The sequence below is a fragment of the Leptospira bourretii genome (assembly GCF_004770145.1).
GTDB classification, from domain to species: Bacteria; Spirochaetota; Leptospiria; order Leptospirales; family Leptospiraceae; genus Leptospira_A; species Leptospira_A bourretii.
The window spans coordinates 1-57,671 of record NZ_RQFW01000003.1 but is presented as its reverse complement, the minus strand read 5'-3'; the positions used below and the strand labels follow the sequence as shown (position 1 = coordinate 57,671).

General features: G+C 36.9%; 54 protein-coding genes (1 of these 54 running past the window's edge). 29 read left to right on the top strand and 25 right to left on the bottom strand.

Annotation, left to right across the window (positions count from 1 at the left end):
• From EHQ47_RS01560 to EHQ47_RS01550, 3 genes are all read right to left on the bottom strand, one after another.
• On the bottom strand, positions 1 to 252 hold the 5' portion of the coding sequence (locus EHQ47_RS01560; protein ID WP_135776412.1) for a TonB-dependent receptor plug domain-containing protein. The gene continues 2,160 nt to the left of window position 1, outside the view; the window shows 252 of its 2,412 coding nt (coding positions 1-252); it begins with the start codon at positions 250 to 252; the stop codon falls past the left edge of the window.
• A gap of 108 nt (positions 253 to 360) precedes the next feature.
• On the bottom strand, positions 361 to 1,050 hold the full coding sequence (locus EHQ47_RS01555; RefSeq protein ID WP_135776411.1) for an HmuY family protein: 690 nt from the start codon (positions 1,048 to 1,050) through the stop codon (positions 361 to 363).
• Between the two features lie 54 nt (positions 1,051 to 1,104).
• Positions 1,105 to 1,827 (bottom strand): hypothetical protein, encoded by a 723-nt coding sequence (locus tag EHQ47_RS01550; protein WP_135747499.1) that lies wholly within the window; start codon positions 1,825 to 1,827, stop codon positions 1,105 to 1,107.
• A gap of 128 nt (positions 1,828 to 1,955) precedes the next feature.
• On the opposite strand from EHQ47_RS01550, the gene EHQ47_RS01545 reads away from it, so the two are divergent.
• Genes EHQ47_RS01545 through EHQ47_RS01530 form a run of 4 tightly spaced genes read left to right on the top strand, consistent with a single transcriptional unit; the run spans position 1,956 to position 5,615 of the window.
• On the top strand, positions 1,956 to 2,804 hold the full coding sequence (locus tag EHQ47_RS01545; protein WP_135747498.1) for a heme/hemin ABC transporter substrate-binding protein: 849 nt from the start codon (positions 1,956 to 1,958) through the stop codon (positions 2,802 to 2,804).
• Entirely contained in the window at positions 2,801 to 3,787 is a 987-nt protein-coding gene (locus EHQ47_RS01540; RefSeq protein ID WP_135747497.1) for a FecCD family ABC transporter permease, read from the top strand. The genes EHQ47_RS01545 and EHQ47_RS01540 overlap by 4 nt, the downstream gene beginning before the upstream one ends.
• Positions 3,784 to 4,563 (top strand): heme ABC transporter ATP-binding protein, encoded by a 780-nt coding sequence (locus EHQ47_RS01535; RefSeq protein WP_135747496.1) that lies wholly within the window; start codon positions 3,784 to 3,786, stop codon positions 4,561 to 4,563. Before EHQ47_RS01540 ends, EHQ47_RS01535 begins: the two co-directional genes overlap by 4 nt.
• The gene (locus EHQ47_RS01530; protein ID WP_135747495.1) at positions 4,560 to 5,615 is read left to right on the top strand and encodes a hemin-degrading factor; all 1,056 of its coding nucleotides are present in this window, start codon (positions 4,560 to 4,562) and stop codon (positions 5,613 to 5,615) included. The genes EHQ47_RS01535 and EHQ47_RS01530 overlap by 4 nt, the downstream gene beginning before the upstream one ends.
• Here EHQ47_RS01530 and EHQ47_RS01525 read toward each other — a convergent pair.
• Together EHQ47_RS01525 and EHQ47_RS01520 are read right to left on the bottom strand one after the other, a co-directional pair.
• On the bottom strand, positions 5,595 to 7,127 hold the full coding sequence (locus EHQ47_RS01525; RefSeq protein WP_135747494.1) for an MASE3 domain-containing protein: 1,533 nt from the start codon (positions 7,125 to 7,127) through the stop codon (positions 5,595 to 5,597). The two genes, EHQ47_RS01530 and EHQ47_RS01525, sit on opposite strands and share 21 nt — an antisense overlap.
• Positions 7,128 to 7,216: 89 nt before the next feature.
• Positions 7,217 to 9,082, bottom strand: a complete 1,866-nt coding sequence (locus EHQ47_RS01520; protein ID WP_135747493.1) for a 7TM diverse intracellular signaling domain-containing protein — start codon at positions 9,080 to 9,082, stop codon at positions 7,217 to 7,219.
• A 134-nt stretch (positions 9,083 to 9,216) separates the two neighbouring features.
• On the opposite strand from EHQ47_RS01520, the gene EHQ47_RS01515 reads away from it, so the two are divergent.
• The gene (locus EHQ47_RS01515) at positions 9,217 to 9,396 is read left to right on the top strand and encodes a YegP family protein (RefSeq protein ID WP_004788220.1); all 180 of its coding nucleotides are present in this window, start codon (positions 9,217 to 9,219) and stop codon (positions 9,394 to 9,396) included.
• Here EHQ47_RS01515 and ppnP read toward each other — a convergent pair.
• Positions 9,387 to 9,698, bottom strand: coding sequence for a pyrimidine/purine nucleoside phosphorylase (gene ppnP / locus EHQ47_RS01510; protein WP_035984072.1), 312 nt, complete (start codon positions 9,696 to 9,698; stop codon positions 9,387 to 9,389). The genes EHQ47_RS01515 and ppnP overlap by 10 nt on opposite strands.
• A gap of 116 nt (positions 9,699 to 9,814) precedes the next feature.
• On the opposite strand from ppnP, the gene EHQ47_RS01505 reads away from it, so the two are divergent.
• Positions 9,815 to 10,417: a TetR/AcrR family transcriptional regulator gene (locus EHQ47_RS01505; protein WP_135747514.1), complete on the top strand. Its 603-nt coding sequence runs from the start codon at positions 9,815 to 9,817 to the stop codon at positions 10,415 to 10,417.
• Between the two features lie 6 nt (positions 10,418 to 10,423).
• Here the strand turns inward: EHQ47_RS01505 and EHQ47_RS01500 are convergent, their stop codons facing one another.
• Positions 10,424 to 10,894, bottom strand: a complete 471-nt coding sequence (locus tag EHQ47_RS01500) for a PaaI family thioesterase (RefSeq protein WP_135747492.1) — start codon at positions 10,892 to 10,894, stop codon at positions 10,424 to 10,426.
• A 93-nt stretch (positions 10,895 to 10,987) separates the two neighbouring features.
• Between EHQ47_RS01500 and EHQ47_RS01495 the strand changes: the two genes are divergently transcribed.
• Complete coding sequence (locus tag EHQ47_RS01495; RefSeq protein ID WP_135776410.1) at positions 10,988 to 11,575, top strand: TetR/AcrR family transcriptional regulator; 588 nt, start codon at positions 10,988 to 10,990, stop codon at positions 11,573 to 11,575.
• Between the two features lie 11 nt (positions 11,576 to 11,586).
• On the opposite strand, the gene EHQ47_RS01490 is transcribed toward EHQ47_RS01495, so the two are convergent.
• The 4 genes from EHQ47_RS01490 to EHQ47_RS01470 all read right to left on the bottom strand — a co-directional run bounded on the left by EHQ47_RS01490 (position 11,587) and on the right by EHQ47_RS01470 (position 14,594).
• Positions 11,587 to 11,775, bottom strand: a complete 189-nt coding sequence (locus EHQ47_RS01490; RefSeq protein ID WP_135747490.1) for a hypothetical protein — start codon at positions 11,773 to 11,775, stop codon at positions 11,587 to 11,589.
• A 23-nt stretch (positions 11,776 to 11,798) separates the two neighbouring features.
• Positions 11,799 to 12,431 carry a helix-turn-helix domain-containing protein gene (locus EHQ47_RS01485; RefSeq protein ID WP_135747489.1) on the bottom strand — a complete coding sequence of 211 codons (633 nt, stop codon included), beginning with the start codon at positions 12,429 to 12,431 and terminating at the stop codon, positions 11,799 to 11,801.
• Between the two features lie 525 nt (positions 12,432 to 12,956).
• Entirely contained in the window at positions 12,957 to 13,835 is an 879-nt protein-coding gene (locus tag EHQ47_RS01475) for a ParB/RepB/Spo0J family partition protein (RefSeq protein WP_135747487.1), read from the bottom strand.
• 27 nt (positions 13,836 to 13,862) lie between these two features.
• Positions 13,863 to 14,594: a ParA family protein gene (locus tag EHQ47_RS01470; RefSeq protein ID WP_135747486.1), complete on the bottom strand. Its 732-nt coding sequence runs from the start codon at positions 14,592 to 14,594 to the stop codon at positions 13,863 to 13,865.
• Positions 14,595 to 15,301: 707 nt separating this feature from the next.
• Between EHQ47_RS01470 and EHQ47_RS01465 the strand changes: the two genes are divergently transcribed.
• A complete protein-coding gene (locus EHQ47_RS01465) occupies positions 15,302 to 15,883 on the top strand; it encodes a helix-turn-helix domain-containing protein (RefSeq protein ID WP_135776409.1) in 582 nt (193 codons plus the stop codon).
• 29 nt (positions 15,884 to 15,912) lie between these two features.
• Here EHQ47_RS01465 and EHQ47_RS01460 read toward each other — a convergent pair whose 3' ends face one another.
• Positions 15,913 to 16,359, bottom strand: a complete 447-nt coding sequence (locus EHQ47_RS01460; RefSeq protein WP_135776408.1) for a hypothetical protein — start codon at positions 16,357 to 16,359, stop codon at positions 15,913 to 15,915.
• A 114-nt stretch (positions 16,360 to 16,473) separates the two neighbouring features.
• Between EHQ47_RS01460 and EHQ47_RS01455 the strand changes: the two genes are divergently transcribed.
• Entirely contained in the window at positions 16,474 to 17,439 is a 966-nt protein-coding gene (locus EHQ47_RS01455; protein WP_135747483.1) for a YheT family hydrolase, read from the top strand.
• Here EHQ47_RS01455 and mdoH read toward each other — a convergent pair.
• Genes mdoH through EHQ47_RS01440 form a run of 3 tightly spaced genes read right to left on the bottom strand, consistent with a single transcriptional unit; the run spans position 17,378 to position 21,403 of the window.
• Positions 17,378 to 19,459 carry a glucans biosynthesis glucosyltransferase MdoH gene (gene mdoH, locus EHQ47_RS01450; protein WP_135776407.1) on the bottom strand — a complete coding sequence of 694 codons (2,082 nt, stop codon included), beginning with the start codon at positions 19,457 to 19,459 and terminating at the stop codon, positions 17,378 to 17,380. The genes EHQ47_RS01455 and mdoH overlap by 62 nt on opposite strands.
• On the bottom strand, positions 19,456 to 19,845 hold the full coding sequence (locus EHQ47_RS01445) for a hypothetical protein (protein WP_135747481.1): 390 nt from the start codon (positions 19,843 to 19,845) through the stop codon (positions 19,456 to 19,458). The genes mdoH and EHQ47_RS01445 overlap by 4 nt, the downstream gene beginning before the upstream one ends.
• A complete protein-coding gene (locus EHQ47_RS01440; RefSeq protein WP_135776406.1) occupies positions 19,829 to 21,403 on the bottom strand; it encodes an OpgD/OpgG family glucan biosynthesis protein in 1,575 nt (524 codons plus the stop codon). Before EHQ47_RS01440 ends, EHQ47_RS01445 begins: the two co-directional genes overlap by 17 nt.
• 142 nt (positions 21,404 to 21,545) lie before the next feature.
• Between EHQ47_RS01440 and EHQ47_RS01435 the strand changes: the two genes are divergently transcribed.
• The 4 genes from EHQ47_RS01435 to EHQ47_RS01420 are packed head-to-tail and all read left to right on the top strand — an operon-like array spanning position 21,546 to position 26,776.
• The gene (locus EHQ47_RS01435; RefSeq protein ID WP_135776405.1) at positions 21,546 to 23,024 is read left to right on the top strand and encodes a hypothetical protein; all 1,479 of its coding nucleotides are present in this window, start codon (positions 21,546 to 21,548) and stop codon (positions 23,022 to 23,024) included.
• A complete protein-coding gene (locus EHQ47_RS01430; protein ID WP_135776404.1) occupies positions 23,021 to 24,814 on the top strand; it encodes a hypothetical protein in 1,794 nt (597 codons plus the stop codon). The genes EHQ47_RS01435 and EHQ47_RS01430 overlap by 4 nt, the downstream gene beginning before the upstream one ends.
• Before the next feature lie 12 nt (positions 24,815 to 24,826).
• Positions 24,827 to 25,723: a diguanylate cyclase DgcR gene (gene dgcR / locus EHQ47_RS01425; RefSeq protein WP_135776403.1), complete on the top strand. Its 897-nt coding sequence runs from the start codon at positions 24,827 to 24,829 to the stop codon at positions 25,721 to 25,723.
• A gap of 9 nt (positions 25,724 to 25,732) precedes the next feature.
• Complete coding sequence (locus EHQ47_RS01420; protein ID WP_135747476.1) at positions 25,733 to 26,776, top strand: serine/threonine protein kinase; 1,044 nt, start codon at positions 25,733 to 25,735, stop codon at positions 26,774 to 26,776.
• Here the strand turns inward: EHQ47_RS01420 and EHQ47_RS01415 are convergent.
• Positions 26,773 to 27,570, bottom strand: coding sequence for a TrmH family RNA methyltransferase (locus EHQ47_RS01415; protein WP_135747475.1), 798 nt, complete (start codon positions 27,568 to 27,570; stop codon positions 26,773 to 26,775). The two genes, EHQ47_RS01420 and EHQ47_RS01415, sit on opposite strands and share 4 nt — an antisense overlap.
• A 146-nt stretch (positions 27,571 to 27,716) precedes the next feature.
• On the bottom strand, positions 27,717 to 28,250 hold the full coding sequence (locus EHQ47_RS01410) for a dihydrofolate reductase family protein (RefSeq protein WP_135776402.1): 534 nt from the start codon (positions 28,248 to 28,250) through the stop codon (positions 27,717 to 27,719).
• 61 nt (positions 28,251 to 28,311) lie between these two features.
• Here EHQ47_RS01410 and EHQ47_RS01405 point away from each other — a divergent pair, with 61 nt between their 5' ends.
• Positions 28,312 to 28,839 carry a TetR/AcrR family transcriptional regulator gene (locus tag EHQ47_RS01405; RefSeq protein WP_135776401.1) on the top strand — a complete coding sequence of 176 codons (528 nt, stop codon included), beginning with the start codon at positions 28,312 to 28,314 and terminating at the stop codon, positions 28,837 to 28,839.
• A gap of 190 nt (positions 28,840 to 29,029) precedes the next feature.
• Positions 29,030 to 30,778: a PAS domain-containing sensor histidine kinase gene (locus tag EHQ47_RS01400; protein WP_135747513.1), complete on the top strand. Its 1,749-nt coding sequence runs from the start codon at positions 29,030 to 29,032 to the stop codon at positions 30,776 to 30,778.
• Here EHQ47_RS01400 and EHQ47_RS01395 read toward each other — a convergent pair.
• The 4 genes from EHQ47_RS01395 to EHQ47_RS01380 all read right to left on the bottom strand — a co-directional run bounded on the left by EHQ47_RS01395 (position 30,759) and on the right by EHQ47_RS01380 (position 35,031).
• Entirely contained in the window at positions 30,759 to 31,634 is an 876-nt protein-coding gene (locus EHQ47_RS01395; protein WP_135776400.1) for an efflux RND transporter periplasmic adaptor subunit, read from the bottom strand. The genes EHQ47_RS01400 and EHQ47_RS01395 overlap by 20 nt on opposite strands.
• Position 31,635: 1 nt before the next feature.
• Positions 31,636 to 33,936, bottom strand: coding sequence for an ABC transporter permease (locus tag EHQ47_RS01390; protein WP_208727377.1), 2,301 nt, complete (start codon positions 33,934 to 33,936; stop codon positions 31,636 to 31,638).
• A gap of 44 nt (positions 33,937 to 33,980) precedes the next feature.
• A complete protein-coding gene (locus tag EHQ47_RS01385) occupies positions 33,981 to 34,694 on the bottom strand; it encodes an ABC transporter ATP-binding protein (protein ID WP_135747471.1) in 714 nt (237 codons plus the stop codon).
• A gap of 109 nt (positions 34,695 to 34,803) precedes the next feature.
• Entirely contained in the window at positions 34,804 to 35,031 is a 228-nt protein-coding gene (locus EHQ47_RS01380) for a DUF167 domain-containing protein (protein WP_135747470.1), read from the bottom strand.
• A gap of 81 nt (positions 35,032 to 35,112) precedes the next feature.
• Here EHQ47_RS01380 and EHQ47_RS01375 point away from each other — a divergent pair, with 81 nt between their 5' ends.
• The 6 genes from EHQ47_RS01375 (at position 35,113) to EHQ47_RS01350 (ending at position 42,069) form a co-directional block, all read left to right on the top strand.
• Positions 35,113 to 35,784, top strand: a complete 672-nt coding sequence (locus EHQ47_RS01375) for a hypothetical protein (RefSeq protein ID WP_135747469.1) — start codon at positions 35,113 to 35,115, stop codon at positions 35,782 to 35,784.
• Between the two features lie 340 nt (positions 35,785 to 36,124).
• The gene (gene amt, locus EHQ47_RS01370) at positions 36,125 to 38,215 is read left to right on the top strand and encodes an ammonium transporter (protein ID WP_135776399.1); all 2,091 of its coding nucleotides are present in this window, start codon (positions 36,125 to 36,127) and stop codon (positions 38,213 to 38,215) included.
• Positions 38,216 to 38,311: 96 nt separating this feature from the next.
• Positions 38,312 to 39,685 (top strand): zinc metalloprotease, encoded by a 1,374-nt coding sequence (locus EHQ47_RS01365; protein WP_135776398.1) that lies wholly within the window; start codon positions 38,312 to 38,314, stop codon positions 39,683 to 39,685.
• A 1-nt stretch (position 39,686) separates the two neighbouring features.
• The gene (locus EHQ47_RS01360) at positions 39,687 to 40,229 is read left to right on the top strand and encodes a HEAT repeat domain-containing protein (RefSeq protein ID WP_135776397.1); all 543 of its coding nucleotides are present in this window, start codon (positions 39,687 to 39,689) and stop codon (positions 40,227 to 40,229) included.
• Positions 40,230 to 40,397: 168 nt separating this feature from the next.
• Positions 40,398 to 40,751: a helix-turn-helix domain-containing protein gene (locus EHQ47_RS01355; RefSeq protein ID WP_135747465.1), complete on the top strand. Its 354-nt coding sequence runs from the start codon at positions 40,398 to 40,400 to the stop codon at positions 40,749 to 40,751.
• A complete protein-coding gene (locus tag EHQ47_RS01350) occupies positions 40,744 to 42,069 on the top strand; it encodes a type II toxin-antitoxin system HipA family toxin (RefSeq protein WP_135747464.1) in 1,326 nt (441 codons plus the stop codon). Before EHQ47_RS01355 ends, EHQ47_RS01350 begins: the two co-directional genes overlap by 8 nt.
• Positions 42,070 to 42,110: 41 nt before the next feature.
• Here the strand turns inward: EHQ47_RS01350 and EHQ47_RS01345 are convergent, their stop codons facing one another.
• On the bottom strand, positions 42,111 to 42,743 hold the full coding sequence (locus EHQ47_RS01345) for an MORN repeat-containing protein (protein ID WP_135747463.1): 633 nt from the start codon (positions 42,741 to 42,743) through the stop codon (positions 42,111 to 42,113).
• A 109-nt stretch (positions 42,744 to 42,852) separates the two neighbouring features.
• Here EHQ47_RS01345 and EHQ47_RS01340 point away from each other — a divergent pair, with 109 nt between their 5' ends.
• From EHQ47_RS01340 to EHQ47_RS01310, 7 genes are read left to right on the top strand one after another with little or no spacing between them, the layout of a single operon-like run.
• A complete protein-coding gene (locus EHQ47_RS01340) occupies positions 42,853 to 43,413 on the top strand; it encodes a tetratricopeptide repeat protein (RefSeq protein ID WP_167483247.1) in 561 nt (186 codons plus the stop codon).
• Complete coding sequence (locus EHQ47_RS01335; protein WP_135747461.1) at positions 43,410 to 44,018, top strand: hypothetical protein; 609 nt, start codon at positions 43,410 to 43,412, stop codon at positions 44,016 to 44,018. Before EHQ47_RS01340 ends, EHQ47_RS01335 begins: the two co-directional genes overlap by 4 nt.
• The gene (locus tag EHQ47_RS01330) at positions 44,018 to 44,620 is read left to right on the top strand and encodes a tetratricopeptide repeat protein (RefSeq protein ID WP_135747460.1); all 603 of its coding nucleotides are present in this window, start codon (positions 44,018 to 44,020) and stop codon (positions 44,618 to 44,620) included. The genes EHQ47_RS01335 and EHQ47_RS01330 overlap by 1 nt, the downstream gene beginning before the upstream one ends.
• The gene (locus EHQ47_RS01325) at positions 44,620 to 46,194 is read left to right on the top strand and encodes an Ig-like domain-containing domain (protein ID WP_135776395.1); all 1,575 of its coding nucleotides are present in this window, start codon (positions 44,620 to 44,622) and stop codon (positions 46,192 to 46,194) included. Before EHQ47_RS01330 ends, EHQ47_RS01325 begins: the two co-directional genes overlap by 1 nt.
• Positions 46,184 to 47,743, top strand: a complete 1,560-nt coding sequence (locus EHQ47_RS01320; RefSeq protein WP_135747458.1) for an Ig-like domain-containing domain — start codon at positions 46,184 to 46,186, stop codon at positions 47,741 to 47,743. The genes EHQ47_RS01325 and EHQ47_RS01320 overlap by 11 nt, the downstream gene beginning before the upstream one ends.
• Complete coding sequence (locus tag EHQ47_RS01315) at positions 47,743 to 50,799, top strand: efflux RND transporter permease subunit (protein ID WP_135747457.1); 3,057 nt, start codon at positions 47,743 to 47,745, stop codon at positions 50,797 to 50,799. Before EHQ47_RS01320 ends, EHQ47_RS01315 begins: the two co-directional genes overlap by 1 nt.
• A complete protein-coding gene (locus EHQ47_RS01310; protein ID WP_135747456.1) occupies positions 50,800 to 53,838 on the top strand; it encodes an efflux RND transporter permease subunit in 3,039 nt (1,012 codons plus the stop codon).
• On the opposite strand, the gene EHQ47_RS01305 is transcribed toward EHQ47_RS01310, so the two are convergent.
• The 3 genes from EHQ47_RS01305 to EHQ47_RS01295 are packed head-to-tail and all read right to left on the bottom strand — an operon-like array spanning position 53,800 to position 57,193.
• A complete protein-coding gene (locus EHQ47_RS01305; RefSeq protein ID WP_135747455.1) occupies positions 53,800 to 55,146 on the bottom strand; it encodes an efflux RND transporter periplasmic adaptor subunit in 1,347 nt (448 codons plus the stop codon). The genes EHQ47_RS01310 and EHQ47_RS01305 overlap by 39 nt on opposite strands.
• The gene (locus EHQ47_RS01300) at positions 55,139 to 56,512 is read right to left on the bottom strand and encodes a TolC family protein (protein WP_208727376.1); all 1,374 of its coding nucleotides are present in this window, start codon (positions 56,510 to 56,512) and stop codon (positions 55,139 to 55,141) included. Before EHQ47_RS01300 ends, EHQ47_RS01305 begins: the two co-directional genes overlap by 8 nt.
• Before the next feature lie 36 nt (positions 56,513 to 56,548).
• A complete protein-coding gene (locus tag EHQ47_RS01295) occupies positions 56,549 to 57,193 on the bottom strand; it encodes a hypothetical protein (protein ID WP_135776394.1) in 645 nt (214 codons plus the stop codon).
• 114 nt (positions 57,194 to 57,307) lie between these two features.
• Between EHQ47_RS01295 and EHQ47_RS01290 the strand changes: the two genes are divergently transcribed.
• Positions 57,308 to 57,671 (top strand): hypothetical protein (locus EHQ47_RS01290; RefSeq protein ID WP_208727375.1); only part of this gene is annotated, 364 nt, incomplete at its 3' end.

The following is a 57,671-nucleotide window of genomic DNA, read 5'->3' as shown; positions in this document are numbered from 1 at the left end:
TGCTCCCATCGCATCAATATCTTTTCGAGTAATCACTTCTGTCGTGATCGTCGAATCTTTAAGCAAATTCCTACGCCTCGTCCCAGTGACAGTGATTATATTTGATCGATCCCCGTTCACCTCATTTGGCTGGACCCCAGACTCTTCATGTTTTTGTTGTTTGGTGGTCTCCTTGTTGATTGCAGGCCCAGGATTCTCTGCACCTTCCTTGGGTGTAACCGTTTGTGAGAATAAATCAAACTGCACGATCATAAGTAAAAGAGCTATCCAACAAAAACACACGAAATCTCTTTTGTTGGACTTTTGATTACAGATAAATTGAGACATCATCAGCACCAAACACCAATTCGCAAAAAAGGATCATAACTTCTTCCAACGAAATTTTGGATACCCAGAGGTGCCAGCTACACTATAATAATCCAACATTTGTATTGCATATTTAGAACCTTCACTACCTGTAACGATATATACTTTTGATTTTGCTGTCAAAATTGTATCTGCATAGGTATACCAAGTGCCATAACCTGCAGGCATTGGAGTTAAATCAAGTGGTGCAGCCATAACCGGGTTAATACTTTCCGAAGAAGCAGACACAGGGCCTCCTCCAGCAGAGGATAACTTTACATCTACCACTGCCGTACATTCAGAACCATTAAATGTAGCGGAAAAATTTGTTGATCCTGAATCACAAGCTCCCCCACTTCCTGAGCCACTTGTGCCACTATTGGTTTCTATATTATATCTTTTGAAAGCAAGGTCCCATTGTGCAGAAGAATCAACAAGCACTCCCTCTGACTTTAAGCTAACATATACCCAGGCACATGCTGAAGATGCATTCACAATAGTACTGTAAGATCCTGTAGTATTCACAGCGTTTGCCGGAATACTACAGGACGAGTTGTTAGAATTCCCGCCTGTAAGAAGAAACAAAAGAGCAGCAGAATCATCTTCTGCCTTTGGTTTCATCGAACAATTTATTAAAAAAATATTAAAAAAGACGAAGTACCCAAAAACCGTAATTCGTTTCACCAATTGTATTATTTGATTCATAAAAACTCACTTTTTGTTAGTTGCCGAATTTTGTTCGGCAACCGGTTCTTTTCGTTATAGGATGCTTTCCGAAGAAACAACAATTTTAGCTCCAGTTAACAATGTAACATTTGAGAAACGGAAGTATGCTTGGGTTCCAGCGGGAATCACGTTCCCAGAAGAAGGCCATGCAGAATAATTTATCACCGCATTTTCTTTCTGAAGTGTATTTGTTAGTTTACAGTTTGCACCACTGACACCAGTTACCCAAAGGTAAGTTGTGGGTGCTGTTGTAGTTCCAGAGAAACTCACACATAGCTCTTGATCTGTCGAAAAACTGAAGTTAGTTGGATTTGCACCACTCGCCGCCTGTCCACCTTGGTAGTTTCCATATTCTAAATTTCGAAACCAAACATAGGGATTTGGACTTGATACCGACTTCCCTGCAACAAATGAGTACTGGCCTGTTGCTGCAGGTGTTGCACTTGTTGGTGCTGCTGAATAACCGAGAAACAAATAAAAATACCCATTCTCTCCTAAAGCCTTCATTCCTTCGATACGAAAGAAACGTCCCTGCCCTGCCGTCGGCGTACACAAAGCAGCATAAGTGCCAGAAGTGTAAGTACCATCGATTACAGTCTCGCAGCGTTTTGTCGCATCTGCCATTGCTTGTGAAACTGTTAAGAGTCCCAAAAAGGTAGTATTATTATCAGCATTCTCTTCCTGTTCGCAGGAAATGAAGGTCAAAGCAAGGCAAGAAGCCAAGGTTAAAGTTAGGAATTTTTTGAGCTTGTTCATAGGTGCTCTCCCGTTTTTAATTGATTCTGATTCTCAAATTCTTTTTTGCCCGATTCTTGTCAATTCTTATATTGAGTCTCATTCTCGTTTATGATTGACAGATGGATCTTCCCTCCAATCCTGGGCCCATGAATCAATTCCAAACAACCATCGCAAAGGGAATTCTTGTTTTATCCCTTTCTCTTTTCACCTTCCCTCTGTTTGCAGAGACAAACCATCGCATCATCTCTGTCAACGGGACAGTGACTGAAATTATTTACGCACTGAAATTAGAAAGTCAGTTAGTAGCCGTCGACACTACCTCCTACTTTCCCAAACAAGCCACTTCCCTTCCCAGTGTCGGATACCAACGGACATTAACTACAGAAGGAATTTTAAACTTAAAACCAACTCAAATCATTGGTTTGGAATCAGCAGGCCCTCCCACAACAATTCAAAATCTAAAAGATGCAGGTCTCCCTCTTCACCTTTTCCCTGATGAATTTACTTTGGAAACTCCAGCCAAACGTGTGTTAGAAATCGGAAAACTTTTCGGAAAAGAAAAAGAAGCAGACGTTTTAGCCAAAAACATTAAAGGCCAAATTCAGAAATTAAAAATTAATAAAACAAAAGCAAAGGTTCTCTTTATTTATTCAAGAAATCCGAGTTCTATTTTTATTTCAGGAACAGGAACTGCTGCGCATTCGATGATTCAGCTCTCTGGTGCGACAAATGTTATCCATGAATTTTCTGAATACAAACCTCTCACAAGTGAAGCTCTTGCAAAAGCAAATCCAGACATCATTCTTATGCCAGAAAAATCGGCACAAGGTTTTGGTGGGGAAAAAGCAATTTGGGAAATTAACGGAATGGAATTTACAAGAGCAGGAAAAGAAAAGAATCTAATCGTTGTAGATGATCTCCTTTTATTAGGTTTTGGACCAAGGTTACCTTTGGCATTAAAAACATTAAATGAGAAATGGAAACAAATGGAATGAAGAAAAAACTTATCTTCACCATTGGGTGTGCGATTTTTACAATTCTTTCAGCGATTTCATCGTCATTACTAGGAGCAATGAGTATCAGCTGGGAGAATCTATTTCAAAAAGAAAGTTTAGAAGCACGAGTTTTTTTTGAACTAAGAATTCCACGGATTCTTCTTGGTCTGATGGTCGGAGGGTCCTTGGCTTGGTCTGGTTCTTTAGCGCAGGGGCTCTTTCGAAACCCAATCATTGACCCTGGTCTCATTGGGATCACAGCCGGATGTTCTTTGTTCGCAGCGATCGCAATTGTCCTTGGAGCATCTATTCCTTTTTTACATTCTATATGGAGTGTGGTTTTATTTTCTTTTATCGGAGGGATTCTTTCTTCTTTTTTAATTTTCTTTTTTGCAAAGTCAAAAGGAAGAACCGATATTTTTTCATTACTTCTTTCAGGTATCGCAGTAAATGCAATTTGTTATTCTGCCATCGGAATTTTAAGTTACATCGCAAATGAATCTCAACTAAGGAACCTATCACTTTGGAATATGGGAAGTCTTGGTGGAGGCTCTTGGTCCAACTTAAAATCATTTTCCTTTTTCTTAATTTTCCCAATCTTTGTCAGTCCATTCATAGCAAACCAGTTAAACGTCTTCATATTAGGTGAAAGGGAAGCAAGTCACCTTGGAGTATCTACTGAACTACTAAAAACCATCGCAATTCTTTTTGTAGGGGTGAGCACAGGAGCCTGCATTTCACTAGTAGGAAACATCGGGTTTGTTGGCCTCGCTGTTCCCCATATAGTCCGACTCGCAATAGGCCAGGATTATCGATACTTACTTGTCACCTCTTATTTATTAGGTGGAGGATTGTTATGTTTTGCAGATGGGATCTGTAGAGTCATCATCGCCCCTTCCGAAATTCCTGTCGGGATTGCGACCGCCCTCCTCGGATCTCCATTTTTTCTTAGTTTGATTCGCAAAAGGATGCCCCATGTATGACAATTGAAGCAATTGACTTAGACTATCAGATTGGTTCCAAACAAATTCTCTCTAAAATTGAATTAGAAATCAAACCGGGAGAACTACACGTTCTAATTGGAAGAAATGGAGCTGGCAAATCCACCCTCTTCCATGCGTTATGTGGTGACCTGGCCCTCAAAAAAGGAAATGTTTATCTGGATGGAATCGATTTAAAAAATTATCCCAAAAATGAACTGGCAAAAAAAAGAGCAGTCCTTACCCAAGAAACGACAATTACTTTCCCAATTACCTCTGAAGAAGTCATCGAACTTGGACGACACCCTCATGAAAAAAACACAAAAAGAGACAAAGAAATTGTTCAAACTTGTTTAAAGATCACAAATTCTTTAGACAAAAAAGAACAAAACTACTCTACTCTGTCTGGTGGAGAACGACAAAAAATCAACTTTGGTAGAATCTTAGCACAAGTCTGGGAAACACCGCCTCGGTATATCTTTCTTGATGAACCTGTTTCCGCTTTAGACATTCCAAACCAATATAAAACTTTAAATGTCTGTCGCCACATGGCAAATCAAGGTTATGCGATCTTCATGATTCTACATGATTTGAATTTAGCAGCTCTTTATGCAGATACCATCACCTTACTTCACAAAGGAAGAATCATAAAGTCAGGGAAACCAAAAGAGGTTCTTACTTTAGAAAATTTAGAATCAGCATTTGGCATGAAAGCACGGATCTTAACATCACCAGAAGGAAATTTTATCATTCCAGAAATCATAGGAGAAACAATATGAATGAAAATTTAAAGCAACAATGGGAAAATCTTACCAAAGAAATGCCCAAACTTAGAATTCGAGATGCCGCCAAACATTTAAAAGTAAGCGAAGCGGAACTTCTTGCTACAAAGCTTGGTCCATCAGTCAAACTAATGAGACCGGATTGGGCAAATTTTTTGCTGAATACACCGAATCTAGGCTATGTGATGGCTCTGACTAGAAACGAATCTTGCGTACATGAAAGAAAAGGAATCTACAAAAATGTTTCCGTCAATGGACAAACAGCTCTCGCAGTAGGAGAAGATATCGATTTAAGAATTTTCTTAAAAGATTGGAAGTATGGGTTTTATGTAGAAGAACCAAGAGAAAACAATCTAATGCGTAGTTTCCAGTTTTTTGACTCGAAAGGGGAAGCTGTTCATAAAATCTATCAAACAGAAAAATCAGAACTCGATGGATGGAAACTCATAATGAGCCAGTTCGTAGATGAAACACAAACCTTTACCAAACCATCTACCGAAACAATCATCAAACTAGAAACAAACGATCCAAAAGACATTCCCGAGTTTCTGAAAGCTTGGAGCCAACTTGAAGACACACATGATTTTTTTTCTTTGATCCGCAGATTCAACTACTCAAGAGAATTTTCGCTAAAAGCAGCAAATGGGAAATTCGCTTTTCAAATCCTAACAAATGATTTCCTAAACCTAATGGAAAAAACAAGCAAACAGGAAATGGACATTATGATTTTTGTTGGAAATCCAGGAATGATTCAAATCCATACTGGCAAAATTCAAAAACTAGAGCCCATGGGGCCTTGGTTCAATGTTCTTGATCCTGAATTTAACCTACACTTAAGAACGGATCTCATAGAATCAGTTTGGATTGTTGACAAACCTACCAAAGATGGACTTGTCACTTCAGTGGAAGTTTTTGACAACGAAGGCAACTTGATTCTACAAATGTTTGGAAAAAGAAAACCTGGTATTCCACAATCAGAATCCTGGTTTCAACTCACTCGAGAATATCTAAATCATACTACCGATGAGTTAGACCCTTCTCTTGTATAAATCACTTGGGAAGGTAAGTTTCAATTGAAAACCTTGGGTACCATCGATACTCAAGGTTCCCCCCATTTGTTTCTCTGCAATAATCTTTGCCAAACTCAAACCCAATTTCTTTTGTTTTTCTAAATTAAATCCATCTGGTAATCCAACACCATTGTCTCTATATTCGAAATGGCAAACACTTCCTTCAAAAGAAAAACGGATCAAAACTTCACCTAACTTTTGATTTCGGAACGCATATTTAAAACTATTGGATAATATCTCTGTAAAAATTAGTCCAAGTGGAACAGCCGTGTCCAAAAGCAAAGCCCCTTCTCCAACCTGAAAATTAATTTTAACATCTGTTCCGACGGGGGGATAGGCTTGTTTGACCATCTCAGCCAATGACTCTAAATATGCAGACACTTTGATCTCACTTAAATCCTGATTGGCATACAAGTGGTCATGAACCAAGGACATGGTTTGGATTTTTATAGAAGTATCTTCCACTATAGATTGGATATTCTTATCATCTGGGAAATCAGAAGCTTGGATCATTAAAATCGAACGTACCAGCTGAATGGAATTTTTCGTTCTGTGAAAAATTTCCGCGATTAAGTTTTCCTTTTCTCGCAAAGATTTTTTAATCATCTCCGAATATGTTTTATTTTCTTCGATTTCCTCAGACAAGAGTTGGTTCGCTTCTATTAATTTCTCATAAGGATCGTTGATTGCTGCAATAAAAACAGCTTTGTATATTAGATAAAAGGCAACAATTTTATAGAGATGGCCAACAACATTATAAACGTCATATACACTTGTATAAAAAACAAAGACCATTTCACTAAAAATACAAACAATAAACGCAGATAGATAATACTGTAGTTGTCTCCTGGAGGTATAGAAACTTGCCCTACGATAAAGCAGAAGAGATAGAAATAAAATTCCAATGATCACAAACTCTGCATTCTTTTTAAATGGGGTTAAACCCTTCCCTTGTACATAAGTATCAGGAATCCATTCATTAAAAAAAATAACTAATAGAAAGATAACCCCAACAATCAGAAAGGCAAATAATACGAGAACCCTTTCTTTTATTAGTTTATACTTCGTATTCGGTTGAATATATATGGCACAAAGCAATACAATTGCAGTAACCATCCGAGAAAAAATCCAAAACTGAGATGATTTGTTTCCCGAATTTGGAGTCACAAAATCAGGCATCCCTTTGTAACCTAAGGTATGCATAAAATCAATAAGACCCACCGTTAGAAACCCAACTCCGAGAAATAAAGTATGAGCATTCCGACTTTGAGAATAGGAATAATAACCTAAGCCGAAAACGGAAAATGAAACGATAACGCTAAATATTTCCGTAACATTATGAAATACTAAAAAAAATCCAATTTCGAACTCTCGATAAAAGTATTCAGGAAAAGTACCAACAAGAACCAAAGGCAAAAAACAGAATAATAAAACCCAAAAATAAAAACGATTATTCTTTAATGTATTGAAATAGAAATCGGTTGTAGACATTCGTTAGCAGGTAATTGCACAAAAAATAACAATTTATGCAAGAATTATTTAAAAAGGTAGCAACGCACATTTTGATAATCACTTTGTTTTCAAGTGATATCGAGAGAAATGAGGGTGATGTCGTCTCTGGAAACCTGCCTCATCCGAGAAAGTCGATTTAAAAGATTTTGATGGAACAACTCTTGTGAATTGCCTACAATTGGTATGATTTCAGGAAACAAAATAGCCTCAGGTTCTTCATCGGGCTTTAAATTTTCGTACAATCCGTCCGTAAAAACCAAAATTCGATCTCCCTCCTGCAATCTAATTTCTCGTTCCTCATATTGATAATTTGGACGAACGCCGAGCAAAAGACCTGGACATTCGAATGATTCTATTTCTCCATTTCGAATGATCACAAAAGGAGGGTTCCCCGCAGAACTAAAACTCAATTTCTTTTTTTCATAATCGATATAGAGATAGGCAGCACTGACAAAACGAGCATGAAGACTTGTACATAAAAACCGATTCATTGCTCCGATTAATTCTTTGGGAGACTTGTTATATTCCTTTGCATTTCGAAATGCGATTTTGACAGTAGAAGAATCTAATGCTGCACTTACACCATGACCAGTCACATCTGCAATGACTAAACCCAATCCATCATTGAATTCAAAAAAATCATAAAAATCTCCACCCACATCATAAAGAGGATAATATGAAACAACCACGGAAAGATTTTTATTCTCTGGCAATTGGTCAGGAAGAATCCGCATTTGAATTTTTCTTGCGGTTTCTAAATCTTTTTTAATCGTTGTTAGCTCATTTTTTGCCAAAAGGTTTTCTTCTAATAAAAAACGCAAGCGACGACCCAAAGCCAAAGAGAATAAGATCACTTCAAAAGCAGTCCCAATTTGAACCCCATACCTTCCAAAGGTAGAAAATGGAATCAGCGAAGCCTTCGTTAAAGAATCGACAATGACTCCGACGAACAAAGTAAACCATGCCAAAAGAAAAAACAAAGATGACTTTACTCCTTTTTTGTAGGAATAAGCTCCCGCAGACATAAGTAGTAAAAACATATAAGGAAAAGTATATATAAAAGAAACTTCCATCCAATTATGCGGGAGAAAAAAAGCAAGGACAGACATAAATCCGAAGGCTAGCACACTCAAACGTATGACCCGGTCCAACCAAGGATTGACCTTTTTTAGGTTCAGAAAGGAGAGTGAAAACAAACCAACAAAGGTCAAAGAAGCATTCACAGATACATAAAGATAAGGTTTGATGGACATACCTAAGTCAGGCACCAATAACTGTTTAAAAAACCCGCCTAGTAAGGAATAATTAATCCCTAAAGTTGTCAGATACAAACAGTAATAAACATAGGCTCTTTCTCTTACGCTAACATAAATTAATAGATTATATAATAGAAGTGCAAATATAATCCCAAAATAAATTCCATTTGCAACGTAATCCCTTTCAATCCTATCAAAAAAAGAATTTATCTTCCAAATGCGAAATGGGGCATTGAGTATCCCTGAGTTTTTAATATGAGCATAAATGGTTCTTGTTTCCAAAGGTTCCAAGGTCAATTGGTAAGTTGGATTTCTGTGTTGCAATTCTCTTGAAGAAAAAGCAGCAGAACCATCAAATCGTTTCTCAATCACTTTTCCATTTTCTTTCCAAACCAATAAAACAGAATCAACCCAAGGAGATTCTAATTCGAGGATGTAGTCCTTTGTGGATTCTTCCGGGTTCACCAGATCAAATTTTACCCAGACGGATGGTTTCCAATACCCAAAATGATACTTCATTTCGTGGACCTTGGACCAAAGAACCTCCCCCATCAAGATCTGTTCTGGTGTTTTGGATTCGAATGTAAATTGGATAGGAGGGCGTTCCGGGAACTTGTTACCGCAAGAAATAAAAACCAGTAGGAATAGAAATAAATTAATTCTGCGAACGGGGATCATGGGACTGTAACGGTTCTAAGGTCAGTGTTTGAAAGGACGGCACTTGCTGGAATTCAAAATCAAGTCCAGAAAGAAAACGTATTGCCAAAATCTCCAAACAATCGATAGTTTTGGCAAATCAAGGAGAAAGGTATATGTCAGCAAAATTTGAAATTTACAAAGACAAAGCAGGAGAATTCCGTTTCCGCCTGAAAGCTGCCAATGGAGAAATCATCGCATCTAGCGAAGGTTATTCTTCAAAACAAGCTTGCGAAAGTGGCATTAATTCTGTTAAAAACAATGCCCCAACTGCGGAAATTGTAGATCAAACGTAAGAGCAACAATAGTCTGTTACAGTTTCAATTTTCAATTTAAACTTGGATCCAGCAGGGACTTCAAACACGGATTGACCGTCAATTTGTAGCCATGTTTCGGATCCTGGTAATAAAACGGAAAGTTTTCCGGATTGGATTTCCATAATTTCTTTTTGGTCGGTTCCAAATTCATAATCACCAGGCATCATGATTCCCAAGGTTTTCTTTTCCCCATTAGGAAATAGGACCGTGCGGCTGGTAACGTTTCCATTGAAATAGATATTGGCTGGTTTTAGTACTGTTACGGATGCAAATGAACTCATACAGACCAAAAACTGGATGGCCCCGAGTCTTCCAAGTGAATTCTAACCCCTCTTTCTCTTCGAATTGGGATTAAAAAGTGTTTGCGAAATTCGAAAGAACCAGAACGGTGAAGTCAGTGCCCATTAAGACATCTCAAAAATCGGAGAACAAAAAGCAGCAAGCCAGGGAGAAGTCCATAGAAAGGATTCTTGCCTCGGCAATTGTTTTGTTCGCAAAACATGGGTTCTCTCAAACCACCATGGAAATGATCGCAAACCATGCAAAAATTTCCAAGGGTCTTGCTTATAACTATTTTAAGAGCAAAAACCAAATTTTTGAACATATCATCGATTCCCACCTCGCAAAACAGGAAAAATTTTACAGCAATATCCCGCCAAATCTTTCCGCAAAAGAATATGTCAGGGAATTTTTTAATCGCTCGATCCAATTTGCAAAAGAAGAAAGAAAAACCATGGTTTTGATTTCTGTTTGTCTTTTCCAACCTGGATCCGTCTCACTTTCGAAAAAAATGTTGGAAAATGTGGAAAGACGTTTTGCCCCATTCAAAGAGGCGATGCGAGAACGTTTCCGGTCCTATGGAGTCAAAGAACCGGATAAAGAAATGATCCTAATCAAAACCTTCCTTCATGGCGTCATCATGAGCCAACATTTCAATGATACAACCACTTGCACACCAACGATCATTGAAATGGTTTTAGAAAGATACGACTACAAATAGAATTTATTATTCCCCTCCTCCCGGAATTTTTAGAATCAAAAGATTGGTTGTTGCCGTTGCTAAAAGTTTGTCTTTTTCTGTGCGCATCTCTCCTACCATATGAATGGTTGAAAATCCTTTTGCTTCAACTGATGCTTTTACAATGACACGTTGGTCCACTGCAACTCCGCGAATGTATTGAATATTCATATCAATTGTTGTTGTCGGACGTTTTGCCACTAAATAACTCAAGGGTCCAAATGCATTGTCAAAAGCTGCTGCGATGACTCCACCCTGCATCATTCCCATTGGATTGGTCTGGTCGAGAGAAACAGGAAAGGCAACTGTTATACTTTTTCCCTTGGTATAGGAAAGGATTTCCGCTTTCATAGCGAGAAATATCGGCGGTGGGACTGTAATTTTTCTTCCGCCGTGATTAAAATTAATAGTCATGTCTTCTAAAATTTTTTGGGTTTCTTCGGTTGTAAGTGTTTGCATAAAACAACCTCCATATGTTACCATTAGTAACATCTAATGGATTTATTTCAATAAAAATGTTGCCACTGGTAACTTATTTTTCAAAATCGGACTGTGCGCCGAACTTCTTATCATCACGGGGATTTAAAAAATTCGATCATAAAATCTTGCCATAAATTGTTACAAAAAAGAGGTGCTTCCGACTTTTCTCTCCGGGAAGTAGCCACTCTTTCTGGAGTTTCTCATGCCGCTGTTTATAGGCATTTCCAAGACAAAGAAGAAGTTTTAGAGATTTTGTCTTCGATTGGATTTGATCGACTTGGTTCCTTACAAAAAAAGGTCCCCCAAGTTTCAGGGAATCCTGATGACTATTTTGTAAAATTGGGATTGGTTTACATTCAATTTGCGGTAAAAAATCCAAATTACTATCGGCTTATGTTTCAAACTAAAAGAACGAGTGAATCTAAAATTCTGAAACAATCTAAATTAAAATCGTATGCGATCCTTGTCAGAGGTTGTCGATTTTATCTGAAAGAGAAACGTAGAAAAGAAAACCACAGAAGTTTTGCTCTTATGGCTTGGTCCCTTGTACATGGATATAGCAATTTATGTATCGAAACTGACTTCCCCGAAACAGAAAGTAAAAACCTCAAAAAAACAAAAATGGAAATGGCAGAAGACATCTTACGATTTTCAATTTAGGATTTAGGTTTTTATGAAAGATCTATCACTTTAAACTTCTCTAAAAATTCTTTTTTATCTCTCACAAATTTCATTGGATTTTCCTTGCCATATTCGCAGTAGAAAACCATCTGTTGTCCGTCGTTAGCGTTTGTACAATTTTTTGCTTCATCTAACTTAAGATAAAAATTCCCTGTTTTGATGTGTTGATAAACTTCCATTTGTATTTCCTTAAAAGTAAAATCTAAAAAGAAGGGCCATATTGTATTTGAAAGTGTTGTAAGGATTTTTGTTTTTCCATCCAATTCTTCCAAATCAAACGAGATGCCCCTTGTAAAAAATCAGGAGATGAAATACTTGCAATTTGGAAATAGGTGGACTTTGACAAAGATCTTTCGCTCCAAATTTTAAATTCTTCCCAAGAACTTTTCTTTTGTACTTCTTTTTGTACCTTTAATGTACTTACTAAGGGGGTCACAGTTTTTTCCCATTCTGCATTGGATTTTTTTAAGGACCGGACTTGGTGTTTTTTTACGGGTCGGTCTTCCTCTTGTTTTGTTAGCATTGGATTTTTCTCCAAAGGTTCTTTTGTTTCTAGACCCGTTTGGTTTTGTTTTGCGAAGAGAGGTTTTAGGAAACGTCGTCTTCCGTCAAATCCTGTTTGTTCGAGAAGGCCTAGTTTCTTTAAAGAAGTAATCAGTCTAGAAACTGTGTCCATTTTGAGACCAAGAACTTCCCCGAAATAACGATTGGATGCAAAACACCCACCTTTGTCATGTAAAGAGACAATCTCAGCATATAATTTTGTTTGGCTATGAGATAAGTTTAAGTTCTCAATCCAAACGGGAATCCAAATTCCTGTTCGATTTGTTTTCATTTTAGGTTCCTTTGCCCAAACGAACACATCTCCGGCTACGAGCGTTTGGTTGTCTTTTGCCAATATACCTTTTGGGTATACCTCCTCTGCTCTCGTGAATGAATTTGATTTTTTTAAAAAACAAACCTTCGGTCCAACAAGAGAAGAGAAATTTGGAAGTTCTTACGAACGTCCTTTCGGAACTTTTTTTAGAAATTCCGGTTTGAACAATAACGGCATTGTGGTAGAGCCGTGTCCGGTTGTGTGACCCGAACGTTCCCTATATGTACAAATTTAAAAATTTCGTCAAGAGAAAAATGTGACATAATTCGGTGACTGTCTCATTAGGGGAGAGTGGATGAAAGTTTGAAAAGGTGGGGGAAATGGCCCCGGGTCGCTACCACACTTCCCAGGGCTTTATTGTTCAACCCGGTTAAGGATCTAAATACAATGTAGATTGTTTCGAAAAGAAGTACAAGTTTTTTTCTCTTCACATTACAAAAAAAATAGAGAAGGTTTTAGCGAATGTGCCAGGCCTCTTGCGATTTATTTTTTATATTTCCTAATGGTTTCCTCTAAAATGGTTTTTTCATTTTGAAGTTGAGAGATTTTTTCTTTTATTTTGGACAATTTGTTTTTTAGATCCTTTAGTTCCAGGTTTCCTAGTTTCGTTTTTGTTGGTTTGGGTTTGTTTGGTTTTAGGGGGCGAACAAACTCTCTTAAATCGTTTCTGGATGGGAAATCACCTTTTTTTTCTAGCCCTTTGATCAGGTAGTCGATCGCTCTTTTCCGATTTGGAACGTCAAGTGGTGCAATTTCTGTAAACAAACTTGTGGGTATTTGGAAGATCGGATGGCTTTTATCTACAGAAGAATTTGGCGCTGTTTCTTTTAAGATTTCTGCATGAGCAATTTTTGTTTTTACCCATTGTGCTGATTTGTTGATACGTTTTGCCAATTGTTCGTTGGTTTCTTTATGCCTATTTTTTAATTCCTGTAAAGATAGGGCAAGATCGGATTCTGGCAAATCTTCTCGTTGTAAGTTCTCTACCAATTTGATTTCAGGCAACTTGGAGATGTCGATTTGTTCTACGTTTTTAACAATCGCTAAAATGGTTTTCCTTTTGAGAAGTTTGTGGGCTCGGAATCTTCTTTCTCCGTTGATGAGTTCATATTTCCCTGCTTTTTTTCTAACCACGATTGGTTGTAAAAGGCCATATTGAGAAATTGATTCTGCTAGTTCCCTGATAGTGGAATCGTTAAATGTTTTTCTGGGGTTGTTTTCTGTTATGATCTGATCGATAGGGATATCACTTGCGTTATGATTTTCTGTGTTCTCTTCTTTTAGGAATGGATTTAAAGAAGAGGTTCTTTGGGTGGCTCTAGAAAGTATGTCTGCCGGGTTATAGTTTGCTTTGTTTTTCATAAAAATTCCCAGGTACGCCGGCGTACCTTACTTTAATTTCTCCGCTAAAGTTTCGAAAGCTTTCCAAGGAGCGCTTCCTTCCTGTAGAGGTTTCCCAGTTTCAGTTCGGTCCCGAATACTGTCGTTTTTTGGGATGGGTTCTAAAATTTTTAATGTTTTGATTGTGTTGAGCTTTTCAAGTAGATCCATTTGTTTTTGAGAAGTTCCCCATTGAGAGGGGAGGATCATGACGGATTTTTTCTTTGATTGTTCATCAAATCTTTCCGCTTCATCTACTTTTTTTAGGACTTGGGCCACAGTTCGAACTGCCCATTTGGATGGAGTGACAGGAACCAAGATGACAGAGGCTGGGAGGTAAGATGCGATGTTTTCTGAGGAACCGGATCCAGGGGTGTCAATTACTACGTAATCATATTTTGCTTTGAGTAGGATGTTTTTGAGGCGAGGGATCATGGAAAAGTCTTTTGAGGCTAAATAACTTAAATCCGAAAGTTCGATGATGGATGGCAACACATCTATATCGTTGGAAGGTTTCACAGATTCACTTAAAGTTGTTTCTGCATTTAAAACAGAAAGAGTGTTTCCTGAATCGAAAAACTCAACAGGTTCTTCAGGAAAAAAGAAGTCGGATAAGTCGGCTTGTGGGTCCATGTCGATTGCTAAAGTTTTCCCTCTTTTGGAAAGAGCTAAGGCAAGATGAATGGCTGTGGTGGATTTTGAAGTTCCGCCTTTGATGTTGGCAACTGTGATGATCTTCATTGCAAAATTAGATTGTGAAAGCTTCTTCTTTGTGCAATGAAAAATCAAAAAAATGAATTATTTTTGAAAAGTACGCCGGCGTACTTTTCCCATATGTGTTGGTGTTTTGAATTTTATCTTCGGTGTCATGCGCAAAGGATCGCAGCGGAAATCCTTTCGTGAAACGAAAGATTGGAGCGAAGAGCCTGGTCGTTTTTCTTTTCTGTTTGGAATTGAAGGGATTCGATGCGCCCGAGTAGCTGGAGTTTTTTTTTGAGTTTTGAAATAGAAAAATCCTTGTACTATTTTTGTGATCTTGTTAGATTGTTTGTAACCCCTTTAACCGGGTGATGTAAACTCTCTGGATTGTGTGGAAGCAGTTCAGAGAGACTTCTCTCCTTTCTTTTTCCCCTACCCTATTCCAACGGATCTTCTTTTTTGTTTCCAAATTCGGTTTGGGATTATGTCACATTAATACTTGACAAAAATCGAAATCGAATGTTAATAGAGGCTTGGGTAGGGGAGGTGTCCCTAAATCCCAAAGCGGTCTTCCACAATTTATACCGCTTATATACATCACCTGGAATTCAAATGAATTCCAAATATGGACGTTGTTAAAACTTCCAAAGCGTATGTTACAGTGCCGAAGGTTTATCTTTCTTCTGTAGCAAATCCAAAGAAAATTTTTTTTGGACGCCGAAGGCCTGTGTTGGATAGCAGGGGTCGTTATGAATGGATCAAAAAGAACGGGCGTTTGGGTCGCCCAATGGATGGAGGATTTGGGTCTTAGTCCAAATCAAACCAAGTTGTATGCAGAGATTGTGTCTTTGGATGCTTGTGGTGGATGTTTTGCTTCTAACGAGTATTTGGGGACTGTTTTGAGATTGAAAAAAGATACAATTTCTCGATTGGTTTCTGAGCTCAAAAAAAAAGGTTTATTGAAACAAACCGGATTTGATGGAAGGAAAAGATTTTTAAAACCAATGGTTTTGCGGGCAGGCCTTGCGTCGGATGAAAAAACGACAGAGATAAGAGGGGATGGATTGTCTGTCCGAGTGGGAATCGGAGTTTCATCCAAGTCTGGGTCCACGGAGGATACGAAGCCTTCTTATAAATACCAATTAGAAAAAAAAGTACATAAAGGGATTGAGATAGAAGTAAGGAAATCAGATTGGAAAGAGTTTTTGAATTGGTGCGAAAGGGAACTTTCTTTTTCGACAAGGATGTCACTTGCAGATCTGAGTGGCCCAGAGGCACTGAGTGGGTTGCAGCTAGTCTATTGGAAACGTTGGAAGGCAAATCCAGGATAAGGATTGGTTTGCCTTCTTTGTTTTTTTGGTTATTTTATTTGTGTTAGATCTTGTCTGAATTGTTTTCTCCCGCCTGGGTATTCGATGGAGTACAGGCATTGGCAGTTTTCCCAAGCGGGACTTGCGAAAAAATAATCGCTATTTTCCGATTGGCATGAGTCTTGTTTGGGTTTGATTTTGTGAGCAGAGATAAGGCGACCTAAGTCCTTTGTTTCTACTTCATCTAGTTGGACAGACTCTTGTTCTAAGAGGATGGACGTGAGTTTTGGGGAAGTGGAGAGGAGATTTGTTGCGTTTAAGCAAGTGCTCCTTCTCATAGCAAGGCTACCTGATTCAATGGCTTGTTGGCTTGCTTTTGCAGAAACGGCTGCATAAAACACTTCTGTATCACCTACAGTTTTCCATTCGGATTTTAGTGGCGTATAACTTTGGCAGGCGATGAAACATAAAAGTAGACTAGAAGGTATAAATCTCATATTGGGTCCTAAGTTTTATCGAGGCTTTCTTAATTGAAACAGCTTTTGGTAGGGTTCGTCGAGGATAATTTATTGTAAAAAATTCTAATTCGGCGAAAGTAGGGTGATCCCGCTATGAGTCTCTTTAAACCATTGCCTTTTTTTTCTGGCGCTATGATCCAATCATTTTTGGCTTCTTTTAAATCGAAATCAGACAAACGTTATGGCCATTCAGTAAAAGGTGAGTGGAAGTCTGTAAAGGCAAAGGATGGAACTACACTTCTTGCAAAAATTCATGAGGTTCCAAATCCGAAAGGTCTAATTGTGCTCCTACATGGTTGGGAAGGGAGCATTCATTCCAGTTATATTGTTCGGACAACAAGACATTTTTTGCAAAAAGGATTTTCGGTTTACCGATTAAACTTAAGAGATCACGGTGATACTCATCACTTGAACGAAGGGATATTTAACGGAAGTTTGTTGCAGGAGTCTTACGAAGGTGTTTGTGCACTTGTAAAAACTTCTGGTTTTAAGGGGCCAGTGTATTTGGCTGGGTTTTCGTTAGGAGGGAATTTTGTTTTGAGGATGGCAGGTCGGCATTCTCTTTCGAAACAGGCAGAACAAATTCCAGGATTAAAACATTGTTTTGCGTTTAGTCCGGCTCTAAATCCAAAGCGGGCCACGGTGAAAATGGATGAACATCCTTTTTTGCGAAAATACTTTCTGAATTCTTGGAAGGTTTCTTTGCAAAAAAAAGCAAATTTATTTCCTCATTTGTATTCGTTTCATGACTTGGATGATTACCAGTCGGTGATGCATCTCACAGAAAAAATGGTGAAAGAGTTTTCTCACTTTTCATCGGTAGATGAGTATTTTGATTCTTATACTTTGAATGATTTGTTTTTTAAGTCAGTTCGTGTTCAGACTACGATTTTGACTTCCATGGATGATCCGGTGATTCCATGGAAAGAGTTTGTTGAAATTCCACCTTCTTCCTATTTAGAAGTTGTGATTGAATCCAAAGGTGGACATTGCGGATTTATTGAAGATTTAAATCGTTCTTCTTATTATTGGAAATTGATGGAAAAAAAGATGGGTTGATTTCTTCCCAAATGGTAGTCCAATAATCTGCCCAATCTTCTTTTTTCGATGTCCAAAATTTTAAATAAAATGAATCAAGCAACTCTCTGTTGGAAAGAATTCGTAAGATGGTTTTTCTATCTAAGGAATTTGGACCCTGTTTCAATAACTGAACAAGATCTTCTTCTGTAGATTTTGGGAGTTTTGACTGATAAGTTTTATTCCCTTGTAGTTGTTTGTGTTGGTGAAAAAAAACTGGATGGACAAGTGCAAAGAAAAATTCTCTTCCTTCCAGATAACTATTCTTATGTGAGTCAAGGGTATTTTCTAGGTTTTTGATTAAGTCGAAATTTGGTTCCCAAAACTTTGTTTCAAATAATCGATTAAAAGTTTTATGTTCTTTTCCTGTAAAAATAACCAAAGGAATTGAAAGAATCCAGCCAACCCAGATAGGAAATGTCAAAACAAACAACATGGTGGAATGAGAATAACTGATATAAGCAGCGGCTAATCCGAGAACTGTCACACCAAAAAAGGAAGAGAGTATATAGGTAAGGTTGTATCCTGAGTCGGCATCCCTGTTTTGTGGGCCCCAAGTGATTCGTTTGTTGAGTAAAATTGAAAATACAAAGATACTATGATACACCATATAAATAGGGGCAATCAAAATGGAAAATAGAGTCTCCATGAGATACGCCGGAAGTTTTTTGAAAATTTGAAGGATTGGCAGGCTAAAAAAACTTAGGACTCTAGGTAAAAATAATAAAACCAAGGATAGGGATAATAGTTTTAGATACAGTGGGTCATAGATTTGCGATTTAAAAAATTCATATTCTTCGGGTAACATAGAGTAATTCAGATATTTGCTGTCTTCTAAATAATTCCATAAACTCAATAAGATGTAACACAACCAAATGGGCGAATTGAGATAAGATAAAATTCCGTTTAGAATATGAATTCTATTGATAAATGGAATTTTTTTTCCAAATAAAAACCAAAAATGTTGGAGATTTCCTTGGCACCAACGTTGGTCTCGTTTCAGCACATCGATAATGTTAGGTGGACTTTCTTCGTAACTTCCATCTAACTCATAGGCACAGTAAACGTCATATCCTGCTTTTCGCATCAAGGCAGCTTCAACAGTATCATGGCTCAAAATTTTTCCACCAATTCCTCCGTATTCTGGAAGGTGAGGGAGTGCACAATGTTCCATAAATGGTTTGACTCTTAGGATGGCATTGTGGCCCCAATAGCCGGTTGCATTGATTTGCCAGTAAGTTGCTCCTTTTAGGAAAAAAGGGCTAAATAAATAAGAAGAAAATTCGGTTAGTTTTTGGAATAAAGTTGTGGTGCGGAAAATTTTTGTGCTGGATTGGATGATTCCCGCTTTCGGACTTTTTTCCATATTTGCGATTAGTTGGATGATGAGTTCTCCCGAAACGAGGCTATCTGCATCAAGGATGATCATGTATTTATATTTTTTTCCCCATCTTCTGCAGAAGTCGGCAATATTTCCACTTTTCCCATTTAGGTTGCTTTTCCTTCTTCGGTAGTGGAAGTTATTAAAATTGTTAGTAGATTCACATAACTCTATATAGGCGGCTTCTTCTTTGATCCATTTTTCTGGTGTCCGTGTGTCGCTTAAGATAAAGTATTCTAACTTGGGAAGTTTGTGGATTTTGGTTGTTGATTCAAAAATTACTTTGATTCTGGAGAAAATCGAAATTTCGTTTTCTTCGTAAACTGGCATCACAATGGCAACGGGAATTGATTCTAACGCCGAAAAATCCAATTCCTTGTCGGGGATTTTTTTTGTTTTGAGTAATGGGTCGCCTTTTTTTTTAAGTGAGAGTAAAAATCCAAAAAAGGCTGTGTTTGCACCATAAGATAACATAGGCAGAAGAAAAATTAAGGTGATGAACTGATAGTATTCTGTGATTTCAATACCTCGAAAGGAAATGATTTCGATGAATAAACTAAATCCCCAAATGACAGGAATGATAAAAGTTAAGAAAAATAAACTGCGTTGGGTTTTGATCATAATAACCTGAATATGATGATATAGTAAAGAAGGCTCCATAGGAAGATGGATGCGATAATGAATAATGGTTTTAAAGATCCAACTATGGATTGTTTTGTTTTGTTTGTATCTCGTTTCCAGTCGGAAGAATTTGGGATCATGGATCCAAATTGCCAAGACCGATCAGCAATTGGGATTTTTTGAACCTCTTGGATTTTGTGGGTGGTTAAATAATTTTGCCAGAGCACCCAATCTGATGGGAAAGAAAAACTTAGGTGATTTGATTTGAAAAAATCATTCAGAATTTCTACAATTTCGAATTCATTTTTGGTCCCACAAAGAATTAAATAGGTGCGAGTCCTCTCACTAAATTCGTTCAAATAATCTTTGTTATTTGGAAAGTCCATCTCGATACATCCAAGTTTCGGTAATTCTTTGATTTTGATTTTTGAGAAAAACGGTCCAATCGGACTCTTCGGTAGTTGCAGGATACCAGATTTGGAGACGCCATTGGTCTAGTTCCGAAATTTTTTCTATTTTATAACGAATAGAATCGGAAGTGATTTTATTATTCTTTATGATAACTTCAAGTTCGGTTTTTCGATCGAGAGCTTTTAGATAATCTCCAGTGAAATACAGGGTAAAAACTTTTTCTTTTGGAAAGAGTGGGTCAACTCCTCTATAAAATGCGGATGCTTTTCCCAAGGTATGTTGTTTGGGTGATCTTTCCGTATAATGAAGTGTGTATCGAAATTCATATCCTTCATTTAAATTGGGCGGGACAGCAGGTTCCCAGAAGGTAGTGACGTTGTCATCGGAATCTAAATTTGTCGTGAATTCCAATAAATACAAACTGCCTTTGCCCCAGTCTCCTTTTGGTTCCACCCAAACACTAGGCCTTAAATGGTATTTGAGTTTTTCGTCTTGGTAACTTTTGAATTTTCGATCTCTCTGAATGAGTCCATAACCTAAAGGTGAATCTAGTGGAATTCTTGTTAGTTGAGTTTTTTTGGGATTGATCAGAGGCCTCCATTCCCATTCACCCATTTTGTTTTGAGTCAAAAGCCCATCGGAGTCATGTACTTCTGGGTGGATGTTCCCTAAAATGGGATTGTCTGCTTCGCCATACAAATACATTGACGTGATCGGTGCAAAACCTAGGCGTTTGATTTTTTTGCGAAGATAAATTTTTGCATGCACATCAATGGTAGTCGTTTCACCAGGATTGACTATAAATTCATAGGATCCTACCACGGATTCGCTATTCATAATCGCATAGATGGTAATGGTTGTGTCTGTTTTGTTCGGTCGTTTGATATAAAAACTTTCAAAGATGGGAAATTCCTCTTTATCTTTGGGTCCAGTGTTGATGGTTAGTCCTCTTCCCGATAGTCCGTATACTTGGCCTTTGGAAATTGCTCGGAAGTAGGATGCTCCCTGGAAAACTAAAAACTCTTCCAAAACTTCTTTTTGATTGATTGGGTAATGAACACGAAAACCGGTATAATGAAGTTTTTTAGTCAACTCTGCAAAATCATCTGCAAGAGGTAAGTCACCAAAATTAAACCGAGAGGCGTCGTAGGGAATTTCTTTTGGTTTTTCGTTAATCACTTCATATATTTGAATTCCATTGCTATAGATATGGCCTGGATGAAAAAAGTGCAGTTGGTATGGGAGAGCAAGATTTTTCCAAATGGCTACATCGGGTTTGTATTCAATTTGTCTATAATCTTCATAACTAATTCCATCTAAACCCGGGATTTTAAATTCGGGAGTAGGTGTGAATTTGGACTTTAATTTTTGTTTTGCGATTGAATCAACGGCTTGAAAGTCGAATACTTCTGTTGGGGTTGATATCGCCATTAATGTGGCAATTTTATTTAGAGTTAAATCATTTTTTCGGATGATGATGATGACACACAATACCAAGGCAATGAGTGCAAGATATATGTTCAATTTCTTCATAGGAGTAATGATAATAATTGAATCTATGGGGTCACGTAAATAATCTATTGTGGCAATTTTGTCTCACTAAACATGGATTTAGCAAGAGGAAAGTTTTTTTCTATTGCATAATTCAAACCTCTCTATAGAATTCCCTCATCTTATGAAATCCGTTTCTACCAAATATTACTTTTTGTTAGTTGTCACCTTATTCTTGCAATGTTCTGGTTCCCCCAAAACAGATAAAGTTTTCGGTGAGTCAGTGATCACTAATAACAAACCTCAAACATTCAAAAAGATCGCTCCCTTAACTGCCAATTCTTATGGTTCTAGAAAGAATCTATTGGAAAATGGATGGGCTGTCATTCCTTCGGGGAAAAAGAGTATGGATTTGGTTTATGAGAACGGAGGGATTAGCGCTCGCGTTGCCAAAGCCATGGTCCTTGTCCATATGAAAAAAAGAAGCTCTGATTATCCTGGAGAATTAGGGGACACAATGGCATCAGTCTCTTCTTGGGTGAATGCTGGTATGACTGATTCGTCTAGTAGAACAGGAGATATTTACGATGCAGCTTGGCAACTGAGTAAAACAGAATGGAAAACTTCGAAAGATAGTTTTAAAGAAGCCGGATCGAGATTTGTTCTCGGTTATATTTATTTGGTTCCTAGGGCTGAGGCAGATTTCAGACGATTGAATTCGACTTTAGATGAACTTGGTTTGAAACGAGATTCTTCCTCAAAGAAATTGAACGACCTGTTTAGTGCCACTCTGAATCAAAATTCTAAAAATATCATTTCCGCATGGAGTGATTCTTTTTCAAAAGCATCTGATGAGTTTACAAAAAATTATGAAGCATCAGGTGAGCGAGGGAATGCCCTTTTAGCTCTCGTAGATATTTTCCAAGGATATTCAGTGGCACTAAAAGAAGTAATGATCGCACCTATTGCGAAAACTGGTAAAAATACGGGAGAGATTCTTGTTGTCAATGGAGTGTATGTTCCCCTTTCGCAAACCATGAATTTTTCATCCAATGCTTTGATTTCAACGGGAGTCGTACTTTATTATTCAACGCAAACGGGTTATCGGGTGCTTTCACCGACCTTGGAAGCAGGTCTTTTTAGTTCTATCGGGATCCTCTCCGCATCTTCTACAATTCCGACTTATGCAGGTGGAACAACGCTTGCTGCTTTTAACCAAGTGACTTCTGTTGCTGCCACAACGACTGGAGGAGCCATCGGTGTTGCGGGTGGTGCAACCATTGATACAACAGCCTTCGCTACAGGAATGTTATACGATTTGTCAAAAGGTACAGCTGAGGCAGGTATGTATGCAATGAGTTCTGGGATGGTATTAGGATATGCAGCGATGACCGTTTTACCATCCCAATTGCTGCTTACTGCTGTGGATGGGCCAATTTTAATTTTTTATGATGGCCCTCGTGTTGTGATCGCTACGGTAAAAGGAAATTATTCCCCTTTTGATGATGCACCCACTGGATCGGTGATTGATTTAGAAGAAGCAAAAAAAGCAGGGAAAGTGAAGATATTAACGGATGATCCAAAGATCATAAAAAAAGTTTTGGATGCCGAGATCGAAGAACAAAAAAAACGCGCAAAAACAAAGGTGTCTGAAGAAAAATGAAATCAAAACCATACCAATTTATTTTTTTAGCTTTCACTATACTTATTTTACTCTTACATTGTTCGGGTTCTGATAAAAAGACTGAAGATCCACTAAAGAATACAAAAAAGTTAGCACTCGAGGGGCATAAGTCTCTTTATTACCAAGGGGCACTTCCAGTAAAAGGAACAAGTATCAAGTTCATTCCTCCTTTTCATGAATCTACAATCTATGTTATGGACCAAAGGCTTGGGTTCGCAGGAGAAGAATTTTCAAAGTCGGTTTTGAAAGCACGAGAGTCTGTTGTTATTGTCAAAGATGGAACCAAAATGAGTTGGTCAGCCGCGGGTAAGTTGAACGAAGGTGGAGAAGCTGCCATTCAGTATTTGAATGAGAACGCCACCAAACCTGGGTTATTTGTTATGTATAGTTCTGTGGCTGAATCTTATGGGTTGATTGGTACTTCTTGGGAGCGAGGCATTGAATCTCATCAAGCGGTGATTAAAAACTCAATCGCCACCCGGAAAGAATGGGATGATTGGGCGAATATGCAATTGAATCAGAAAGAAGAAAAAGACAATTCTCCTTCAACTAAAAAAAGGTTCAATGAATACAAAGAAAAATTCCAGAAGACATATGAATCCACTGTGTATGGCTATGTGGATTTAGATGATGCGCTGAAATCTTCGTACAATGAATCGTATGAGGAGTTTAAATCAGGAACTTGGAAACGAAGATTTGCTGAAATTGACGATCATCGGTCTTCCGTATCGGATAAAATTTTTGGGACTTGGAAAGAAACTTTTTTTTCTTATGGAAAGGATACTTCGCAAGAATTTGGTCGAGCCAAGGCAGATATTGAATCGATTGCGGATGGTGAAGGTGTTCCTTTGGCCCTTCTTAAGTTTTTTTCACGAACAGTGAAAGCTTTGTTTTATGACAGTGTTATCAAACCAATTGGGAAAATAACAATTCTCTCTGTTGGGTATGTTACTTGGAATGGAATCATTTATCCATCTGCATACATTACAACTGCCGCAGGTTCAAGTCTCTATTGTTTGGTAGAAACATTTACTTTGGCAGGGAAAGGTGTTGTTTATATCACTGCACCAAGTGTAGAGCTTGCGTTAGGTGCTTTGTTGAATAGTACGGAAGTCGTTTTGAAAGAATCGGTTCAATCTATGGAGAAAGGTGCAAAAGTCACTTCTGCCGTAGCGAGAAAAACATCTGCTTATTCTGTTAAAACAGCTGCCGTTGTGACAGAATCATCAGGGAAATATATTTTAGCGCCCATGAGTCTTGTGGGAGTCACAACAGCACAGACAGTTCTTGGTGGTGGACTTGCTGTTTCCGGTACTGTTACAGGGGCAACCTTTACAGGCGCTTCGGCAACGGCACAAGCAGTGACTTATACCTCCACGAAAGTTGCGGCGGGAACTGTAGGAGTAGTAGGCACCACGGCAGCTTTTGGAACCGGGACAACTTATGGAGTCTACCAGTTAACAAAAGCAGTTGGTGTTCCCAGCGGCATCGTGATTGGTTCAGGAGTTGTACTCAGTTATGAATTTGTTTCGCATATGTCCGCACATTCTGTGTTGGCAGTTGCGGATTGTACGTATTTAGTGTTATCCCTTGAAGGTGGGAAGTGGGTGGTCTATGGTGTGAAGGATGGCTCGAAAAAAGCCGCAGGATTACTAACTGGAGCCGTTGTTGATATGGACCAAATCCGAAAAGAAGGAGGAACTGTAGTAAAAGTTCCTTTAGAAGAGGGTGAAGTTGAAAAAATACTAGGTAAAAAAAAGAAAAAATAAAACCCTAGGAATATGGAGAAAGAAGGAAAAAAAATTCTCATCATAGAAGATTCGGAATTACAGCGAAAACTTCTCAATCGATGGATTTCTAACCATGGTTATGTTCCTATTGAAGCGGTCTCTCTTTCTGATGCCAGAGCGATCATTAGTCAGGATCAAATTGATGTGGTTCTTTTGGATTGGGAATTACCGGACGGTTCCGGTATTGAGTTGATTTCTGAGATTTTCTCTTCTTCTCCAGTGGGTTGGCTTCCTATCATTATGGTCACAGGCCATACAGAACCTGAAAACCTAAAACTTGCCATTGAAGCAGGTGCTACCGATTATATCACAAAACCTGCAAAAGAGATTGAGCTTTTGGCTAGGATCTTTAGTGCTCTTCGGATGAAATCTTTACATGATCAACTCAGAGAAACTGCAATCCGCGATGTAATGACTGGTTTATATAACCGACGTTATATGGAAGAAAGGATAGAGCAAGAGTTTCAACGATGTAAAAGACATAAACATAACTTATCATTGGCTATGATTGATATTGATTTTTTTAAAAAGGTAAATGATACTTATGGCCATGAGACTGGAGATATTGTTCTAAAAAAAATCGCTTCAGAACTGAAGTCTTGTTTGCGAAAGTCAGATATTATTTCTAGATTTGGTGGGGAAGAGTTTGTCATCGTTTTTCCTGAAACTGGTGTACCGGATGCCACACGTGTTTTGGATAAGATAAGAGAAAAAGTCTCTAACATTGAGTTGGAATCAGAGGCAGGTCAGAAATTTAAAGTTTCTTTCAGTGGAGGTGTTGCTGGCGGAGATATTTCTGAAGTCGAAAATCCAATCGAAATTCTTAGAACAGCTGATAAATTATTATATGAAGCAAAGTCCTCAGGTCGGAACAGAATCATCAATTAAATTATCAAATTGAACATTAATCATTCTTTTTACCAACTAACACCTGATTCCATACTGAATGCTTTGGAATCATTGGGATATGAAACGACAGGTAGATTTTATCCCTTAAATAGTGTAGAAAATCGTGTTTACGACATTGAAACATCCAATGCAGGAAGAATCGTAGTAAAGTTTTATCGACCAGGAAAATGGACTTACGATGAAATTTTAGAAGAACATCGCTTTTTATTAGAACTTTCCTTAGAAGAAATTCCGGTATTAACTCCCATCACTTTAGAGGGTAAAACTTTATTTGAATGGTCAGGGATTTATTTTGCCATTTGGCCTCTACGGAAGGGTCGGATCGTGGAAGAAATTGCCGGAGGTGACTTAGAAAGAGTAGGTGCACTTCTTGGTCGAGTCCATGCCGTTGGAAAAAAACTTGGGTCGATTCATAGACCCACACTTGACATCCCTTCTTATGGGTTAAAATCTTTAAACTTTATTTTAGAAAAGGGGCTCATTCCAAACAAAACTTTGGAAGAGCGGTATCGGATAACGGCTCTTAGGTCCTTTGAAATTTTTGAATCTTTAGTGAAAGAATATCAAATTCCTTTCCAAAGAATTCATGGAGATTGCCATAAAGGGAATCTACTCGTTTCATCCGAAGGATACAGCCTTTTGGATTTTGATGATTTTTTGGTGGGACCTATTGTACAAGATTTTTGGATGCTCCTGCCGTTAGGTGAGTCGGATCGAAAGAAGGATGTATTCGACTTTTTGCAAGGTTACACAATGTTTGCAGAGTTTGATGAACACTGGTTACAGTTGGTGGAGCCACTACGAATCATTAGATACATTCATTATGCAGCATGGATTGCGAAACGGTGGGAAGATCCTTCGTTTCCATCTTTATTTCCTCACTTTGGTACTGAAGAATATTGGTTAAAAGAAACTTTGGATTTGGAGTCAGCTAAAAAGGATTTGGAGGAACAGTCGATTGAAGTTTCAAATCAAAATGATATAGAACCTGAGATGACAAACAAAGATTTTTTTTGGGATTGGGAAAATTAAGAGGACTCACCAACTAGATGCGATAATGCAACTGCGAAAGCATGAGATACATTCAAAGAATCAATTTGATTTTTCATCGGAATATAAATTAATTTGTCTGAAAGATTGAGAATGTTAGAATCGATTCCTTCTGCCTCGTTACCTAGTACCAATACAAATTTTGTTTGTTTGCCAATTTCATAGATTGATTTAGTTTTTGATAATAAATCTTTCCCTTCTCTAGGAAGGCTAAGAGATAATAATGTGTGACCTGATTTTTTGAGAGAAGTTAGTGTTTCTGTTGAATTTTGTATGCGAACTAATTGGATCTGAAAAAGGGATCCCATGGACACTCTGACACTTCTTCTTAGATATGGTGATGCGGATTTATTGTCAAAGAGAACGGTTTTGATACCAAATGCAGCTGCGGACCGTAAAATTGAGCCAATGTTTTCACTATCGACGATTGAGTTCACAAATAACATTGGTGCAGTTGCCTCGGGCAATTCAGTCCATTTTTGAAAACCAACAGCCATAAACCCTTGGTGTACGGAAAATCCAATCGTATCTTCAAACACTTGTTTGTCGGCAATAAAACAACTGTTCACATCTGGCAACCTGGATAGGATTAAATCTTTATGTTTATCCCAGTATTTGGGCATACAAAATATAGATTCCACAGTAAGAGAGGAATTTAAGAGGCGGACTGCCGTTTTTTCATGGTCAGCGATGAATTTATCGGAAGGGTCTTCCTTTGCTTTGAGGAGTTGGTAGTCGGCGAGCCTGGGGTCTTGGGGGGATTGGATGTATTGCATTATGTCTCATTGGCCCGGGGAAGCCCCCACCCTGAATAGGGTGGTGGAGGCGGGCTTGTGGGTTTGTCCTAAAATCTCTAACACAAATCCCTCATTCCTTCAATCAAAGATTGAATTTCCAAAAGTTTTCTTTCAAAAAGTTCATATTACTTCAGATGATAAGTAGATTGAACAAATCCATTGGGATATGTCAAAGTTTGTATGTGTTCTAGTTTTTGGTCATGGGCAGAATCACCGAAAAGAGGAAGGCCTGAGCCAAGTAAAATCGGAGTTCGGGTGATTGTAATCTCGTTTAGCGCCTGTTCTTTGATAAAATGCTGAATTAGCTTCCCTCCATCCACATAAGCTGCTTTCATCTGTTGTTTTACTAAAGTAGCCGTTAAATTTTCAATGGTTCCATTAAAAATAAAAATTGGATGTCGGGACTCAAATTTGTAATCGAGATTATTGGTGAAAACGTAAACAGCGATAGAATCAAAAGGATATGGTTCAAAGCCAAGAACAGTCTCGAAGGTTACCCTACCCATAACAATACAATCAATTCCTTTCATAAAGGATGAATATCCAAAGTCATCGTTATCTAACTTATATTCTTCGGAGGTGAGCCAATCGAGCGCCCCGTTTTTTCTAGCGATAAAACCATCTAAACTGCTTGCAATAAATGCTTTATACTGTATCATTATATGAATTATTCTACGGCGTAGACCTTTTTTTCTACACTGTAGAATAAATATTCAAAAAATGAAACAAAAAATAATTCAAACTGCTCTGAAAATATGCGAAAAAGACGGATACGAATCCTTTAGTATGCGGAAATTAGCTACAAAATTAGGTGTGGACCCGATGGCTGTTTATCATTACTTCGAAAATAAAGATGCTTTAACTCTTGCGATGGTAGAACAAATCTTTAATCGGTTCCAAGACCAAGTTGCTGTTGTTGACAAACCATCTAAATCAACATTAAAAATAATTTTATATGAATATTGGAATCTATTTCTCGACTACCCAGGAATGTCTCTATACCTAATTAAAAATTCTTATAATGGGTTTCCTTCTGTTGTGACGTTTAATCAAACGTTAGAATATTTAATTGAAAAGGTTTTTCCAAAAGCCGATATTGAAAAAACATTAAACATTATAATTGATTTTATCCATGGCAATGCACTTGCGTTTTCATTTGTATCCTATAAAAAACAAAAAGTAAAACTGAGTCCTGCTAATCAAAAGGAATTTGAATCTTTATTGGTATATCTTTTGGATTCTCTTTGATCACCTAATTTTAGTTTTGTTGAGGTTTGGCATTTGAAAGCTTTGCAAAATTCACCTATCATCCCTCATTTGTAGTTGATAAAATTACAGACTTAAAAAAACATTTATTTGAAATCTCGGGTTTCTCCTAACTTCAATGAACATAGACCCTCGCACAGTTGTATTTATAAACATCGTTGGATGTTTGCTAATGTCTGGGGGACTTTGGTTTGCGGCAAGAGGTTATTTCCAAAGGCTTCGCTTTGTTAAAGATTGGTCAATTGCCACTTTATTACAGGCCCTAGGATGGGTAGTGATGGGAGCTCTCCGCGGTGTTATCCCGGACTGGATTTCTATCAGCGCAGGGAACTCACTAATACTTTTATCACTCGTTTATTCTAATAACATCATACTATCAATGTTTGATAGAAAGACAATGTGGAAGTCGGGACTTTTCTCTGTTGTTTTCGTATTTGTTTTGTTGGTATTACACCATTTTTCTGATCTTGCGCCAAAATATCGAATTTCATTAATATCTTTTGCAGCTTCTATTCAACTCATATTGTCTTCTAAAACCATCTTAGCAGCAAATAGAAAAGCAAGACTATCAAGTCATTTTGCAGCTTTTTTCTATTTAGCCTGTGGCGTTTTTTTATTTTTTCGTTTTTTGTATTATACATTCGCTGATGTTTCTGTTTCGCAAATAGCATTTGGAAAAGGACCCATTCAAGACATCACCTATTTGTTTTTTTATGTAACTTCTGTCATGATGACATTTGGCTTTTTGATGATGTGTATTGATATCTTCATTAAAGGTCAAGAGGAAAGTGAACAGAAATATCGTTTGCTTGCTGAAAATACTTCAGATGTCATTTGGGTATTAAATTATGATGACAAAAAGTATCTCTATGTCAGTCCTTCGATAGTTAACATTACAGGTTTTACTTCGGAAGAGGCAGTTCTTCATTCAGTGCAAGATTCGTTCACACCAACTTCTTTTAAATATATAATGGACGTATTGTCGACGAGAATCCAAGAATTTAGAGAAACAGGAGAAAGAAAACCGTTTAGTGACGAAGTCGAACAATACTGTAAAGATGGCTCAACAATTTGGATCGAAGCAAATACAGTCTTTCAATGGAATCCCAATGGTTCGATTAGTATATTAGGTGTCTCAAGAAACATTGATAAAAGAAAAAAAGCTGAAATAGAAAAGAATAAGTTTTTTTCCGAATTACAGTTATTGAATCATACTAAGGATAAATTTTTTTCGATCATTGCACATGATTTAAAAGGCCCGATTGGCGGGATGAATACCTTTGCTGGTATGATTTTAGAAGATTTAGATGCAAGACCCTTAAAACGAACAAAAAATGATTTGAGTATTCTTTTTCAATCTTCTGGTGAAATTTATAATCTTTTAGAAAACTTACTGACTTGGGCAAGATCGCAAACTGGAGAAATTGCTTTTTTTCCAGAGAGTATCTCTTTATATCGCTCCATAGAATCGGCAATAGCTTCTGTTTCTTTTTCGATTCAAAACAAATCCATAATAGTAAAGAACTCGGTTGATCCTAATACAACTGCGTATGCGGACGAAAAAATGATAGAAACTATACTTAGGAATCTAATTTCCAATGCGGTTAAGTATTCTCAACCTAATGCTGAAGTTAGGATATCAGCAGAATCTATAGAAAATGACATTCAAATTTGTATCACTGATTTTGGAATTGGTATCAACGAAGAAATTAGAAAAAAGTTATTTCGAATTGATGCCAAACAAACGAGTATGCCTGGTACGATTGGGGAAAGAGGCACTGCTCTTGGTTTGATTTTGTGCAAAGAATTTATCGAAAAACATGGTGGCAGTATTCGTGTGGAAAGTGAATTAGGTAAGGGTTCAAGGTTTTTTTTCACCTTACCTAAAGAATCAAGTGTTCCTATTCGGGAACGACTTTAGTTCCGTTGACCACTGTATCACCAGGGTAAAGTATCACTGATTCACCAACTGAAAGACCATTTTTAATCATACTAATTCCTTCACTTTGGTGTTCAACCTCAACAAATCGAAGTTTGGCTCTCTTTTTTTCAACAGTAAATACTACCCATTTTTCATCTTCACGAAACAATGCAGAAGTGGGTATGACAATTGCATTTGGTTTTTCAAATAGAATGATTTTACATTCTAATTCATAACCATCACCAATTCCGTGTGGCGGATTAAATTCAATGAATATGGGAACCCGTTGTTCCTCCACACCTAATGATGAAATTTTAGTTATCGCAGAAGGTTCTATGATAGAAACACGCCCTTCTAAAGTTTGATCTCCAAATCCGGTAAGTAAAACTTTATCATTGAGGTCTAAGTCAGGCATATCCTCCGATAGGACAAAAGCAGAAACATCAATTTTAGTAATGTCTCCGTAGTCCAAAATCCGCTCACCCATAGCGACCGGGCCCGCACTTTCGCGGTATACTTTTAAAATTTGACCGTTTGCAGTTGCTTTTACAGTTTTGATGATGTCCCAGTCAACAGTGACTAAGGTCATCCCCTTTGAAACTTTATCTCCGGCATGTAATTCCACTCTCCGCATAACACCATTTACTGGAGAATAGGCTGTATAAAGTTCTCTTATTTTTGTTTTGCCTTGAACTGAGAGTATTTGTTTGTAAACACTTTGGGTGACAGCCGAAACTTCTACGGGTTTTGGATCTTTTTTTAAAATTAAAAAAGAAATAACTAAAAAAAGTATCACACCAACGGCGATCTTAGCGTTTTTTGTTTTGGCCAATTCTAATATTTTTTCTTTTGTCATATTATTCTCTTACCTTGAGTACACTTAATAAATCCATTGTTTTTAACTTTCGATATACGATTACAAAACTAATTGCTGCAGTAAATAGTGCCAGAAGGATCGAATAATAGTAGGTTGATGGGAAAATTACTACAGGAACTTTAAATCCTTCTGTTTCGTTGCTGTTTAATATTAAATTGGCAACTTTGTTTCCCAAAAGACATCCGATTGGGATCGCCACCAAAATTTGCCAAGTGAGTTCCCAGGCAATAATTTCAAAAACTTCCTTCAAACTAAATCCCAGAATTCGCAAACTTCCTAGTTCATAAATTCGTTCAGATAAAGTAATCATAGCTGTATTATATATTACGCCAATCGAAATGATAATTGTAAATATTAAAATAACAACAGATGTTGATTGGAGAGACCTTTGCATCACTTCCTTAAATGCAGTGAGGATTGCTGACTTAGAAAACAAACCAATCACAAGTGGATTGTCTTTAAACTCTTCAATTAAATTTTTATCTTCTATTGGATCTGTTTTTAATAAAGCTACATTAATTAAACTGCCTTCGTCTAACATCCGATTGAGATTGTTTCGAGTGATAAACACACCTTGGCCTAAAATTTCATTTGCGAAAGCAGAAACAGTTACCGGAATTTTTCTTTTTTCCCCATCCAAAGTTTCGATAACAATAGTTTCTCCCTTTTGAATTCCCAATTTGTTTGCGAGTTCAGTATTCATCATAATTCCATAAACTGGGATACTGATGGGATGTAGGTCATGGTTTAGAATTCGTCTTAAATCGGAATCATCTGAAATACCCGTCAAAACAGTATCTTTGGATTTTCTATTTTTAGTAATTTTAATGGGAATGGAACGTTGTCCCTCTGCGATAAAAACGCCTTTTTTTTCTTTTAAGTCAAACAATATAGAATCTTCTACGGGAACTCTAAAAACTAAAGTAAGTGTTTCCCTTTGGATTGTATTAAATTGTAAATCGAGCAATGTTCCAACGGTATCTTGGATAAAATTGCCAATGATCATAATCATGATCGAAGTGGATAAACCTAAGATAGTGAGGATGGTTCGAGTTGGCCTTTTGAAAAGATTTCTAAAAACCATTCTTTGGATGGTTCGTAGATTGGTGATCCAACTTTCCCAAAAAGAAATTGTATATGTTCCCGGAGGGGCAGGTCGCATGGCTTGTGCCGGATCAAGTTTTATGATTGTACGTAAGGAGAAGATGGTTCCAATTCCTCCAATCAAAATCCCAAAACTAAGGCTGAATAAAGCGAGTAGGGGAGGGAAAATTGGCAGCAATTGTGGAAATTTATAGAATCTTCCATAAAGGCCAGTCATCGCATTTCCTAAATAATAACCAACGATTACTCCAAGTATACTACTCAATGCTGTAATGAAAGTGATTAACTTTAAATAATGAAAAACGATGTCTTGAGAGGTATAACCAAGCGCTCGTAAGGTTGCGATTTGCTCTCTTTCTTTTGAAATAAGTCGATTTGATATGATGTGTAATAAAAAAGCAGCGATTGCTAAAAAAATCCCAGGTAAAAATACAGCCGTTGTTCGAAGTTGTCTAAATTCATCACTTAAAAAGGAATCAGAAGGTAAAAGTTTTCTTTCTTTTGCACCTAAACCTCCGTATTCATCCAAAAGAACATCCAGGTCTCGCATCGTACGTAACCTTTCTTCTCCTTCTGCAGCAAAGTGAAAAATAATTTGGTTAAAAGCACCTTCAAAGTTAAAGTTTGCCTCCATTGCTTCACGTTGCATCCAAATGATTCCATAATGTTTATCATCCGGCATAGGATTTCCAGGCCTAAAGACATATACAAACTCAGGCGATAATCCAACGCCTGTTACCTGAAGGAAAACTCGTTTCCCTCCAATAATGGAAGAAAGGATCGAACCAGGTTCTAATTGATTTGCAGTGGCGAAATTTTCGCTAATCACTACATCTTGGTTTTGTTTAGGCAAAAACCCTTTTTTTAAGTATAATGTATTTGTATGTTCGGGTAGTGAAATCAATTGCGCTGCAGAAGGATATGTCTCACCTGGAAAATCTAAAACAATTTCTTTTGAGATTCTTGTTTCAAAATCGGAGATCCCTGGGAGTGCACGAATTTTGGATTCAAGATAAGAAGGGGCCCTGTTTAAATAAACAAATCCTTCGCAGAGATTTTGTTTGCTATAAAAATTTAGTTTGGCATCTAACAACGAAAAGTAAGCCGCCCAAGAAGCAGAAAAATAAGCGATACCGGCTGCAATCACTAGCCCGACAGTGAGTCCTTGCATGGTCATCGCCTTTAAATCTCTTAGGAGTTTTAAATTTAAGGTTCTGCCGGTCACCAACTAACCTCAGATACAGGTTTTTTATGACGATTGATTGAGTCTGATACTATCGTTCCATCTTTTACTAAAATGATCCTGTCTGCAATTTGAGCAATAGACTCATTGTGTGTGATCACAACAGTAGTTGTCCCTAGTTCTTGGTTGATCCCGGTGATAGCTTCTAAAACAATTCTTCCTGTTTTAAAATCCAGTGCACCCGTTGGTTCATCACATAACAAAAGTTCTGGTCTTTTGGCAATGGCTCGAGCTATAGCAACTCGTTGTTGTTCCCCGCCAGAAAGCTGAGCCGGGAAGTGATTTTTTCTATCTGCAAGTTTTACGAGCGTTAATGCTTCCAGAGGTGTCATTGAATGGCTTGATAGATCCGTCACCAAACGAACGTTCTCTTCTGCTGTAAGGCTAGGGATTAAATTGTAAAATTGAAACACAAAACCAACGTAATTTCTTCGGTATTGTGTGAGTCCCTCATCATTTTCGAGAGCCAAAGTTTTCCCATGAAAAAAAACTTCACCAGTGGTGGCTGTATCGAGTCCTCCCAAAATATTGAGTAGTGTCGATTTGCCCGATCCAGAAGCACCTAACATCACTGTTAGTTCTCCTTCATTGAATTTAAGATTAACTGAATGAAGGGCGACTAGTGGCACCTCACCTACTTGGTAGGTTTTTCCAAGATTTTTTGTTTCCAGAAGGGTGTTCGATTTCTTCATTAAATACCGCGAGTGCAAAAAGAACTCTTAATTTTACAAATTTAGTAATTTACTTAGATTCTGTGAACAGAAAAATTTATGGATTTTTAGTATGAATGGTTGATGTTTCTCAATCTTTTGGAAGGATAAAAACTAATTTTGATTTGGAAGAAAGTCCTGACAGAATGGAGATATTTTTTTTCGGAACATGAAAATGTTTCGAAAGTAATTGGATTAATTCCTCATTTGCCTTCCCATCCACTGGCGGTGACTTCAAACGCGCGATACATTCTGTTTCGGATAAAAATTCTAATCCTGGTTGTTTGTTATTTGGTTTTACCTTTACAGTCAGTTTCATAAATTTTTAGTATAGAGTTTCCTGATTTTGAACCAGTTCAGTTCAATCGATCATAAACAAATAGAAAAGGATATAACTTTGATGAAACTTTCTAAATCATCTTTCTCTTTTGCTACTTATTTTTTTCTTTTATTGATGGTTGTATTTACGGCAACCTTGTCCACTCTTCTTGTCATCAATTCTTTTGACGATTGGGAATACCGAAGTTTTTTCTGCGATGAATCCTTTCGAAATTCCAAAGAATCCCGTTTAGTTTCTGGTATTGTTTCGAACGAAAACATCACCGATCCTGAATCTGGATTTGTCATTTATAATGTTGAATACCAATCGAAACGAAATCACTGGAATTTATACCAAGTATCTGTCGGAAATTTTTTCTTAATTTTAGAAGACCAGCAACATGTTTCCGTTTATAATGAATCAGGAATTGCTAATCATAATTTTGAGAACAAGGAAAGAACATTCCAAAAACTGAAGCAACCATCCGAACCCAGTCTTCGTATGATTGGAGCCAAACCAGGCGATACAGTAACAGTCGTATATGATAAAACACAATCCTTATCAAATGAAAATGGAATTTTGGCTAGTGCTGTTTATGCAGGTTCCACAATCGATCTTTGTCATGAGGAAACTTCAAACGCCTTGACTGCATTAGGTGGTGCATTTGCTTTTGGGTTCATTGCAATAGGTCTAACTTACGTTTTCTGGAAAGAATCTCTTCATTTATTTAAAAAATATAAAACAAAAAAATAATTTTCCTTTTTTTGTGAGGCGCCTCGATTCTATTTGATGACAAACATTTTATCGAAGCACGATCCCACTCTTCACGCCAATCTTTCTTTTAGAAAAGAATTTTTGCTTCGATCAGCACCGTCACACTCAGCACAAATGGTGCGGGGAATAAATAACAAGCAAGTTGCCTATATTATAAACAAAATATATGTTTTTAGAACCACTCGTGTGTTTTTTAAAATGATTGTTAGGTGAGATTGCTTAGAATTCGACTTGCCGATCTAAAAAAAATCGTCACTATCTCATAGGGTCAGCTCCATTTCAGTCTTTCAAAAAAATGGAATAGAATTCGAGGGTAGGGATGTCGGTTCAAAAAAGTCTATTGGATATTTTGTGGGTACTTGTCTGTTCGGGTCTTGTGTTAATGATGCAAGGAGGGTTTTTGGTATTGGAGTCTGGATTGACTCGAGCAAAAAATTCAATCAACGTTGCGATTAAAAACATAGCAGATTTCGGTGTTGCCACTCTTTTATTTTATCTTTTCGGATTTGGAATCATGTTTGGGTCATCTTTTTATGGATTGTTAGGTACTGATTTATTTTTGCCTAACTTTCCTAAGGACAATGCGTGGCCTCCCACATTCTTTTTGTTCCAGTTGATGTTTTGCGGAACAGCTTCTACAATTGTTTCTGGTGCTGTTGCAGAACGTTTAAAGTTTCCATCCTATCTACTCGCCACAGCTCTTATCTCCGGAATCATCTATCCAATTGTTGGTCATTGGGTTTGGGGTGGGACATTTACAGAAACATCCAAAGGTTGGTTAGAACAATTAGGGTTTCATGACTTTGCTGGATCCACTCAAGTGCATAGTGTGGGTGGTTGGGTTTCTTTAGCTCTACTTCTCGTTGTAGGTCCAAGACTAGGAAGATTCAAAGATGGCGAGCCTTCCAAAGCTGTGACAGGAAGTAATCTTCCTCTGGCAATGTTAGGTGGAATAATTCTTTGGTTTGGTTGGATGGGATTTAATGGCGGAAGCACGCTGGCTTTTAACGGATCTGTCCCAATCGTAATTTTAAATACCATTATTGCTTCAGGTTTTTCGATGATGATGGCTTTGTTTTTAACTTGGTTTGTAAAAGGATATCCCGAGGCAATTTCTCCATTAAACGGATCTTTGGCGGGACTTGTTTCCATCACAGCCAGTGCCGATTGTGTAGAACCAGCTCAAGCTGCGTTGATTGGTATGATTGCTGGAGCACTTACGATTCCTGCTGAAAAATTACTCGAAAGATGGAAAATTGACGATGCAGTTGGTGCGGTTCCTGTCCATCTCGTCGGTGGGCTTTGGGGAACTTTGGCAGTGGGAATTTTTGGAGACTTAGAAAGAATAGGTGTTACAAGTGGAAGAGGGGATTTTCTACTCATCCAAGTTTTGGGTGCATTTGTGATTGGTTTATTTGCTTTTTGTGTTTCCTATTTTATTTTCAAAGGTATCAATCGGATTTATCATCTAAGAGTGGATGAAACAGAAGAAAGGATGGGTTTAAATATTTCGGAACACAAAGCCACAACAGAACTCATTGATCTTTTTTTATCAATGGATTACCAACACAAAACGGGAGATTTAACTCTTGATGTGCCTGTAGAACCTTTTACTGAAGTGGGCCAAATCGCAGAAAGATATAACTTAGTTCTTGGCAAGGTTCGCTCCACTCTAAAAGAAAATGAAGACTCTCGTATTGAAATTGCAAATGCATATGAAAAGGTACGAAATGAACAAGAAAGAGCCGAAAAACTTTTGTTAAATGTTTTGCCAAAATCAATTGCAGAAGAGTTAAAAGAAAAACAAGGATTAATTGCCAATAGTTATCCAGAAGTGTCTGTTCTCTTTGCAGACATTGTCGGTTTTACTCAAATATCTTCAGGAATGAAACCAGAAGCAGTGGTTCGCATCTTAAATGAAATTTTTTCTTATTTTGATGTCCTCGCAGAAAAATATCGTTTGGAAAAAATCAAAACTATCGGTGATGCTTATATGGCTGTAGCCGGTTTACCTGCACCTGAACAGTATCATTCTTTACTTGCGACTCATATGGCCTGGGATATGAAATCTCTTCTTTCAAGGTTGCGGCTTGGCAAAAGTGGTACCAAACTCAGTATGCGTATTGGAATCAACACAGGTCCAGTCGTTGCTGGTGTGATTGGAACCAAAAAATTTATTTATGATATTTGGGGAGATGCGGTCAACCTTGCTTCCCGGATGGAGTCTCATGGCCTACCAAATGAAATTCAAATCACGGAATCTACGGCAGATCTAATTCGATCCGATTTTGAATTGGAAGAAAGAGGTGAAATTGAAGTCAAGGGAAAAGGAAAAATCAGAACCTTCCTCGTCAAACAAAGGATACGTGAACCGGAAGTCAGTTTGCCTTATTTCCAATTTGTAACATAAAAAACACAAATTCACTGCTGTTTGGTGAGAATATTTTATAAGAATAAAAAAAGATAGGACAAGAGAAATATCGGTATAGTATTTGTTATCTGTTATATGATGCGGATAATTCAATATTTTTTACCTATTCTTTTATTTTTATTTTCACTAAATTGTAATAATAAGAAATCGGAAGAAAAAAATGAGGATTTAGTATTTCATTTACTTCTGGATGCATATATGAATGGTTCCAATGTTCCTTGTGTTTCGACACAAACGGTTCCGTTGGAACCGATTGGCACTTGGACAGTGGGTGGGAACCCATTTTTCTATTCTGAAACATTGCCGATTTCTTTGCATAGGTCCCTGCCAATGGTACAATTGTTTTTCGAACAAAATAATACCTTTGGAGGAGCGTTATTTCCTGTGTTCTATGAAAATCGCAGCATTTCCAGTTCAGGTTTTTTGAATCGAGATGTTTTTTCAGGCTTGGGACAAGGTTCTTCTACAAGTATGTTTCCTTATGGAAAAGACACTGCCTATGCCACTGATCCTGCTGTAAGTATCCTCAATACTGATTCGATAAGTTCACCGTTAGGTGTTGAGTTTAATCTTGAAATTCCCGTTAGCTTATCTGCCACTTTTATCAGCTCATGTAAAACATTAGATTCCGATGAGATGGAGTTTCAAACTAATCATGCGGATTCTGCAGATAGTGGACTATATCATTTTTGGCAAACCGAAAAAAATTTGGATGTAAATCTCATTTTTGTAAACAATGGTCCTGATCTTGCCTATCCTGATCAAACACTAACTGCGCTTTCCGTTGCCCTCAATCGATGGAAAGAAAATTACTCACAAGGACCTGTTAGAATTAATATACATTTTTCAACGACAACTCTTGATTCAGTTGAGTACAGTAGTATTTATGATTTAAGCACGTCATTTATTTTTCCTGGTACTTTGGGTGGATTATTCACAACCACTTCCTATGTTGGAAAACCAAATGCGCTTAATGTTTTTATCGTAAAAGAAGAATTACAGTATGGTGGGGTTCTTGGTGTTTCTGGAGGAATTCCTGGCCCTGCTGCTTTGTTGGGCACACGCCAATCCGGTGTGGCTGTTTTTATTGAAACTCATCGTTTAACTTCGAATACCGGACAACCGCTAACACACGACGAATTATTGTTACTTGGAGAGACAATGTCCCATGAAGCTGGCCATTTCTTAGGTTTATGGCATGTTGTTGAAGCTTTTGGAGATACAGGCGAAGTTGGAAGTAGGGATCCTTTGCGAGATACTCCTGCCTGCGGTATTTGGAATGATTTGAATCAAGATGGATTTTTAAGTGTTTTAGAATGTTCGGGATTTGGTCCATACGATTCAGGTGGTCGGAACATGATGTTTTGGAGTGGGATGGTTGGTTTTGCGCAGGGACAAATCACAGCTGAACAAGGATGGATTCTTCGTTTGAATCCTTTGGTATACTAGTATGAAATTTTCTAAAACAGTATATACTTTTTTATCTGTATTAATTTTTGTTGTGAGTCCATTGTTATCAGATGAACTAGATCCGATTCTCTACAATAAAATAAAAGAATCTCTTTCTGATACACACCATCAAGTAGATTTAGATGCAATGAAGTTAAGATTAAATAAAATTCACTCAAACCCTCTTCCTTATTTAATTAAAATTTCAGAATCAAAAGATAGTTATGTTTTCGTAAGAGCCAGGGCGATTCGAATGATGGAAACCTTTTCGGGCGAAGTCACAATTCATTTATTAGAAAAAACCATCGCCAATGAATCGGAAAATGTACACTTACGGAAGTTAGCTGTTCGATCTTATTCTTCCTTATTAAAAAACAACCAAACAAAACGGAATGGTTTTTTAAAACAGTTTGAGACAGATAAACATTTAGGTAATTTTTTGAAACAATCAGTGCAAAGAGGAAATCTGGATTCGACGCCTTCCCACATCAAAAAGAAAGATCATATTGATTTTAAGAGAGAAGAAATCAAAAAACAATTATAGATTTCAGAGAGGATTAGTGTTAACATAAATAGTCAAATATGAATTATTAATGTGGATTTTATGTATATATTACTCATATATGACTATTTATATGTTTTGTAATTACCATTCAAATATGAATAAATAAATCTTGAAAAATAATTAAACTGTCATATCTTACTACTTAAGATGAGTTGGTCAGAGGAAAATTTATATACTATTCTCGAAAAAATAGGCTCTTCCATAAAAGGGAGACGTGTCCAAATGAACCTTTCGCAAGAAGAACTTGCGGAAAAAACGGGTGTATCACTTTCCTCCATCGCTCGTTTAGAAACAGGGAAAGGAAATATTTCCCTACTGAATTTGCTTTCACTCTTGAAAGAATTAGATTTACTCAACGAATTACAACTAACCTTTCGTGACCCCAACTTTTCGTTATCTCTGATTGCAAAATCAAAAACAAAAAAACTAAGGCAACGAGTAAGAAAAGAAAAAGCACCTAATAAAAATAAGGAATGGACCTGGGGAGACCTAAATGAGTGAACCAGTCACTTTAGCAAAGGTTTATCTATGGGGAACGCTTCTTGGTTTTATTTCTTGGAATGAAGAAGGGGGGTTTGCTTCTTTTGAGTATGAAAATGATTTTTTAAATGCCCCAGTCGAACCTTCACCTCTCCTTATGCCCAAAAGCAGATCTCTATACTCTTTTCGAAATTTAAATGTAGACACCTTTAAAGGTTTACCTGGTATGTTTGCTGATTCCCTACCTGATAAATTCGGGAATGCTTTAATTGATGTTTGGCTTTCAAAAATAGGTAGAAATTCAAAATCATTTAACCCTGTAGAAAGATTGTGTTATATCGGCGAACGAGGAATGGGTGCTTTGGAATTTAAACCGGCAACATATAAATTAAAAACCAAAAATATTCCCATTGAAATTGCTGAGATGGTAGAGTTAGCATCTGAAATCCTAAGTAATCGTAAAAAATTCTCTACAAAACTAGAATTAAAGAATCAAAAGAAATTAAATGAATCTTTGACAAGTTTAATGACAATCGGAACATCCGCAGGTGGTGCAAGAGCAAAGTGTATTATTGCATACAACGAAAAAACAGGAGAAGTTCGATCTGGGCAGGTAAAAACGACAGAAGATTATTCTTATTGGATTATAAAATTGGATGGAATCCAAAATAATAAAGACAAAGAGCTAAATGATCCAAAGGGATTTGGAACAATCGAATATGCTTACTATCGAATGGCATTGGATTGCGGAATACAGATGATGCAGTCAAAACTACTCGAAGAAAATGGCAGACATCATTTTATGACAAAACGTTTTGATCGCACCAATGGAGGCGAAAAATTGCACATGCAATCACTCTGTGCTATCGCACATTACGATTTTAACATGGCAGGAGCTTATAGTTATGAACAAGCTTTTGAAGTGATTCGTAAAATCATTTCAGAAAACACCCGAAATGCTTTAGAACAACAATTCCGAAGAGCTGTCTTTAATGTCATTTCTCGTAACCAGGATGATCATACGAAAAATATTGCTTTTTTAATGGATCAAACGGGGAAATGGAATTTATCACCTGCTTATGATATGACATATAGTTATAATCCCAATGGACAATGGACGAGTCGCCACCAAATGAGCATTAACGGAAAACGAGAAAACTTTCAACTGGAAGATCTCATTGAGTTGGGCAAAAAAGCGGATCTAAAAAATTTACAAATCAAATCCATCATCACTCAAACAAAAGATATTCTTTCGTCCTGGAAAAAATATGCCAATGAAGCGATGATTTCGCCTATAATGCAAAAGCAAATTCAAAAGAACTTAAACTTATCAATTTAATTGTCTGCATATTTTCTTTTTTGTAGGATTTTCGAATGTGATTATGGCCCTTGGAAGTTATCGCTTTTCCAGGTTCCTGCTTTAAGTATTTCGCCGGATGCAGAGAGTAGTGTACCTTTTCCTTCTCTTTTGCCGTTTTTCCAATTACCAATGTATCGAGACTGGTCGTCGTAAATATAAATTCCTTCCCCGTTAATTACAATTCCACGCTCATACTCACCAACCAGAGTTAGTTTATTAGGTAGTGTTAATGTACATTTTCCTTGAGGTTCACCATTAACAAAAAAACCGGATATTTTGGTGCCATCAGACCAAACGTAATAACCTTCTCCGTGTTTTATATTCCTTCTAAAATTTCCCTCATAAAAAGCTCCATCAGCATAAAAAATTTTACCTTTGCCATTTTTTTCACCTCTGTGCCAATAACCTTCATATTTTTCTCCACTGAAATGTTTTAGAATTCCATAGTCGTGAAACCTATGATTTAAAAATCCGCCAGCGTAGTAGGTGCCATCTTTCAGTTCTAAAACACCGAAACCAGTATTACAGTCACCTGACGAACATTTGCCCCTATTATAAGTGACATAAAATGCGATTGAAACTAAGAGAACTAGAAGTGCCAATGTAGCGAAAATTAGGTGTCTCTTTTTGAGAGAGGGTAACAAGAATTTCATTGTTGGTTAGGTTGTTGTTATATTCTCAGTTGTCAAATAAAATTAAAGATTAGTACTTTCGCAATACGATGATTAGATTAAATTGGCCAAAATGGAAATGGTAAAATATTTGAAAGCTCTAACACTTGTTCTTGTTTCTTTGATTGTGTTGTCATTCACTAGTGTTTGCGCACAAAGCGAGGAAAGTAAATTGAAAGATGTATCTGATGCAGTGAAACTAAACTCTGATGGTATTGGATTACTTCAGAGAGGTGAAGTGCTTGACGCGAGGAAAAAATTCGAATCAGCACATGATAAGGATCCTTTATCGCCGGAATATCCTAACAATGTTGGATTTACTTATCTGTTGCTAAAGGATGAGGAAAAAGCAGAAACTTATTTCAAAAAATCTTTGGAAATTAATCCGGATTTTTTTAGAGCTCACTATAATTTAGGAGTTCTGTTCCAAAAAAAGGATAATGTCGCAAAGGCATTAGAATATTATAAGACTGCAACTGAAAATAACCCTGATTTTCCAGAAGCTAGATATAATCTTGCGCTCATGTATATGAGAAAGGGTGATAAGAAAAAAGCCATCGAATCCTTTGAAATTTTTATTAAAATTGCATCTCCTGAAATGAAACAACCAGTTCAAGATGCAAAGATTAGAATTTCAGAGTTAAGTAAATGAAATCGAATGTTGTTTTAATTCTTTCAATATGCATAACAACTTTATGTTCCTGTAAGGGTAATAAAAGCATACAAGGTTTTGCAGAAAGTATACTGAATGAAAGAGTTGGTGAGCCGGCTCTTTTTTTAGTTGGTGAGAAAAGATTTTCAAAAGATGCATACAAAGAGTATGTGAGAAATCTTAGATTATATTTTGAGAAAAAGCCACCTTTGTTTAACCCTGAAGAAGCAAGGCTTTATCTTGAGAATTATATCAATGAGTCCATCCTTTTGTCGGAAGCTATCGGAGATATCGATTTTTCAAGTCAGTCTTTTCGGGAATATATAAAGCCATATTTAGTAAAAGGAATATTGGATTTCTATATTTTTGAGAAAACAGGTGGATTAAAAGTTTCTGACGAAATTGCGAACGAAACTGAAATCTTAGCTAAACTAAAAGAGACAGGAATTTTAAAAAAAGAAAATCTTACCGAATCAGAAAAGGCAGTTCTAAAAGAATTTATCTATTGGAGAAAATTGGAACTATCAGCAAAAAATAGAGCGGAAGAAGCAAAGGATATATTAGCAAAAATTAAAAAACGAAATAAGGTTACAATAATTCCCTAATGAGCATTAAAATCTATCACGTAGTTTTTGTTTTATTATTTTTGACGTTAAGCTGTAAAAATCGAGAAGACGCAATTTCTTCATACTCCAAAGGTGTGGATTTTTATTCCAAAAAAAGTTTGGAAAAAGCATTGGCTGAGTTTTCAAATGCTGTAAAGGCAGATAGTAGTTTTGTATCTGCCAGATTAATGAAGGGAAAAACCGAGTATTATCTTGGTAAACATGAAAACGCAACTGAGACCTTTCAAGACCTATTAGATGATTTCCCGGGGAATGCAACCTCATTAACTTGGCTCGGCAAAATATATATGTTAGATTCTTCTAAACGTGATGACGCTAAGCAGAAATTGTCCATGGCAATTCAATTTGACGATAATCAAATTGATGCACACTACTATTTGGGAAAACTATTCGAACAAGAAGGGAACGTAAAAGATGCACTGATCCAATACTCACATGGGATTGAGATCGCAAAAAGATCCGAGAAAATTCAAAGAGATCTCAATGAGATTTATAGAAATGCAGGGCTAAATACCGCCACACCTGAAGCAAAAACATCGGCGCCAGTACCAGAAGTAGCAAAAAAGTCAAAAAGAAAGTAATGAAAGTAGTCGTCACTTGCATTTTAAGTTTTTTCCTTTTGTTTTTACAATGTAGTAAAATACCAAATGAAGCCGATGTATTAGGGTTACTTGGTGCACAGATTGAAGATGGGTTTGTTTATCCCAAAGTTCTCTTTATCAATCCTGCACCTGAAGCAAGTCAGGTGAAAGTTGATTCGCCGATCATTATCGATTTTTCAAAACCAATGGATCGATCCCTGGTTGAATCAGCGATTAGTATTTCCGCACCAGGTGGGAATACTTCATTCACTCCCTCTTGGGTGTTCGATACTCGATTGATATTAAACTTTTCCGCTGGTTTAACACAAGGGAAAAAGTATGAAATCAGTTTTAATGCGAGTAGTACTAAAGACAAAGATGGAAATAGAATGGCTAAAAATTTTATTTCTAGTTTTTACACAATTGGTGTTGGTGGAGCACCAACAGTAGTCGCTACTAATCCTCCGCTCAGCGGAGAATTACAATTAGGTTGGCCTGTCAATTCTGATCTATTGGTTCAATTTTCGCAACCTATGGATCCAGTTAGCACAAATAATGCGGTAACCATTGAAGGAGCAAGTGCCTTGTTCACTCCCATTTGGGATTCCAGTTTTCGCGAGTTAACATTGCGATTGAAATCTCCCTTAAATTTAGGGGCAACCTATCGTTTGCGAGTGAATGTAAATGCAAAAAGTGCGCTCGGCATTGCACTGGATAAAGAATACCTAGTTGCTTTTTCCACAGCAACCACCTTAGTCGTTCCAACTGTCACAGTGACTGGGGCCACAGTGACTGCGCCTTTGACAAACTGGGGGACGTTGAACCCAGATCCGTTTGTCAATAGTTTTACAGGTGCTTCTAAGTTTGATATATTTAATTTTAATTTTTCCACTCCGATGGCCATGAAAAATATCAATGGAGAAATTCGCTTCTCTCCTGGTATTAATGGGTCTTTCGTATGGACTGGTAGCCAACTTCTTAAATTCACTCCCTCCTCGCCGCTGGTCACAGGACAGCAGTATCGTTTATCCATTAGTCGGGATTTCACTAGTGCAAGTGGAGTAGGCATGAATCAATCGCATACGGTTGATTTCTTAGTGGATGACCCAATAACAAGTGTAAATATCACTCCGCTCCAAATTCTGGGCAGATCGTTTACGGCGCCAACACTATGTACTTTAGAGACGGCAGTGGACCAAACGATTAATATGCCGATAGATCCGTCTTTTGCTTATGAATTTAGGCCGAGATATACTTGTCCGGATCAATATGAAGTTGAGATAGTTCTGCAAACTGCTGGAGGTCAAAAATTAAAGCTGACGGGAGATAATAGCCTACTCAATACAATTAGCGTTAATTACTTGTCAGGTGGTCCTGTAACCTCTAGCATTTTTGTTCAACAAGTGGATTATCAGCCAAGCGTAAATCCTCAGCGAATTAAAGTTAGGTTGGGCGGAATTTCTGGGAACGAAGTTAGGTATGTTTTTAAAATTGCCGGAGGTCCGAATGGCCTCCATGACTTAAACGAGAATTATTTACCTAAGGATTTGGAGTTTGTTTTCTATGGTAACTAGACTATTTGTTATTTTTGTTTTTTTATTGGAAATATCTTGTAGCCAGTTGTTAGACAATGCGGAAGGTCCTTTCGATTTTTTACCGGCAACATCTCTATTGCCGGCTTCGACACCACCTAGGATCATCCTTGCCGATCCAGCTGATGGTTCGCTTGGAATCTCCCCCGAGACAAAAATATCCATTTTGTTTTCAGAGGAAATGAATCAAACTTTCACTCAGTCGGGTTTTAGTTTAATTCGAGATGGTTCGGCAGTGGGGGGAACTTTTTCCTGGATCGGAAACTTAATGATTTTTTCACCCAACAATAAGTTATCAGATCCTGGAATGTATATTTTTAGCATTGGAAAGTCCAAAGCGGAGTCCGTTGGTGGAGTAAATTTATTGGATGACTACAGGTCTCGATTTAGTTATTCTACAGACCTAAATAAACCAAAAGTGTCTCAGACAATTCCGGCAAATGGGGATGTAGGAGTATCACCTAATTCGTTAGTAACGGTAAAATTTGACAAACCTATGGACAAATTGTCCGTATTTGGTGCCGTTTCCCTAAGTCCATCCGTTGAGTTTGACATTCCCAATACAGTGATCTCCGACAACGACCAAACATTTCAATTCATACCTAAATACCCGCTAAATTTTGGAACAGTATACTCGCTCAGTGTTGCTACAACAGCACGCGATAAAAGTGGAAACGATCTTTCTTCCGCCCAGAATGTTGTATTTACAGTAGGGGATGATTTGGTATCTCCAGATTTAATTTCAATTACATCAACGTCTGTGATAACAAATTTTGTTGCTAATGAGATACAGGTCCAAACAGGATTTAATCGAGATGATGTGTTTACCTTAATATTTAATGAACCAGTCCAGCCAATTCCCTTGGCTGGAGCGATTAGAATTACACCTTCGAAAAATTATAATCTAAAACAAATATCTCCAACAAATTTTGAAATTCGATTTTTGGAACCTTTAGATCCAGTGACAATTTATAATTTAACAATCAGTGATGCTGTGGTAGATTTTCAAAACAACCGCTTGAGGAAGTCTTATAATTATAACATAAAAACACTCGGAGATTCCACGCAAAAAATATTTCTACTTGGAATCTATTCAGACGCTGCCTTCCTAAACGAACTCAGGAGTGATCAATTAAACATAATATCCCCACCGCTTACACCTTGTGCAGCATTAGCTAATGAATGCGATCAAAATTTATACTTTAGATTTTGTTACGGTGAGAGTTTCGGAACTTGTAGCTTGACTTTGCCAGCGAATGGTCAACTTCTATTAAGTTCTCTGCGCCTTACTGTGAGACGGGAGTTTGGCCAGGCAATTGGGGTTTGCCAAGAATACTTTGAAAATCCAGTGAATGCAACTCCGGCTCCTTTGGCACCAAACATCACTGCGTTTGGTACCGTTGCCAAATGTTTAGACAAGGGCTCAACCTATTCCATAACGGTTAAGGGTGGGAGCTCTGGGATCAAAGACAATCATGGGAATATAATGGACTCTGACAGAACTATTTTAATTAGATTTCCTAATATATAATGGTAAAATACTTTCTTCGCAAGACGGTTACTACTACTGTTTGCCTAGTTTTTATTCTTGGAATTGGAGCCATCAGCTTTTCGAAACTGAAGATTGAGTTATTTCCAAATATCACCATTCCTACGATTACCATTCTAACTACCTATCCGAACGCATCAATTGAGGAGATGGAACTCCTCGTTTCAAAGCCAATCGAAGAAGTAGTGGCCTCAGCAGAGGGAGTGGACGAAACCTTCTCCGAAACATTGGAGGGAATGTCAATCGTGAAGGTTCGATTTCGCTGGGGAACAGATGTCGATCTCGCAACCGTCCTCATCCGGGAAAAGTTAGACTTAGTGAAAGGTGCATTACCGATCGATGTCAAAAAACCGATTGTTTTAAAGTTTGATCCCAATGACAAACCAATTGTTAGAATCGTAGCGTTTCCTAAATCTAGCGATTTCAAAATCCTTCGCAATTTTATAAAAAAAAATCTTATACCTATCTTTGAAAAAACGGATGGAGTTGCAACCATCACCTTATCAGGGGGGTTAGAAAGACGGATATTAGTTGAATTGGATGCAAATCGAATGAAGTCTTATTCCGTCACTCCGAACGAAATCCAAAGACAAATTGCATCCAATAATGAGAATATCCCTTCGGGAAATATCATCAGAGGAGAGGATGAGGTGACTGTCCGAACCATGGGTGCATTTTTGAACGTTGGTGAGATAGAAAACTTGATTCTAAAAACTTCCGAATCAGGGGCTCCGGTTTATCTTAATAATGTTGCAAGTGTTAAGGATTCGTTCAAAGACCAAACAAGTATTTGTCGTAGAAATTTATCTGAATGTATTCTCGTTGATGTTCGCAAGGAATCTGGAAAAAACACAGTTGAGGTTGCGAGAAATATTCAAGAAGTCATTACCGAAATTAATGACCGGTTTTCTGATATTTTGGAATTGGAAATTGTAGAAGATAGATCGGATCTAATCTTATCTTCGGTTAAAGATGTAGCTAGTTCGATTATTCTTTCAGTAGTTATATGTTTTATTATTCTTACTATTTTTACTGGCTCCTGGGTAGAAGCAATCCTTATTACTTTTTCAGTTCCAACATCAATACTCGTTTCTTTTATTTGTATGCACTTTATCGGTCAGTCCTTGAATTTAATGTCATTAGGTGGACTCGCCGTTGGAGTTGGTTTGATGGTCGATTCATCAATCGTTGTTTTAGAGTCCATTCATAAAGAAAAAAAGAATTCAAAAGATGAACACCTGGCAATTGAAATTGGTGCGTCAAAAATTGCATTTGCTTTAGTAATTTCGAACTTAACTTCCATCGTTGTTTTTCTACCAAATTTTTATCTCAATGGTTTGGAAGGAATTATCTTTAAAGATTTTGCACTCAGTGTTTGTATTTGTTTGGCCTCATCTTTGATGGTTTCTTTAGTCTTTCTTCCTTTTTTCAATAAAATGATTTCATCAAAATTTAAGAATAATGATCGTTTGATGAATATTAGCAAAAACTTAATCATTAAGATCGAAGCTACATATGTATTCTTTTTGAAAATGTTTTTAGAGAAACCGAAAGTTGTTTTAATGGTTGCTTTTGGTTCTCTTTTGTTTGCTGCTCTCCTTGCTTCTATCATTTCGGTCAACCTTATGCCAAAGGTCCAACGTTTGGACTTGAACATTAAACTTACTTTGCCAAATGGTACGCGTATCCAGAAAACATCAGAAGTTGTTCAGAATATCGAGAAGTTAGCTATTCTCGTTGATGAAAATGCAGATGTTCTTTCAAAACTCGGGTTTGAGGAAAAAGAATTAACTATGTTCCCAACTTCCGAATTCGGATTAAACCGTGCGGAGATTTTTTTTAGGTTTAGTAGTTTTTCCAAAAAAGACCAATTCATCGAACGATTGAAAGAAATGGATGATGAACAACAGAAAATTAAAATCATATCATCCTCAGATATTTTATCAGAAGTGTTACCTTTTTCATTTGAACAAGTCTCTGTTGTTGTTACAGGCGGGAATTATAACGATATCAACGCAGAAATTCTAAAATTAAAAATTAAACTAAAGGAGATTTTTAGTTCAAAGGAAATTCAAACATCATTCGACCAAGAATTAAATGAAGTAAGAATTACGTTTGATAGAAACCGACTGGCTTCGTTTGGGCTTCGAACGTCTGATGTGGGGGATTCTTTAAAAACAATAGTCAAAGGCGATGAAACTATTTTTTATAAAGTAAAAGATGAAGAGATACCAATTTTAATTCGATCTGGGCAAGAGGGAAGAACCGGAATTGACAAACTAAAAGACATTCACTTTGAGGTGGATGAAAACAAATATGTGCCTTTAAAAGATTTTGCATTTATTGAATCTAGAAAATCAAGTCGAATTCTCAATCGCCAAAATGGAAAACGAATTGGATTTCTTGCTATGGAAATTGACGACCAAAGTATCTCCAGTGCTTATAATAAAGTGGGAGATGCTGTAGGGGTCGGGAATTTAAATGAAAATGGTACGTCCGTAGCGTTTGGCGAAAACAAAAAGATTTTGGATGTCGCAGTGAATGGGTTAGGGATTGCTTTGCTGTTTTCGATTATTTTAGTTTATATGACCCTTGCCGCTGCAATGGAAAGTTTTTTGTTACCTTTATTAATTCTATTTTCCATTTTTCTGGCAGCATTTGGTGTAGTTGCTTCTCTTTTTATATTTAATGAATCGATCAATATGATGTCGCTACTTGGTTCCATTCTTTTGGCAGGGATCGTTGTCAATAATGCGATATTAATAGTAGAATTTTATAGAGATGAAAAATCAAATTTTAAAAATACAGAAAAGTTGATTGTTGAAGGTGCTAAAGATAGGCTTATCCCAATTTTAACAACCACTCTTACATCAATTCTTGGATTGCTTCCACTCTTGTTTTCCTTTAGTGGTTCAACTTCTCAGAGGTCTTTAGCTGCCTCAATTTTTGGAGGACTGATATTCTCAACTGTAATCAGTTTATTTTTCATACCTATCATTAGTAAGGTTATGATAGAAAAAGGACTAATGGAGAAATAGTTGAACAACCTTCTTGTTACCATCGTTAAAAGAAAAATAACAGTAACAATGTTCGTTGTAGCTTTGTTAGGTTTTGGTATTGCTTCGTATAGAAACTTAAAATACGAATTAATGCCAAAAAAAGAATCAAATATCTTGTCCATCATCACTCGATACCCGGGGAATTCACCCTCTAGAATCGAAGAACTCATTACTAAGCCAATTGAAAAACAAATTGTGGGAGTTGGTGGTGTTGAGAAAATTTTATCAAGCTCTGAAGAAGGAGAGTCCAAGATCACAATTTTTTTTAATTCTGAAGAGCCTATTAAATATAAATCAGTCGAACTAAAATCAAAAGTCGAGTTAGTAAGGTATAATTTCCCAAGAGAAGTAGAAGAACCTTATGTCGTTAGGTTTAATCCGGAAGACAAACCTGTATTTACGATCCGATTGACTTCGAAGGTCTTAAGTCTTAAAGAACTTAGAGAAATTTCAGAAAAAAAGTTAAAAACAATTCTCGAGCGAATTCCTGGAGTGGGGGAAGTTATCGTGATTGGAGGGCGATACAGAGAAATTCGTGTTGATGTCGATAAGGGAAGGCTGCTGTCAACTGGGTTAACTCCTAGTAACGTCATGGATGAAATCAAAAATATCAATCGTGATATCTATTTAGGAAAGTTAATCAATTCACCAGAAAAAGAAAATGAATTGAGATTAAAAAATAGAATCGAGTCAATTCAAGACTTACGCAATATTAATTTTGTCGTAGGCAAAGGTAGGAAAGTAGTACGTATAACGGATATTAGTGATATTTATGATGGTGAGCGTGACCTATCAGATTTAAGTCGAGAGAAGGGGGCAGAAAATGTTAGTATACAAATTAAAAAAAATAGTAGTGCGAATATTTTAGAAGTTTGTAGACTTTTGGAACAAGAAGTAACAAATTTTGAATACCCGAATATTACATTTGAGATTGCATATAACCAGTCAAAATACATTTCAGCAGCTCTAGATTCGGTATCTTCTTCTGGATTGGTAGGTGCTCTAGCTTGCAGTTTAATCGTTTTCTTTTTTTTAAAGGATTTGCGATATACGATTATCATATCCATCACGATTCCGATTGCTGTCATTTTATCTTTTGTTATTTTAGATTCGCTTGAAAAGTCATTAAATATCATGACATTAGCAGGTCTTGCTTTGGGCGTTGGAGTTCTCATTGATAGTTCTATTGTAGTAATCGAACGGATTAACTCTAATATTTCGAACCATGTTTCGGATCCTATTTTTCTATCAATAGAAGAATTATGGAAAGAACTTCTTGCATCTTCTGTTACAAATATAATTGTTTTTATTCCGTTGTTATATGCATCTGCTGATTTTAAAAATAATTTTTTAGATCTTGCAACTTCTATTACTGCCTGTATTCTGATTGCTTATTTTCTCTCGTTAATTTTTGTACCGATGCTTTGCAGTGTAGTTCCAGAAAAATGGAACTTTCTAAATTCTGATTTTTTTGATCAAAAAAAAATACCGCTGGCATTTCTTCGGTCCATGAAAGAGCGATATAATGTTTCTATCCCATTTCATCGATTCAAATTGATCCATCCAAAAATGATTTCTTTATTAGTGATCATTGCTTTGGGATTTGTTTTTATGTTCTTCATACGGAAAGAGTATGTGGATTTTGCTGGTAGCCGTGAAATAATGGGGAGTGTTGAGTTACCAACAGGAACAAACCTAGAAGCCACGAGTAGAAGTGTTAAGTTAATCGAAGAATTAATTTCTAAAAATCCTTATGTTGAAAAGGTTTCTACCAAAGTAGAAAAATGGCATGCTGATTTATCGATTAAATTAAAGAAAGATCTTGGTGGAAATTCTCCTGATGATATTAAGAATCAGCTGAGGAGTACAACAGATGAGGTGAAGGGTGTTTTTGTTTACTATATTGATGCGAACGCTTTTGGTTCCAATAAGGAGTTGGACATTGATTTAATCGGTGACGACCTAGAAGAATTAAAGAAACTTTCAAGAGAAGTCGCAGACTCTGTTAAGGAACTTAAAGAAACTGATCAAGTGGTTTTTCGATTTAGAGATGGGAAAGAAGAAATCCAGTTAAGTTTACGGCAAGATAAAGTTGCATTAGCTGGATTAACCAATCAGTTTATTGCAGACTTTGCTCGGACCGCTTTACAAGGATCTATACCAACTAAAATTTTTGACCGAGATCGTGAAGTCGATATACGTGTAAGATTTAGAGCTGACGACCGAAGATCCGTAGACGATCTTACTTATTCTTTGATCCCAGTGAATGATTCAAAAGTTTCCCTTATCGATTTGTTAGAGACAAAACGAACTAAATCGGATACACGAATCAATCGAAAAAACAAAAGAAGAATGGTTACGATTACCGCAAATTTTAAAGACATTAGTTTATCAGAATATGCGGGAAAAGCTGAGGCAAAGCTTAAAGCATTTCCATTCCCGCAGAATTATTACTATGATTTAGGTGATGCTGTCAAAAAGCTTAGAAAAAATCAAATAGAGATGTTTGGTTTTATTTTATTTGCCGTGGGTTTGATTTATGGAACACTTGCAATTTTGTTTCAATCTTTAAGGATTAGTTTTCCTATCATGTTAATGGTTCCCATTAATATCGCTGCGACTACATTTTTTCTTTTTATATTTGGACAAACCTACAATGTATCAACTTATATAGGATTCATATTATTAGCAGGTTTATCTATTAACAATGCGATCATGATCATTGAGAATGCATTAAGAAATGAAGATTCAATTCCATTTCCAGAGAAAATGAAAATAGCTGTCATCAATCGGAAGAGGGCGATGCGAATGACTACGTTGACTACGATATTTGCATTAATCCCCGGAATATTTGGTTCAAACGAGGGTTCAGAGTTCTGGAGACCCATGTCTTTAGCGGTAATATTCGGAATGAGCTTTAGTTATGTATCTGCAATCGAGATTTTCCCTTCTCTTGCCAATTTTTTTGTTAACTTCAAACTATTGGTCCCAAGGTTGTCCATCAGAAAGTCCATTTAAATTTCCGAGGACAATACTATCACCTTCGTTTAACGGGCCAGTGATTAAAAATTTATCACCTTCATTTGAAATTACACTTACTTCTTTGCTAAATGCGAGTTTATCTTTATTGATGATATATACTTTCCCTGTTTTTTTATCTTCGGAGAGGATGATACCGTTATTAGGAATTAAAAAACCATCATCTGGAAGAGTATAACGAAATTCTCCTCTAGCAAACATACCGGGTTTTAATTTCTTTGCTTCGTTTTTGAATTCAACTTTAATTTCAGCTGTTCTACTTTGGGCATCAAGAATTGGTGATACGATTACGATTTTACCTTTAAATTTTTTTTCTTTTCCCAAAGCATCTATAGAGAATTCGATGTATTTGCCTTCTTGAAATTTAGGTATATCTGCTTCGCTTACAGGGAAGGTCAAAAAAACTTCAGAATCATCAACTAAAACAAACACTGGTGTTCCTTCTTTTGTTGTTTCACCTACATACAAACTGCGTACAGCTATTTTCCCATCTAAAGGGGAGAGAAGTGTTGATTCTTTAATGAGTAATTTTGTAGTTTCAATGTTTGCTTGAGTGGCCTTTAGGTTTGCGATTGCCATATCAAGCTCGGCTTTTTCTACAATAGTATTATAATCTACGTATGCTTCACGAAGAGCCTCAGGATTGGTAGGGACTTTGAACCCATTTTTTTTGAGATCTTCAGGTCTGTAACCAACTTGGATTGAAAGTAAATTCTTTTGTGCTTTAAAATATGCTGTCTCAGCTGAGACCATCGCTGTTTCAACGCCTTTCAGTTCTGTTTCAGAGACACCGCCAATTTCAAATAAATCTTTTTTATTGTTTAAAGTTCTTTTTAAGTTTTCTAAATTTGCTTTTGCTTCAGCTTCTTCAGCTTTTGCTTTTTCAATATTGGCAACTTCTTTTTCAATACGTTGTCTAGCTTGGATGTATTTTGCTCTGGTAAGATCTATTTGTTTGTTTTGGATTTCAACAGACGCTTCATCTTTTTTTAATTGTAATTCAAGGTTTAATGTTTCAACCTTTGCTAGAGCCTCTCCTTTATTTACCTTTTGTCCTTGTTCCTTGAATATTTTTTCAATTCTTCCAATCACTTTTGAACTTACTTCTGCTTTGTTTTTGTGAGAAACAGTACCTAAAAGATTTATTGTAAGTTCCTTGTCCGATTGTTCTAAAGTATAAACTGATCGATTGGTATTTTTCTTTTTTTTTGCTGCTTCATTTTTATTATCAGAGCAATAATTGATTACGAGTAAACTGATTGCCAAAATTATTCTTAAATTATTCATCTTTCCCTTTTTTTTGCATAATTAAATTTAATGAGTCTAAACTGGCTCCTACTGCCATTTCCAATTGTGATACCGAAAGGAGAAACTGAACTCGAGTATTAATTTTTGCTTTTTGGGCTTCTAAATAAAATATCTCAGTCTCGGCTAAATCCACACGTCTCACTTCTCCAATTTCAACCTGTCTCTGTTTGATTTTTAAGCGTTTATCAAATGAGTCAGCATTTTCATCTGCTAATAACATAGATTCCCAAGTTACATTATAGTTATGCAACGCCTTATGCACTTCAATACGTATAATATCATCCAATTGTCTTCTTGTTATTTTTGCCTGTTCAGCGGCGATTCCTGATTGGGCAATTTTTCGTTTGTACTGTAAATTATCGTAGATTCCAACCGTTGTAGAGGAGGTAAGAGCACGGTCGGTATCTTGGTTTCGAGAAATATAGTTCGAAGTATCCTGGACGGTATTTGCTCCTAGAGCCATACTCATTTTAAAATTAAAACCATATTCCCTTTGTCTGGGCTCATACCGGTCTCCTGCGGATGCATAGTAGCTTCCTACTGAAAAAGTTGGTATATAATACGATTTTGCAATTTCATGTTCTGATAAAGCTTGTAATTCGGCAGCTTTAGTTCTATCAAATTCTACTCTTGAGCGAAATGCTAAGTCTACCAAATCTTTTTCAGATATTGTTTTGAATTGAAAATCATAACCATCTTCAATTCGATCTTTTAGGTTAACTTCTGAAGAACTGGGCAGCCTTAGTAAAATTTTAAACTCTTCTAACCCTGTACTGTAAGCAATTTCTGTTCGTTTGTGTTGGAGTTGGATCTCATTCAATCGATTTGAAATCTGCAAAACTTGCACTTCTGTCGTGTCACCTAACTTAAGTTCTCTTTGCGAAAATTTCAACTGCTCTTTTTGTCGCTCAATCGACCTTTCTTGCAACTCTAATTGTGCTTTATTGCTAAGTATTGTATAATAGGCATTTCGAGTTTTAAACTTTAAATCATTAATTGAGAGCAACAAATCATATTTAGAAAGATCAAGGTCATGCATTGCCGCTTGTAGAGCCAACTTTCTTCTCCCACCATCATATATGACCTGGTCTAAATTTAACGAAACACGTTGGGAGCGACTGTCCGACTCATTTTCAACAACATTTGAGTTTCGAAACCATGATACCGAAGCAGTTGGAAAATAATTTCTCCAGTTTTCATTGACGATGAGCCCTTTAATTCTTTGTTGGCTCCCAAGTAACTTTAACTCTGGTGAATTTTCTATTGCCACATCTTCAGATTTTCTCACATCAAGATAGAGTTTTTCTCCAGCTTGAGGAAGAATGATGGAAATCGGAATAATCATTATATAGAATATTCTTCTAAACATGAAAAGCTGAAGTTACTTCTTAAAAAAATTAAACCATTTCTCTGAATAAGAGAGATAGTTTTGAGCAATTTTATCTGCTATGAGAGATGCATAAATTTGATTCACCTCAAAGTCACTGGTAGAATAAAAAGAGCCAATGATGCACTCTCCTACCAATGTCCCATCTATTGAATAAACTTTTATAATGATTCCAGTACTAAAATCAGGATCGATAACGTTTCCTAAGTCTTTTTCGTAAATATAACCATCAAGCAAAAGTTCGCCTTGTTGTTGAGACAATAACTCTTTAATAACTTCTTTAGAAAGCTCGGTAGGTTTTTCTGGAGTAAAGATATTAGCTTCAGGTTTATTCGCTGAATTTGTAACTTGTGTGATTACATCCTCTTTGGCGATTTCTACATTTGCACCTTTTTTGATTAAGAAATATCTTAAATTTTCGGTTAAGTTGTCTCTCGCCGCACTAATGTAAGTAGTCGGTTTTTGGTTGATTCGCCTCAAAACGAATTTTTGTGTTTTCCCAAACTTTCCGTTACTGAAATCAGTTGTTGAAACATCAGTTCGAATTGTCCTATAATTTTTGCGAATCGTAGAGCAACTGATGGAAAATAAAAAAGAAAATAATACAATTGTTGAAAATATTTGTAGTCTTTGGCCCATTGGGTAAAATACCTGAATTGATTATCGGCTAACTTATGTACTTTATGAAATAAAATATTTGCCGAAGATATTAGTGTTATGCGCACAGTAATTTATGTTATATTAATATTCACGATGTTTATCAATTGTACTCTGAAAGAGGAGGACAAAACATCAGACCAAATCGTAAGGACGTTAGTCTCTGATTATGCGAGTTCCTCCATATCAGCAGCTCGCGAAAGTGCGGGATCGGGCAAAAATTTTCGTATTGGAGGTAATATTGCTGGGTTGAGTGGTATTATGTTTTTGCAGAATAATGCAGCAGAACAAGCACCATTTAACATAAGCGGAAGGTTTTATCTCCCACAATCCTACCCTGATGGCACAAACTACGTAATCACAGTATCAAGTAAACCCTCAAACCAAACCTGCACAATCAGCAATGGATTTGGTCGTGTGAGTGGTGGTGATGTAACAAACATTATAGTGAATTGCATTA

What these genes read in the sequence shown, in the direction of transcription:
- EHQ47_RS01555 (WP_135776411.1), bottom strand. Translation starts at nt 1,050, where the DNA reads ATGAATCAAATAATACAATTGGTGAAACGAATTACGGTTTTTGGGTAC.
- EHQ47_RS01550 (WP_135747499.1), bottom strand. Translation starts at nt 1,827, where the DNA reads ATGAACAAGCTCAAAAAATTCCTAACTTTAACCTTGGCTTCTTGCCTT.
- EHQ47_RS01545 (WP_135747498.1), top strand. Translation starts at nt 1,956, where the DNA reads ATGAATCAATTCCAAACAACCATCGCAAAGGGAATTCTTGTTTTATCC.
- EHQ47_RS01540 (WP_135747497.1), top strand. Translation starts at nt 2,801, where the DNA reads ATGAAGAAAAAACTTATCTTCACCATTGGGTGTGCGATTTTTACAATT.
- EHQ47_RS01535 (WP_135747496.1), top strand. Translation starts at nt 3,784, where the DNA reads ATGACAATTGAAGCAATTGACTTAGACTATCAGATTGGTTCCAAACAA.
- EHQ47_RS01530 (WP_135747495.1), top strand. Translation starts at nt 4,560, where the DNA reads ATGAATGAAAATTTAAAGCAACAATGGGAAAATCTTACCAAAGAAATG.
- EHQ47_RS01525 (WP_135747494.1), bottom strand. Translation starts at nt 7,127, where the DNA reads ATGTCTACAACCGATTTCTATTTCAATACATTAAAGAATAATCGTTTT.
- EHQ47_RS01520 (WP_135747493.1), bottom strand. Translation starts at nt 9,082, where the DNA reads ATGATCCCCGTTCGCAGAATTAATTTATTTCTATTCCTACTGGTTTTT.
- EHQ47_RS01515 (WP_004788220.1), top strand. Translation starts at nt 9,217, where the DNA reads ATGTCAGCAAAATTTGAAATTTACAAAGACAAAGCAGGAGAATTCCGT.
- ppnP (WP_035984072.1), bottom strand. Translation starts at nt 9,698, where the DNA reads ATGAGTTCATTTGCATCCGTAACAGTACTAAAACCAGCCAATATCTAT.
- EHQ47_RS01500 (WP_135747492.1), bottom strand. Translation starts at nt 10,894, where the DNA reads ATGCAAACACTTACAACCGAAGAAACCCAAAAAATTTTAGAAGACATG.
- EHQ47_RS01490 (WP_135747490.1), bottom strand. Translation starts at nt 11,775, where the DNA reads ATGGAAGTTTATCAACACATCAAAACAGGGAATTTTTATCTTAAGTTA.
- EHQ47_RS01485 (WP_135747489.1), bottom strand. Translation starts at nt 12,431, where the DNA reads ATGAAAACAAATCGAACAGGAATTTGGATTCCCGTTTGGATTGAGAAC.
- EHQ47_RS01475 (WP_135747487.1), bottom strand. Translation starts at nt 13,835, where the DNA reads ATGAAAAACAAAGCAAACTATAACCCGGCAGACATACTTTCTAGAGCC.
- EHQ47_RS01470 (WP_135747486.1), bottom strand. Translation starts at nt 14,594, where the DNA reads ATGAAGATCATCACAGTTGCCAACATCAAAGGCGGAACTTCAAAATCC.
- EHQ47_RS01465 (WP_135776409.1), top strand. Translation starts at nt 15,302, where the DNA reads ATGAATGGATCAAAAAGAACGGGCGTTTGGGTCGCCCAATGGATGGAG.
- EHQ47_RS01460 (WP_135776408.1), bottom strand. Translation starts at nt 16,359, where the DNA reads ATGAGATTTATACCTTCTAGTCTACTTTTATGTTTCATCGCCTGCCAA.
- EHQ47_RS01455 (WP_135747483.1), top strand. Translation starts at nt 16,474, where the DNA reads ATGAGTCTCTTTAAACCATTGCCTTTTTTTTCTGGCGCTATGATCCAA.
- mdoH (WP_135776407.1), bottom strand. Translation starts at nt 19,459, where the DNA reads ATGATCAAAACCCAACGCAGTTTATTTTTCTTAACTTTTATCATTCCT.
- EHQ47_RS01445 (WP_135747481.1), bottom strand. Translation starts at nt 19,845, where the DNA reads ATGGACTTTCCAAATAACAAAGATTATTTGAACGAATTTAGTGAGAGG.
- EHQ47_RS01440 (WP_135776406.1), bottom strand. Translation starts at nt 21,403, where the DNA reads ATGAAGAAATTGAACATATATCTTGCACTCATTGCCTTGGTATTGTGT.
- EHQ47_RS01435 (WP_135776405.1), top strand. Translation starts at nt 21,546, where the DNA reads ATGAAATCCGTTTCTACCAAATATTACTTTTTGTTAGTTGTCACCTTA.
- EHQ47_RS01430 (WP_135776404.1), top strand. Translation starts at nt 23,021, where the DNA reads ATGAAATCAAAACCATACCAATTTATTTTTTTAGCTTTCACTATACTT.
- dgcR (WP_135776403.1), top strand. Translation starts at nt 24,827, where the DNA reads ATGGAGAAAGAAGGAAAAAAAATTCTCATCATAGAAGATTCGGAATTA.
- EHQ47_RS01415 (WP_135747475.1), bottom strand. Translation starts at nt 27,570, where the DNA reads ATGCAATACATCCAATCCCCCCAAGACCCCAGGCTCGCCGACTACCAA.
- EHQ47_RS01410 (WP_135776402.1), bottom strand. Translation starts at nt 28,250, where the DNA reads ATGATACAGTATAAAGCATTTATTGCAAGCAGTTTAGATGGTTTTATC.
- EHQ47_RS01405 (WP_135776401.1), top strand. Translation starts at nt 28,312, where the DNA reads ATGAAACAAAAAATAATTCAAACTGCTCTGAAAATATGCGAAAAAGAC.
- EHQ47_RS01400 (WP_135747513.1), top strand. Translation starts at nt 29,030, where the DNA reads ATGTCTGGGGGACTTTGGTTTGCGGCAAGAGGTTATTTCCAAAGGCTT.
- EHQ47_RS01395 (WP_135776400.1), bottom strand. Translation starts at nt 31,634, where the DNA reads ATGACAAAAGAAAAAATATTAGAATTGGCCAAAACAAAAAACGCTAAG.
- EHQ47_RS01390 (WP_208727377.1), bottom strand. Translation starts at nt 33,936, where the DNA reads ATGACCATGCAAGGACTCACTGTCGGGCTAGTGATTGCAGCCGGTATC.
- EHQ47_RS01385 (WP_135747471.1), bottom strand. Translation starts at nt 34,694, where the DNA reads ATGAAGAAATCGAACACCCTTCTGGAAACAAAAAATCTTGGAAAAACC.
- EHQ47_RS01380 (WP_135747470.1), bottom strand. Translation starts at nt 35,031, where the DNA reads ATGAAACTGACTGTAAAGGTAAAACCAAATAACAAACAACCAGGATTA.
- EHQ47_RS01375 (WP_135747469.1), top strand. Translation starts at nt 35,113, where the DNA reads ATGAAACTTTCTAAATCATCTTTCTCTTTTGCTACTTATTTTTTTCTT.
- amt (WP_135776399.1), top strand. Translation starts at nt 36,125, where the DNA reads ATGTCGGTTCAAAAAAGTCTATTGGATATTTTGTGGGTACTTGTCTGT.
- EHQ47_RS01365 (WP_135776398.1), top strand. Translation starts at nt 38,312, where the DNA reads ATGATGCGGATAATTCAATATTTTTTACCTATTCTTTTATTTTTATTT.
- EHQ47_RS01360 (WP_135776397.1), top strand. Translation starts at nt 39,687, where the DNA reads ATGAAATTTTCTAAAACAGTATATACTTTTTTATCTGTATTAATTTTT.
- EHQ47_RS01355 (WP_135747465.1), top strand. Translation starts at nt 40,398, where the DNA reads ATGAGTTGGTCAGAGGAAAATTTATATACTATTCTCGAAAAAATAGGC.
- EHQ47_RS01350 (WP_135747464.1), top strand. Translation starts at nt 40,744, where the DNA reads ATGAGTGAACCAGTCACTTTAGCAAAGGTTTATCTATGGGGAACGCTT.
- EHQ47_RS01345 (WP_135747463.1), bottom strand. Translation starts at nt 42,743, where the DNA reads ATGAAATTCTTGTTACCCTCTCTCAAAAAGAGACACCTAATTTTCGCT.
- EHQ47_RS01335 (WP_135747461.1), top strand. Translation starts at nt 43,410, where the DNA reads ATGAAATCGAATGTTGTTTTAATTCTTTCAATATGCATAACAACTTTA.
- EHQ47_RS01330 (WP_135747460.1), top strand. Translation starts at nt 44,018, where the DNA reads ATGAGCATTAAAATCTATCACGTAGTTTTTGTTTTATTATTTTTGACG.
- EHQ47_RS01325 (WP_135776395.1), top strand. Translation starts at nt 44,620, where the DNA reads ATGAAAGTAGTCGTCACTTGCATTTTAAGTTTTTTCCTTTTGTTTTTA.
- EHQ47_RS01320 (WP_135747458.1), top strand. Translation starts at nt 46,184, where the DNA reads ATGGTAACTAGACTATTTGTTATTTTTGTTTTTTTATTGGAAATATCT.
- EHQ47_RS01315 (WP_135747457.1), top strand. Translation starts at nt 47,743, where the DNA reads ATGGTAAAATACTTTCTTCGCAAGACGGTTACTACTACTGTTTGCCTA.
- EHQ47_RS01305 (WP_135747455.1), bottom strand. Translation starts at nt 55,146, where the DNA reads ATGAATAATTTAAGAATAATTTTGGCAATCAGTTTACTCGTAATCAAT.
- EHQ47_RS01300 (WP_208727376.1), bottom strand. Translation starts at nt 56,512, where the DNA reads ATGATTATTCCGATTTCCATCATTCTTCCTCAAGCTGGAGAAAAACTC.
- EHQ47_RS01295 (WP_135776394.1), bottom strand. Translation starts at nt 57,193, where the DNA reads ATGGGCCAAAGACTACAAATATTTTCAACAATTGTATTATTTTCTTTT.